The sequence below is a fragment of the Lacisediminihabitans sp. FW035 genome (assembly GCF_054880895.1).
In genome coordinates this window covers 2,033,801-2,090,913 of record NZ_CM142187.1, presented here as the reverse complement: position 1 = coordinate 2,090,913, position 57,113 = coordinate 2,033,801, and the positions used below count along the sequence as shown (strand labels likewise).

53 protein-coding genes and 1 pseudogene (2 of these 54 running past the window's edge) are annotated in these 57,113 nt (G+C 60.8%); 26 read left to right on the top strand and 28 right to left on the bottom strand.

Annotation, left to right across the window (positions count from 1 at the left end; translation table 11 throughout):
• Positions 1-485: the 3' end of a DEAD/DEAH box helicase gene (locus ACVXZ4_RS10010; protein WP_461794708.1), read on the top strand. 4,426 nt of this gene lie to the left of the window's left edge; only the last 485 of its 4,911 coding nucleotides appear in the window; the start codon falls outside the window, past its left edge; it ends in the stop codon at positions 483-485.
• Between the two features lie 108 nt (positions 486-593).
• On the opposite strand, the gene ACVXZ4_RS10005 is transcribed toward ACVXZ4_RS10010, so the two are convergent.
• Both ACVXZ4_RS10005 and ACVXZ4_RS10000 read right to left on the bottom strand, forming a co-directional pair.
• Complete coding sequence (locus ACVXZ4_RS10005) at positions 594-1,118, bottom strand: hypothetical protein (protein ID WP_461794707.1); 525 nt, start codon at positions 1,116-1,118, stop codon at positions 594-596.
• A 207-nt stretch (positions 1,119-1,325) separates the two neighbouring features.
• Positions 1,326-3,215, bottom strand: coding sequence for a DUF4365 domain-containing protein (locus tag ACVXZ4_RS10000; protein WP_461794706.1), 1,890 nt, complete (start codon positions 3,213-3,215; stop codon positions 1,326-1,328).
• Between the two features lie 351 nt (positions 3,216-3,566).
• On the opposite strand from ACVXZ4_RS10000, the gene ACVXZ4_RS09995 reads away from it, so the two are divergent.
• The 3 genes from ACVXZ4_RS09995 to ACVXZ4_RS09985 all read left to right on the top strand — a co-directional run bounded on the left by ACVXZ4_RS09995 (position 3,567) and on the right by ACVXZ4_RS09985 (position 5,684).
• Positions 3,567-4,085: a 5' nucleotidase, NT5C type gene (locus ACVXZ4_RS09995; protein ID WP_461794705.1), complete on the top strand. Its 519-nt coding sequence runs from the start codon at positions 3,567-3,569 to the stop codon at positions 4,083-4,085.
• Positions 4,086-4,237: 152 nt separating this feature from the next.
• Positions 4,238-4,930, top strand: coding sequence for a hypothetical protein (locus ACVXZ4_RS09990; RefSeq protein WP_461794704.1), 693 nt, complete (start codon positions 4,238-4,240; stop codon positions 4,928-4,930).
• A gap of 37 nt (positions 4,931-4,967) precedes the next feature.
• Positions 4,968-5,684, top strand: a complete 717-nt coding sequence (locus tag ACVXZ4_RS09985) for a TY-Chap2 family putative peptide chaperone (RefSeq protein WP_461794703.1) — start codon at positions 4,968-4,970, stop codon at positions 5,682-5,684.
• Between the two features lie 695 nt (positions 5,685-6,379).
• Here ACVXZ4_RS09985 and ACVXZ4_RS09980 read toward each other — a convergent pair.
• Together ACVXZ4_RS09980 and ACVXZ4_RS09975 are read right to left on the bottom strand one after the other, a co-directional pair.
• On the bottom strand, positions 6,380-6,877 hold the full coding sequence (locus ACVXZ4_RS09980; RefSeq protein ID WP_461794702.1) for a hypothetical protein: 498 nt from the start codon (positions 6,875-6,877) through the stop codon (positions 6,380-6,382).
• A 149-nt stretch (positions 6,878-7,026) separates the two neighbouring features.
• Complete coding sequence (locus tag ACVXZ4_RS09975; protein ID WP_461794701.1) at positions 7,027-7,929, bottom strand: hypothetical protein; 903 nt, start codon at positions 7,927-7,929, stop codon at positions 7,027-7,029.
• Between ACVXZ4_RS09975 and ACVXZ4_RS09970 the strand changes: the two genes are divergently transcribed.
• Together ACVXZ4_RS09970 and ACVXZ4_RS09965 are read left to right on the top strand one after the other, a co-directional pair.
• Positions 7,907-9,150 (top strand): IS3 family transposase gene (locus ACVXZ4_RS09970; RefSeq protein ID WP_461794700.1). Its coding sequence is split into 2 segments (ribosomal slippage): positions 7,907-8,198 and positions 8,198-9,150, totalling 1,245 coding nucleotides; the frame shifts between segments, so codons are not numbered across the junction. The two genes, ACVXZ4_RS09975 and ACVXZ4_RS09970, sit on opposite strands and share 23 nt — an antisense overlap.
• A gap of 245 nt (positions 9,151-9,395) precedes the next feature.
• Positions 9,396-9,722: an MFS transporter gene (locus ACVXZ4_RS09965; RefSeq protein WP_461794699.1), complete on the top strand. Its 327-nt coding sequence runs from the start codon at positions 9,396-9,398 to the stop codon at positions 9,720-9,722.
• Positions 9,723-9,800: 78 nt separating this feature from the next.
• On the opposite strand, the gene ACVXZ4_RS09960 is transcribed toward ACVXZ4_RS09965, so the two are convergent.
• Both ACVXZ4_RS09960 and ACVXZ4_RS09955 read right to left on the bottom strand, forming a co-directional pair.
• Positions 9,801-10,595, bottom strand: coding sequence for a helix-turn-helix domain-containing protein (locus ACVXZ4_RS09960; RefSeq protein ID WP_461794698.1), 795 nt, complete (start codon positions 10,593-10,595; stop codon positions 9,801-9,803).
• Between the two features lie 138 nt (positions 10,596-10,733).
• On the bottom strand, positions 10,734-11,573 hold the full coding sequence (locus ACVXZ4_RS09955) for a GOLPH3/VPS74 family protein (protein ID WP_461794697.1): 840 nt from the start codon (positions 11,571-11,573) through the stop codon (positions 10,734-10,736).
• A 192-nt stretch (positions 11,574-11,765) separates the two neighbouring features.
• Here ACVXZ4_RS09955 and ACVXZ4_RS09950 point away from each other — a divergent pair, with 192 nt between their 5' ends.
• The 5 genes from ACVXZ4_RS09950 to ACVXZ4_RS09930 all read left to right on the top strand — a co-directional run bounded on the left by ACVXZ4_RS09950 (position 11,766) and on the right by ACVXZ4_RS09930 (position 15,938).
• Entirely contained in the window at positions 11,766-12,359 is a 594-nt protein-coding gene (locus ACVXZ4_RS09950; protein ID WP_116284418.1) for a small multidrug efflux protein, read from the top strand.
• 89 nt (positions 12,360-12,448) lie between these two features.
• Positions 12,449-12,598: a hypothetical protein gene (locus tag ACVXZ4_RS09945; RefSeq protein WP_461794696.1), complete on the top strand. Its 150-nt coding sequence runs from the start codon at positions 12,449-12,451 to the stop codon at positions 12,596-12,598.
• Positions 12,599-12,953: 355 nt separating this feature from the next.
• Positions 12,954-14,582: an alpha/beta fold hydrolase gene (locus ACVXZ4_RS09940; RefSeq protein ID WP_461794695.1), complete on the top strand. Its 1,629-nt coding sequence runs from the start codon at positions 12,954-12,956 to the stop codon at positions 14,580-14,582.
• A gap of 265 nt (positions 14,583-14,847) precedes the next feature.
• A complete protein-coding gene (locus ACVXZ4_RS09935; RefSeq protein ID WP_461794694.1) occupies positions 14,848-15,417 on the top strand; it encodes a TetR/AcrR family transcriptional regulator in 570 nt (189 codons plus the stop codon).
• Between the two features lie 29 nt (positions 15,418-15,446).
• The gene (locus ACVXZ4_RS09930; protein WP_461794693.1) at positions 15,447-15,938 is read left to right on the top strand and encodes an FBP domain-containing protein; all 492 of its coding nucleotides are present in this window, start codon (positions 15,447-15,449) and stop codon (positions 15,936-15,938) included.
• 153 nt (positions 15,939-16,091) lie between these two features.
• Here ACVXZ4_RS09930 and ACVXZ4_RS09925 read toward each other — a convergent pair whose 3' ends face one another.
• Entirely contained in the window at positions 16,092-16,979 is an 888-nt protein-coding gene (locus tag ACVXZ4_RS09925) for a helix-turn-helix domain-containing protein (RefSeq protein ID WP_461794692.1), read from the bottom strand.
• A gap of 101 nt (positions 16,980-17,080) precedes the next feature.
• On the opposite strand from ACVXZ4_RS09925, the gene ACVXZ4_RS09920 reads away from it, so the two are divergent.
• Positions 17,081-18,277, top strand: coding sequence for an MFS transporter (locus tag ACVXZ4_RS09920; RefSeq protein ID WP_116284413.1), 1,197 nt, complete (start codon positions 17,081-17,083; stop codon positions 18,275-18,277).
• A 26-nt stretch (positions 18,278-18,303) separates the two neighbouring features.
• On the opposite strand, the gene ACVXZ4_RS09915 is transcribed toward ACVXZ4_RS09920, so the two are convergent.
• The 5 genes and pseudogenes from ACVXZ4_RS09915 to ACVXZ4_RS09895 form a co-directional block, all read right to left on the bottom strand.
• Positions 18,304-19,386 (bottom strand): VanZ family protein, encoded by a 1,083-nt coding sequence (locus tag ACVXZ4_RS09915; protein WP_461794691.1) that lies wholly within the window; start codon positions 19,384-19,386, stop codon positions 18,304-18,306.
• A 4-nt stretch (positions 19,387-19,390) separates the two neighbouring features.
• A complete protein-coding gene (locus ACVXZ4_RS09910) occupies positions 19,391-19,780 on the bottom strand; it encodes a hypothetical protein (protein ID WP_461794690.1) in 390 nt (129 codons plus the stop codon).
• 87 nt (positions 19,781-19,867) lie between these two features.
• Entirely contained in the window at positions 19,868-20,014 is a 147-nt protein-coding gene (locus ACVXZ4_RS09905; RefSeq protein WP_461794689.1) for a hypothetical protein, read from the bottom strand.
• Between the two features lie 199 nt (positions 20,015-20,213).
• Positions 20,214-20,372, bottom strand: a pseudogene (locus ACVXZ4_RS09900) (ATP-binding cassette domain-containing protein); the annotation flags it as partial.
• 301 nt (positions 20,373-20,673) lie between these two features.
• Positions 20,674-20,838, bottom strand: coding sequence for a hypothetical protein (locus ACVXZ4_RS09895; RefSeq protein WP_461794688.1), 165 nt, complete (start codon positions 20,836-20,838; stop codon positions 20,674-20,676).
• A gap of 348 nt (positions 20,839-21,186) precedes the next feature.
• On the opposite strand from ACVXZ4_RS09895, the gene ACVXZ4_RS09890 reads away from it, so the two are divergent.
• On the top strand, positions 21,187-21,339 hold the full coding sequence (locus tag ACVXZ4_RS09890; protein WP_461794687.1) for a hypothetical protein: 153 nt from the start codon (positions 21,187-21,189) through the stop codon (positions 21,337-21,339).
• 171 nt (positions 21,340-21,510) lie between these two features.
• Positions 21,511-22,218: a lysostaphin resistance A-like protein gene (locus tag ACVXZ4_RS09885; RefSeq protein WP_461794686.1), complete on the top strand. Its 708-nt coding sequence runs from the start codon at positions 21,511-21,513 to the stop codon at positions 22,216-22,218.
• Between the two features lie 957 nt (positions 22,219-23,175).
• Here ACVXZ4_RS09885 and ACVXZ4_RS09880 read toward each other — a convergent pair.
• From ACVXZ4_RS09880 to ACVXZ4_RS09835, 10 genes are all read right to left on the bottom strand, one after another.
• A complete protein-coding gene (locus ACVXZ4_RS09880) occupies positions 23,176-24,303 on the bottom strand; it encodes an acetate/propionate family kinase (protein ID WP_461794685.1) in 1,128 nt (375 codons plus the stop codon).
• Positions 24,304-24,306: 3 nt separating this feature from the next.
• A complete protein-coding gene (locus ACVXZ4_RS09875; RefSeq protein WP_461794684.1) occupies positions 24,307-24,726 on the bottom strand; it encodes a polyphosphate kinase 2 family protein in 420 nt (139 codons plus the stop codon).
• A gap of 52 nt (positions 24,727-24,778) precedes the next feature.
• On the bottom strand, positions 24,779-27,349 hold the full coding sequence (locus tag ACVXZ4_RS09870; RefSeq protein ID WP_461794683.1) for a plasma-membrane proton-efflux P-type ATPase: 2,571 nt from the start codon (positions 27,347-27,349) through the stop codon (positions 24,779-24,781).
• Positions 27,346-27,981: a histidine phosphatase family protein gene (locus ACVXZ4_RS09865; protein WP_461794682.1), complete on the bottom strand. Its 636-nt coding sequence runs from the start codon at positions 27,979-27,981 to the stop codon at positions 27,346-27,348. Before ACVXZ4_RS09865 ends, ACVXZ4_RS09870 begins: the two co-directional genes overlap by 4 nt.
• A gap of 3 nt (positions 27,982-27,984) precedes the next feature.
• Positions 27,985-29,031, bottom strand: coding sequence for a class I fructose-bisphosphate aldolase (locus ACVXZ4_RS09860; protein WP_461794681.1), 1,047 nt, complete (start codon positions 29,029-29,031; stop codon positions 27,985-27,987).
• Positions 29,013-31,406, bottom strand: a complete 2,394-nt coding sequence (locus ACVXZ4_RS09855; RefSeq protein WP_461794680.1) for a phosphoketolase family protein — start codon at positions 31,404-31,406, stop codon at positions 29,013-29,015. Before ACVXZ4_RS09855 ends, ACVXZ4_RS09860 begins: the two co-directional genes overlap by 19 nt.
• 232 nt (positions 31,407-31,638) lie before the next feature.
• Entirely contained in the window at positions 31,639-31,848 is a 210-nt protein-coding gene (locus ACVXZ4_RS09850) for a hypothetical protein (RefSeq protein WP_461794679.1), read from the bottom strand.
• Positions 31,849-32,092: 244 nt separating this feature from the next.
• Positions 32,093-32,674, bottom strand: a complete 582-nt coding sequence (locus ACVXZ4_RS09845; RefSeq protein WP_461794678.1) for a recombinase family protein — start codon at positions 32,672-32,674, stop codon at positions 32,093-32,095.
• 279 nt (positions 32,675-32,953) lie between these two features.
• Entirely contained in the window at positions 32,954-33,685 is a 732-nt protein-coding gene (locus ACVXZ4_RS09840) for a GAF and ANTAR domain-containing protein (protein ID WP_461794677.1), read from the bottom strand.
• A 28-nt stretch (positions 33,686-33,713) separates the two neighbouring features.
• Positions 33,714-34,403: a GAF and ANTAR domain-containing protein gene (locus ACVXZ4_RS09835; RefSeq protein WP_409158137.1), complete on the bottom strand. Its 690-nt coding sequence runs from the start codon at positions 34,401-34,403 to the stop codon at positions 33,714-33,716.
• Between the two features lie 289 nt (positions 34,404-34,692).
• Here ACVXZ4_RS09835 and ACVXZ4_RS09830 point away from each other — a divergent pair, with 289 nt between their 5' ends.
• The 3 genes from ACVXZ4_RS09830 (at position 34,693) to ACVXZ4_RS09820 (ending at position 37,881) form a co-directional block, all read left to right on the top strand.
• Positions 34,693-35,037, top strand: coding sequence for a hypothetical protein (locus ACVXZ4_RS09830; protein ID WP_461794676.1), 345 nt, complete (start codon positions 34,693-34,695; stop codon positions 35,035-35,037).
• A gap of 1,266 nt (positions 35,038-36,303) precedes the next feature.
• Positions 36,304-36,555 carry a hypothetical protein gene (locus ACVXZ4_RS09825; protein ID WP_461794675.1) on the top strand — a complete coding sequence of 84 codons (252 nt, stop codon included), beginning with the start codon at positions 36,304-36,306 and terminating at the stop codon, positions 36,553-36,555.
• Positions 36,556-36,636: 81 nt separating this feature from the next.
• Positions 36,637-37,881 carry an IS256 family transposase gene (locus tag ACVXZ4_RS09820; protein WP_461794674.1) on the top strand — a complete coding sequence of 415 codons (1,245 nt, stop codon included), beginning with the start codon at positions 36,637-36,639 and terminating at the stop codon, positions 37,879-37,881.
• Positions 37,882-38,440: 559 nt separating this feature from the next.
• Here the strand turns inward: ACVXZ4_RS09820 and ACVXZ4_RS09815 are convergent.
• Complete coding sequence (locus ACVXZ4_RS09815; protein WP_461794673.1) at positions 38,441-39,766, bottom strand: threonine/serine exporter family protein; 1,326 nt, start codon at positions 39,764-39,766, stop codon at positions 38,441-38,443.
• Between the two features lie 267 nt (positions 39,767-40,033).
• On the opposite strand from ACVXZ4_RS09815, the gene ACVXZ4_RS09810 reads away from it, so the two are divergent.
• The 3 genes from ACVXZ4_RS09810 to ACVXZ4_RS09800 all read left to right on the top strand — a co-directional run bounded on the left by ACVXZ4_RS09810 (position 40,034) and on the right by ACVXZ4_RS09800 (position 44,390).
• Positions 40,034-41,545: an APC family permease gene (locus ACVXZ4_RS09810; RefSeq protein ID WP_461794672.1), complete on the top strand. Its 1,512-nt coding sequence runs from the start codon at positions 40,034-40,036 to the stop codon at positions 41,543-41,545.
• 70 nt (positions 41,546-41,615) lie between these two features.
• Complete coding sequence (locus ACVXZ4_RS09805; protein WP_461794671.1) at positions 41,616-43,025, top strand: APC family permease; 1,410 nt, start codon at positions 41,616-41,618, stop codon at positions 43,023-43,025.
• The gene (locus tag ACVXZ4_RS09800) at positions 43,026-44,390 is read left to right on the top strand and encodes a M20/M25/M40 family metallo-hydrolase (RefSeq protein ID WP_461794670.1); all 1,365 of its coding nucleotides are present in this window, start codon (positions 43,026-43,028) and stop codon (positions 44,388-44,390) included.
• A 394-nt stretch (positions 44,391-44,784) separates the two neighbouring features.
• On the opposite strand, the gene ACVXZ4_RS09795 is transcribed toward ACVXZ4_RS09800, so the two are convergent.
• Together ACVXZ4_RS09795 and ACVXZ4_RS09790 are read right to left on the bottom strand one after the other, a co-directional pair.
• Complete coding sequence (locus ACVXZ4_RS09795; protein ID WP_461794669.1) at positions 44,785-45,522, bottom strand: GAF and ANTAR domain-containing protein; 738 nt, start codon at positions 45,520-45,522, stop codon at positions 44,785-44,787.
• A gap of 28 nt (positions 45,523-45,550) precedes the next feature.
• Positions 45,551-46,237 carry a GAF and ANTAR domain-containing protein gene (locus ACVXZ4_RS09790; RefSeq protein WP_461794668.1) on the bottom strand — a complete coding sequence of 229 codons (687 nt, stop codon included), beginning with the start codon at positions 46,235-46,237 and terminating at the stop codon, positions 45,551-45,553.
• Between the two features lie 334 nt (positions 46,238-46,571).
• Between ACVXZ4_RS09790 and ACVXZ4_RS09785 the strand changes: the two genes are divergently transcribed.
• Both ACVXZ4_RS09785 and ACVXZ4_RS09780 read left to right on the top strand, forming a co-directional pair.
• Entirely contained in the window at positions 46,572-46,853 is a 282-nt protein-coding gene (locus ACVXZ4_RS09785; RefSeq protein WP_461794667.1) for a hypothetical protein, read from the top strand.
• 642 nt (positions 46,854-47,495) lie between these two features.
• Entirely contained in the window at positions 47,496-47,795 is a 300-nt protein-coding gene (locus ACVXZ4_RS09780) for a hypothetical protein (RefSeq protein ID WP_461794666.1), read from the top strand.
• 86 nt (positions 47,796-47,881) lie between these two features.
• On the opposite strand, the gene ACVXZ4_RS09775 is transcribed toward ACVXZ4_RS09780, so the two are convergent.
• Entirely contained in the window at positions 47,882-48,859 is a 978-nt protein-coding gene (locus ACVXZ4_RS09775) for a malate dehydrogenase (RefSeq protein WP_461794665.1), read from the bottom strand.
• 359 nt (positions 48,860-49,218) lie between these two features.
• Between ACVXZ4_RS09775 and ACVXZ4_RS09770 the strand changes: the two genes are divergently transcribed.
• From ACVXZ4_RS09770 to ACVXZ4_RS09760, 3 genes are all read left to right on the top strand, one after another.
• Entirely contained in the window at positions 49,219-50,085 is an 867-nt protein-coding gene (locus ACVXZ4_RS09770; protein ID WP_461794664.1) for a slipin family protein, read from the top strand.
• 88 nt (positions 50,086-50,173) lie between these two features.
• Positions 50,174-51,883, top strand: coding sequence for an aspartate-alanine antiporter (gene aspT, locus ACVXZ4_RS09765; RefSeq protein ID WP_461794663.1), 1,710 nt, complete (start codon positions 50,174-50,176; stop codon positions 51,881-51,883).
• Positions 51,884-51,905: 22 nt separating this feature from the next.
• Entirely contained in the window at positions 51,906-53,501 is a 1,596-nt protein-coding gene (locus ACVXZ4_RS09760) for a bifunctional aspartate transaminase/aspartate 4-decarboxylase (RefSeq protein ID WP_461794662.1), read from the top strand.
• On the opposite strand, the gene ACVXZ4_RS09755 is transcribed toward ACVXZ4_RS09760, so the two are convergent.
• Positions 53,482-55,986: a plasma-membrane proton-efflux P-type ATPase gene (locus ACVXZ4_RS09755; RefSeq protein WP_461794661.1), complete on the bottom strand. Its 2,505-nt coding sequence runs from the start codon at positions 55,984-55,986 to the stop codon at positions 53,482-53,484. The genes ACVXZ4_RS09760 and ACVXZ4_RS09755 overlap by 20 nt on opposite strands.
• A 249-nt stretch (positions 55,987-56,235) precedes the next feature.
• Here ACVXZ4_RS09755 and ACVXZ4_RS09750 point away from each other — a divergent pair, with 249 nt between their 5' ends.
• On the top strand, positions 56,236-56,661 hold the full coding sequence (locus tag ACVXZ4_RS09750; RefSeq protein WP_461794660.1) for a PRC-barrel domain-containing protein: 426 nt from the start codon (positions 56,236-56,238) through the stop codon (positions 56,659-56,661).
• On the opposite strand, the gene ACVXZ4_RS09745 is transcribed toward ACVXZ4_RS09750, so the two are convergent.
• Positions 56,643-57,113: the final stretch of a glycoside hydrolase family 65 protein gene (locus tag ACVXZ4_RS09745; RefSeq protein ID WP_461794659.1), read on the bottom strand. The gene runs 1,905 nt beyond the window's last position; 471 of the gene's 2,376 nt are visible here — the last part of the coding sequence; the start codon falls outside the window, past its right edge — the gene reads right to left on this strand; the stop codon is at positions 56,643-56,645. The two genes, ACVXZ4_RS09750 and ACVXZ4_RS09745, sit on opposite strands and share 19 nt — an antisense overlap.

The following is a 57,113-nucleotide window of genomic DNA, read 5'->3' as shown; positions in this document are numbered from 1 at the left end:
ACGCAAGGCTCATCAACGCCAACCTAGAGGCTGTGCTGGCCAAAGCGCGTCAAATAGTTGCGGACTGCGAGTGCGGTTCGGAGACCAGCTGTTATATGTGTTTGCGGACCTTCTCAAACCAACGTCTTCACGACGTGCTGAGCCGTGGTGAGGCGCTTCGCTTTCTCGATGAACTGTGGACCCGACCGAGCGGGACAGGCGGCACCTGGGATCACGTCCAACAGGTTGCTGATCCAGCGCTCACGGTGTTGCTCATGAGCCTAAGCGACGTGGTCCCTCCTCCTACGGTGTCCGTCGACGTGGGTCCGGCACTCAACTGGACCGTTGAGCTGGGTTGGGAAGCTCATCGACTTGCGGTTGTAGTCGACACAGACCCCGACCGAGAATCTTGGCTCTCTGAAAACGGTTGGACTGTCGTCGACGCGAGTCTCGGCTTCGAGCCGAAGCGGGCCCTGTCCCAGGTGCTCAGTGCGCTCGGATTTTGACATTCTTCACGCTTGCATGTGAGTTTGATGAGCTGCGATACGCGTTAGGTCCCGAACTGAAGGCCACGGCTCTAGCAGACGGAGCCGATCTATGCGTCAAATCACAATTCAGTCGTTCGGCGACCAACGGTCAGTTCGAAGAAGCCAATCGTTGTACGACAGCAAGTTGATCCTTTTCGCCCGACGGGCGCTGTACGCCTGCTGCCACGTTTGCACCCTGGCTTGCACATAGTCGAGGTACTCCACGGCATTCATCGTCCAGCGGGCATGAAACGTCAGCTCCGCATCCGCAAGCGAGGGAGCCAGGTCGATCCACACGATACCGCCGGCCCCATTCCCGACCGCGTCCCGCAAGGAGCGGCGCAAGTGTCGCCATCGGCTCGGGATGAGCTCCTCGACCCGATGGGTCGAGGCGAAGGCGAGAGTCATTACGTCCCGCCACTGATCCATGTCGCATCGGGATTCGAGGCTGACGAGCTGATCCCGCAGTCGGGGCACCCACGACAGGAGATCTGCACCGGCCGCCCGGCGCAGCGTTCGCTCATCCTCCTGACGGCGCCGACGGCCGTCCGACCAGATCCCGACAATCCCGTTGATGCCACTGGTGCCGAACCTGATTAGCGCGTCTGTCATGGTGATCCCTTACTGGGCCGAGGGTTGTCCGCCAAGTAGAGCAGGAACTGCCGACATCCATTGGATTCCGACAGATTTCATGTCGAACCCGCCGATAACAGCACTTATGCCAGGAGAGCGACGCCAGCCAGGCGCCGGCATGTATGACGACTGGGACGATAGCGGAGAACTTTGGACTTGGCCGCACAGCCGCGTTCCAAAACCCAGCTAACGAGACGCCTGGAACACTATCTCGCCGTTCTCGTTCCTCACGGTTTGCTTCTCGCCGTCAGGTTCGGGCAAGTAGCTGAGCAAGAATAGAAGAGCTTCGCGATCGCCCTCGGTCACATCATCGGCTTCGTGTAAGAACGCTACGAAATCCTCTCGGCAGAAGAACTTGATGCAGTCGATGATGTCGAAGAGCAACTGCGATTGTAGAACGAAGGCAGTTCTAGCCGCTTCCTCCCAGACCACTGGAAAGCCAGGATCACCGAGAGCTGCCGCAACAAAATACGGCAATGTCGGCCGTCCGGCGGACCTCTCTTCATGGGTGGCGGCCCACAAGGCAGGGGAAAACAAGAGGTCAGCTTTCAATACTGCGTCGATAACCTTCGGGTATTCGGCCTCGCTATCTGGTGGCCACATGGACTGTGCTTGTCCTGGCTGGCGAGATTGACGACGTATTCCGCGCTGTTCGACGATGTAACCGAAAGCGAATTCAGAAAGGCGCCATTGAGCCTTCGACAGCTCAGAATCCGAATTTGTCAGCCCGAAGGAGACGAGGGCATCTTCATACCGACCGAGATGGAGTTCCGTGTCGGCCAGAAGTGGGAGCGAATCTCGGTGACCGAGATCTACAGCCCGTCGATAGAACCGTGCCGCTTCCGAGAGGTTGCCTTCAAGGAAGTAGGTACCACCTTGCTCGCTCCACCAATATCCGCGGGTTCGATATGAAGGGTTCTTTACCGCCGCCCGCTCGTAGAGTGATCGAGCTCGCTCATAGTCGTCTCGACGGATGAAGTTCCCGGCGTTGTAGAGCATAGAAGCTGCGGCCGGACCGTTGTTTGCAGAACGCTCAAGAGTTGTCGCAAGCTGCTGACGCTCAGCGCTGGAGAGTTGGTCGGAGACAGAGCTCAGGGAAAGCTGTGTGACCGTCTGCGCTTCCTCTGTACCCTCAGCGAAGACTCGAAGCAATAGGGTCTGGAGCAGGGCGACCTCGTGGTCTCGGGCGAGTTCCGCAGCAATGTCTCCTACTCGTCCCGGGTCGAGTGCGAGAGACGATTGCGGAATCGCCTTCGTCAGAACCTGCATCGCCAACCTGGTGAGACCGAGGGATCCCAGTGCGAAGGACAGCATGACCTCGATGTCCGCTGCAATTCCAAACTCTAACTCTCGGGTGAGAAACCCATTGATTTTGTCGTAGTGCATGAACTGCGGATGATTCCCGGACAAGCGAAGCTTCACGAAAGTGCTTTCGAAAGTCACTAGGACATTCAAATCAGTCTGTCGGGCCTTGATCAGGGTGAGATCGCGCGATGTAGATAGGTCGCGAGTAAGTTGACCAACAATTCGACGGGAACCAGTCCCAAGAAAGGCTCCCGCGTTAGCGAATTCGATGAAGATTGGCGTGTGCAACGAGGGAGTTTTTGAGGCTCTAACAGCTTGAACCTCAGCCTGAATTGCGTCCACTGAGGCGGAGTTCCACTTTTCGCTGAAGTGAATGGTGGCTGTTTTGGCCCCGGGTTTTCGCCCGTATGTGTCGACAAGATGGGCCCATTCGTGCCATAGCTCCGAAGTTTGCGCGTCCCACAAGACGATCAAGGTGGGGCTGTCGAGAGCCTGCCAATAGTTTCGAGTCGATTGATCGACGGAAACGTTGGCCGCCTTGCCGACCGATTCTTTGCTCTTCAACTGCACATTGAATTGCAATCCGGTTGCGCTCCCGGCAACAAATGTGTTCACCACGAGATCGACGCCGTAATCTGATTCCGGTTTGGAAGTTGTCCACTCATCGGGAATTTGCGCGAGAAAGGCCTTTTTTGAACCTTCTTCGTTGACGTGCGCCTTCGGTCGACGAGGCATCGCGCGACTCGGGTTGGTGTTCCTGTCGGGCTTCATAAACCGAATCCTATTCAGGAACTGGGTATGACGGGATTTCTGATAGCTCGATTGTCAGCGTGATATGTCAGATCATCGAGTTCACCATTCCACCCCTCCTCATAATTCCCGTCATGGTCCCCGAAGACGACACAGACTTCATCAATTCGCATCCGGGTCTGCCGCACGGGTTGGTGACAGGTTCTAGATACGCCGCAACTGCAGCCAGCGTGATCATGATGGCCTCGAATCGATCGAGGTGTTCTCAAAATGTCGCGTGTTAGCAACGAATAGGCTGGCTCGAGAGAATCGGTATTCGCCTTGACACCTCACTCTTCTGTACTGCAATCGCACGGCTGATCGGAGCATCACATGACCAAGAAGGTTCTCTATATCGATCTCGACAACACGCTGGTGGACTTCCAATCCGGCATCGATGCCCTGGACCCTGACGTGGCGCTGGAGTACCAGGGGCATCTCGACGATGCCCCGGGCATATTCGGAAAGATGCAGCCTCTTCCCGGGGCCATCGATGCCTTCACGCGACTGGCGGATCTGTTCGATATCTATATCCTTTCCACGGCGCCGTGGGACAACCCTTCTGCCTGGCAACACAAAATTGAGTGGGTCCGGGAACATCTAGGAAGTACTGCCGGAAGCCCCGGCTACAAGAGACTCATCCTGTCGCACCACAAGCACTTGAACCGCGGCGACTATCTCGTCGACGATCGTCCTAACAACGGCGCGAGCGAATTCGAAGGGATCTGGATCCAGTTCGGCGGGGAAGGCGACGCGCATGCGGCCTCATCCGGTCGAGTCTCTGACTGGCCAGCGGTAGTTGCGCAGCTCGAAGCCGTAGCCGGCGTCGACGCCGTGAATCAGCACAGCTAATGGATGCGGACCGGTTCTTGCTCTGTAGGGTGCCTGCACCCGACTTCCGCCATGCGAGCGACGACCGGACCCGAATCGAGTTGGGAGGGCAAGCCGAGTGGTGCTGGGGCGTCCCGATGGTTGTTCGCGCTCTCGCTGCACCGCGAAGTGGGATGCCGATCCCCGCCGTTCCTGCCTCAGGCATCACCGGGCCCGACAGCCTCGGCTATTGGTCGGCACTTCAATGGCTCTTGACCTACACGCTCGGGTGGAAGAGCCACGGCCGCGGCCTACGCAACTGGTACGACGCTGGCAAACCGACAGACGATCTTCGTTTAGCCCTAGTGAGCGAGGTGTGGGATCGAGACGGGCTGCTCGACCAGTACCTGGCGTGGGCTCACACGGACTCCGCCGCCGAGGCTTCTCGCCCCCTCGACTGGATAGCCGACGTCGTGTCGGCTGATGCCGGCGTCATAGGCCCGCGCTGGTCGGTGTGGCTTCGCGAGATCGAAGCGCGGGCAAAGCGGGCCAGCGGGTCGTCCTATTATCAGCCGCACGAACAGCATCTTGAAGAAGGCATGCACGTAGGCGGGGGTATAGACCACAGCAATACTTCAGTCGTTGACGCGACTCTGTCCGTGGTTTCGAGGCCGTTAAAGCTCGCAGTGCTCACAGTGCCTTCGATGATCGGCTGGTATTCGACACTGAACCGGATGGCGGCACAACTTCCACCAATCGGTGCTCAGTCTTGGCACGTCGAGGTGTACACGAAGACAACCGGGTACCTCGGCAGCTACCGACGCTCCCGGCAAACAGGGCTGTGGTTCACTGGCAAGCACCGGTTTCACCAGATGGGATCGTCGTGATGGTCAATCCCATCCGGCCCGAAAGTGAAACGAGAACATGACAAGCGAACAATTTGGGATTGCTGACCGATTTATCCTTGCGCAGAGTTGGTGGCTTGCGAGCGAACTAGCCCGACGACATCCGCATCTCCTGATCTTCCGTGTTGCTGACGAGACAGTGGAAAGTCCGCTCCTAATCGTGCAGGACGAGCAACAGGGCATGCGAATACAGTTCGACTTGATCGCCTGGGTTCACTACATGGCGGCCGGGGAGCTGCGCCACTTGGATTGGAGCGAGATCTTTAGCGAATCGGACTCGCACGCGGCACTGAAACAGATCGAAGGCGAGACAGGCCTAGGAGTGCCCAAGTTCACCCCTCCGACAAACGGCCGCTCGATCGTCTATCGGTCAATCGCCCGGATCTTGGCAATCGAAGTAGATGGGCGCTTCGGGTGGAACGCAGTGACCGCACCGATATCTCTAACTGATGCTGAGTCGCCGGATTGGGAGCTCCTTCGGCAGTTCCCGACTTCGCTCGGCGCGGCCGAAAACTACATTGATCAGATACTCGCAAGTGCAGAGGAACGGGTGGGCACAATGTTCCTGCAGCCGTTCTGGGCGATCACTCGCGACCTCGAGACCGTGATGATTCTCGACGTAGCGGGATTCGCTCACACCAGGACCTGTCAGGTCGACCTGATGGAACTCTATCGACAGAATGGGCGCCGGCTCACGCGGACGGTCAGCGACGTTTTCGGAGAATTTCTGTCGTAGTAAATGGCATGAAGCTCCGCCAACGGTGTGGTGACGTAGTCGACCTCGTTAACCATGCGGTCCAGATCGATCTCATACGTCGAGGACGCTGTCGCAACTCGGTATGCCCCCTAGACACTGTCCATTAGCGTTTCCATCGAGCCGGCTCCTGAATCTCTTCTAGTCGTCTCGCGAAAGTACCTCCGTCACGCGACTGAGGTTCCCGCTTTGGACTACACCCGGCTTCGAAGTTCTTCTGTGGCTGAGCTTGGTCGAAGTCATGACGGCAAGTCATTTTTCATTGATTAAGGATAGTTGGGCTGAAACGGACGAAGACGCGCGCGAGAGCGATCCACTTCTATCCATCGAATCAGGTAGAGCTCGCGCGCCTGCTCGCGATGTCACATGTTGAGCAAAAAAGTCGCCGACGGGAAGTCTAGTTTTCGTGACCTTGGGTGGGCATTCTCCGGCGCAGGCGGCAAAGATTGGCGTGTAGCCGCGGCGGACATCTTTCACGTTGTCGCGACATTCTGTAATGTCCGACTTGATAACGCTGATAAGGGGCGTTGTGTCTTTGACTCAAGCCGAAGCAAGCAGCTTCTTATCAAGCGCCGAGCAGCGAGAACGAAGAGGAGACGAGGAGGAGAACGAGGAAAACGGAGACCGTTGATCGATCTAGATCAGCGTGTACGGCAAAACACTCTTTGCGATACGTTCTAAACGCCGTGCGCTTGACCGCCGACCGCAGTAGCAATTTTCGGTGCAATCGCAGCCGAGTCGCTGATGCCGTCGCTCGAATTGAGCGAAAGAACCGCATTGCCGGAGGCGATATAAATTCCCCCGAAAGAGTCGCTCGCACTGCCCCAGGTCGCCAAGGTGGCGGCGTCTGGGAAGACGTTGATTCCCGCGTCGAATCCATCGACACTTAGGTCGAATAGCACCTTTGCGCCCGACGCCCCAACTTGACCACGGACGGGCTCGGTGTGTTGAATACCCAGGTCGTCGAGTGCCTTGGTGAAAGTTTGAACAGCTGCATCTATGTCAGATACCGAGGCCGACGGCAAAGGTGAAGGGGTTACAGAGGGACTGGCAGCTTTTGGTTTTGCGCTAGATCCAGAGCCAGCATCCCCTGGACCGCTGCTGCTACACCCGGTGAGGGCGAGCATCGCAATCAACGGTATGGAGCTGATGGCGACGGCGATTCTGTTCGTCATAACTCGATGTTATCGGCGTGCACTTCGCAAACATTGCCCGATGGTTACCCCAGTTAGGGCCACCGTCACGTCGAACCAGCGGGACTGGGTGCCTGGCTGAAACAGTCGCCAACCCGTGCTGCAGACCCGCGCGGCTTGCCGTTGCATGCCTATGTCAGTATCGCAGTACGCGCCAACTCGACGTCGTACCACTGTTCGAAAATCTCGACTGCGGTCGACGTCAGTTCCTCAAGTTTATCCAATGCGACTTCAGTCGATTTGATCCCCAGTGCCCAGTCGACATATCCCTTCGCAAGCCATGTTGTTCCGGGGAAATATTCCTCCGCTAGCGGGACTTTCCGTTTGCCCAACTGGGAGCGACTATGTCCAGGTCTGCCCGTGTTGACACGCAGACGCTTTTCATCGCCGTTGAGAACGGTTTGATACAGGACACGGAGCGGCTCGATCCAGCCTGGCTCGGCGTGTGGTGCCAGAGGATCTGGAAAATCATCTGCGGTCAGCTCCACCGAAACCCCTATGCTGTACTCCAACCTGACCGGTTCGCCGGCCTTGGGCATGCTGCGCCCGGACACTTGGATTTGTCCGCAAAGCCTTCGGCCATTTCCGAGAAGTGGCGATTCCACCACAATTGATGGCATTCCGCCGCCTCCGCGGCGAACATCGACTTCCCAACCATTGGAGCGAAGCGGGTCAAGATTTTGCGATCGCAATCGAGCCTCGACAGTCGATTTCTGGACAGGCATGGACGCGATGTCCTCTTCGGTGAGCCGCGGGTCGCTAAAACAGCGCAGTGCCTCCGTCCATGTGATCACTGACACGTTAGCTAAGCCGTTCAGCCATTGCGGTGCGGAGTCGCCTGAGGTGAGAAGAATCACGAGTTGATCGACGACGGTGAGTTGCCCGTGAACTTGCGCCCGGGTCAACTCGTGGTCAAATTTGGCTTCAACGCCTACGGTAAGGATGTCAGTGCCACTGAAACGAAGTTCCAGATTGATTCGGCCTGGGTTTAGTTCCGTCTTTTGATCAAGGATGGAACTGATGGCTAAATACACTCCCGAGATGCGTCAGCGGGCTCTTCGGATGCTTGGCGAGGCGCGCGGGGACCACGCGAATCTGATGACCGCGATCCGGCACGTTGCGGGGTTGCTGGGCATGAGCCCTGAGACGTTGCGGATGTGGCAGCGCCGATACGAGGTCGACACGGGTGCAAGGCCCGGCGTCTCGACGGACATGGTCGAGGAGAACCGGCAGCTCAAGCGCGAGAACGCGGAGCTGAGGCGGGCGAACGAGATACTGAAGGCCGCGTCCGTGTTTTTCGCCAAGGAACTCGACCGTCCCGCGACGAAATGATCCAGTTCATCGATCAGATGAGGGATCAGTTCGGGGTCGAGGCCATCTGCCGGGTGCTGCGCCCGGCGGTTCGCGGGTTTCTCACCTCGCGCGGCTTCAGGGCCGCGAAGGCGCGCCCGGCCTCGGCACGCCACCTGCGAGACGAGCTGCTGGTTCCCGAGGTCGCTCGCCTGCACGCCGAGAACTACGGAGTCTACGGGCGCCGCAAGATGCACGCCCTGCTCAAACGGCAGGGCTGGGCGGTCGGCCGGGACCAGACCGAACGGCTGATGCGACTTGCGTCTGTTCAGGGGGCGCGGCGCTCAAAACGGGTATTCACCACCAAGCGGGATCCGGCTGCCCAGCTGCCGGCTGATCTCGTGCAACGTCGGTTCACCGCGACCGGCCCGCGCCGGCTCTGGGTCGCCGATGTGACCTATGTTGCGACGTGGTCCGGGTTCGCTTATGTCGCCTTCGTCACCGACGTTTACTCCCGCCGAATCGTGGGCTGGAACGTCGCTTCGACGTTGAAGGCCGACATCCTCCCGCTCCAAGCCCTCGACATGGCGGCCTGGGCAGCGGGCGGAAATCTCGACGGGCTCACGCACCATTCCGACCACGGGTCGAATTACATGGCCTTGGTTTACACGGACCGGATCGTGGAACTCGGCGCGACCCCCTCGACCGGAACCGTTGGCGACAGCTACGACAACGCCCTCGCCGAGGCCGTCAATGGGCTCTACAAAACCGAGCTCATCCGCAGGCAAGGGCCCTGGCGCACCGTCGAGCAGGTCGAGCTCGCGACCCTGGAATACGTGTGGTGGTGGAACAACCAACGCCTCCACGGCGAGCTCGAAATGCGCACCCCGCTCGAGGTCGAACACGAGTATTACGCTGACCAAGAAACCTCCCCGCTGGCGACCGCCAGACAGGGAACCAACTAGGAACTAAACCCAGGCCGAATCAGTTTATCGCGCTGCGGCTGTAGCTCGGTGGTAGAGCTTCAGGTTCCCAAATCGTAGGCGCGGATTCGAAACCGGGTCTGCTGACGGTTTAGTTGACTCTGTGACGTGCCCTACAGCTTGGTTACCGGTCGATGAACAAGCGGGTGTGCAGTGTAGGAATGAACATCACGGCCATCGCCTATCTCGGCTAACACTTTCTTTCCGTCCTCGGCAATGGGATCGCCGTGGTCGCTCTGCCGATGATCGTGCTTCAGATCACGGGGAGCCCGCTCAGCATGGGTGCTATCTCTGCTGCGACCGCCGTGCCCGCCGTCGTCATCGGTCTCGTAGCGGGCGTCGTCATCGATCGGTGGAACCGCAGGACGCTGTCCGTGGTCGCTGACCTGATCTCGGCCGCCTCGATTGCAGCCCTTCCGCCCGTCGACAGCATCTGGGGTCTCGAGCTGTGGTGGTTCATTGCTCTCGGTATCCTGGTTTCCTTCGGGGATGCACCCGGAGGCACCGCTCGCGAAACGCCTGCGCCGCCTATGCCGACGGGTGCGGCGAGCTGAAGTGCCGTGTTATGAACTGCTAGCACCCGCCCAAGGCATCGCTCTCAGGGCGATGCGCTGGCTATGCTCCTAGAGCCGTCAGTCACTCTCATCGAGTTCGAGCGCGTCGAGTGCTGCTTCGAGGACATCGAGTTCCTTCGTTTTCCCGGTGCTGATGAGATGTGAGCGGTAGAGCACTTCGAGCTGCGCGATGTTGTAGAGCTCGTGCATCGCCGCTTCGACGGCGTTCCGTGCGGATCCCGCGCGCGTCGGCGATTGCGCGATGGGGCTCTTCAGCGTGGGGAACTTATCCAGTCCGGCTTTCATCGCGGGGGCCAGAAGTTTTCCCAGCTTGCGACGAGTTGCCCGGTCCGCATCTGCGTGAAGCATGTCGAACTCCTTATCCACGTCGGTGCGGGGCTGTTCCTGGACCATCCCCTGCAAGTCCGCCATCGTCGCCTCGTCGAAGAGGCGGGAGTAGATCAGGACCAGTGCGCGGTCGGCTTCCGACAGCTCACCGGCCACGTTGCTGAATCCTGTCGGCAGCTCCGCTGGGGCACGGTGGCGCAGAATGAGGGCCAGCTCTCCCCGGATCCGCTGCAAGCGATCGATGGTCGCCTCCAGTTCAGCGTCCAACACATGGATAGCTTGATCGGGATCTTTGTCTGCGTGACCAAGAGCGGCGATCTGCGCCAGTGGCACGCCGAGTTCCGCAAGCCGGGTTATCTGCAGCAGGCGCAGGAGGTGTGAGACCTGGTATTGCTTGTACCCGTTCGACTTCCGCTCGGGCTCCTCAAGCAGTCCGACCTTGTGATAGTGCCGGACCGCTTTTAGAGTCGTGCCCGCAAGCTCCGCGAGTTCGCTTGTACTCCACGCCATGGTGGTTACTTCCATTCCTCGATGATCTGAATCCATTTCCGGTTCGATAGTGCGCGTCCTTCGATGTCATCCTCGGTCTCGACCCAGGTTGCATCAACCTGCTGCTCGGAGCCTCAACAACAGCGGAGGAGGAGACGCAGCGGGTGCGTTCGATCAGTCGGGCCCCGTGAATCTGGCAAGAGCAGTCGCAAATGCCACACCGGCGAGTTGGGTCACGAGTGCGGTCAGGATGACGTCCGACACGGCCTTAGCACCCCAATCACCACGCTCGAATTTCTTGCCGCGGGTGTGCACATCGCCCGACCACGGGATGTCTGCGTGCATCGAGGGGAGATTCTTGCTGGCCGAGAGCAGCGCGATAACCGCTGCAATCCGAGCCTCAGGCTCCGTGCCGTCTACCAACGCAGCCCTAACGGGGGCCAGCAATTGATCGCGTGTGTCGGTGTCTCCACCCTCGAGGCTGTGGGTGCGAATGAATCCGAGCAGACGGTGCGATGTCTTCTTGATGTCACCTCGGACCACGAGCCGATCCAACGTGGTCTCCCGCGACCGCGTCCCGATGTCGACGACGAGTGATCTAGTCCCCGTCGGGCTCTCGGGAACACGGTCCCACGCTCCCCGCAGAAGGGACGAGGCCGGCGCAGGGCCGACCCTTCGAAGCTGTCGTCCGTTTTCGATGAGTTCGATGTGACCCCGCGACGCGAGTTCAGTGAACATGGCGCCGCCGAGCACGTACATCAGGTTCAAACCCTCCCCGGCGAAGGTTCCATTGCGGGGGTTGAACAGAAGGAGCATGACCGCCTCCGGAAACGTCACTTCTGCGTTGACGCCGTCGGCCTCGTCGTCAGGCTCGAAAGACTTGTTTTCCTCGATGATGGTGTCCTCCGTTATTCGTCTGAACCGGCGACCGGTCACATCTGCCCAAAGCCTGGAGCAGCGGATATTGGTCCGGCCGAGATAGCCGGCCGTCTGCTGTTTATCAGTGAAGACCATGACCTCGGGACATGGTCAAGTCTGCGCATCAGGGTTCGAACTCGAAAAACAGGTGAGAACTTGGCGCGCTTGACCGTGCCCCGAGGTCATGGCCTCTAGTTGTCCGTGCAAGCTGTTCCACTCACCAGAGCGGCTGCACCTCCAAATTTCAACTCAGGCACGCACCGCGTCCGTTAACTCTCAGGAGAATCGATGAACAACCCATTTGGACCGTTCCAGGACCTGGTGAGTCACGTACCAGAAATTGTGCAGCCTCTCCTCGTCGCCCTCCTCGGCGCCATCCCGTTCGTCGACGAGGCCGCTACGGGCCTGGGTATTGTTGCCGGGATGCACCCGCTGGTCGCCTTTACGGCAAACGCGGTTGGCAGCAGCGTCAGTGTCGTGCTCGTCGTGCTACTCGGCTCGCGGGTGCGAGGAGCCATCCTTGCTCGCCGGGTGCGAAGCTCTGCTTCCGTCACGTCGCCGGACCTGGTTCCCGCAGCACACACGTCCGCGGTCACAGCCGGAACACCCCTGGTAGTAACCTCGGCCGTACCTCAGCATCAAGCGGAGGAGAACGAATCTAAAGGTAAGAAGCGGCTGGCCGGTTGGCTCGTCAGGTTCGGCGTGCCGGGTGCGAGCATCCTGGCGCCTCTGGCGCTTCCGTTCTCGTTCACCGCTCTTTTCTTCATCAGCTCCGGCGTGAAAAAATCTTGGGTCATCCTGTGGCAGCTCATTGCCATCGTCCTCTGGACCGCTGTCGTTACGGCGTCAGCGACGGCCGCCGTTGCCATGCTCTCCAATTAGACAGATTCCCTCCTACCCGTGCTTCCCTACCCACATTCGACGGCTGACGACGTCTCGTGCTGCCACGCAAACCGATAGGGATGCCCCGAGTGGACACCCTGCTTAGCGCACAAACAATCGGCCCCGCCGAGCTTTCGCTGCCTCCGACCTATCAGATTGACTTGACGTGGATCATCGTCGGCACCGTTGGGTCAATCGAGGATCCTCCACCGGATGCGCTCGCCTCGATCTGCCGCTGATCAATTCCGGCGTGCGAGTCCGCGAGCGATACGCCCTGCGAACAATCGCCTATGAGCCAGCCGCCGCTGCCTTCGCTGCTCCGCGACCTGTCTGGGCGAAAAGGTATGAGCTCGCGTTACAGCCATAGTGCGGGAGGTCCGAGAGCCGCGGTCGAATCGGGACCGTTCAGCAAGAACAACAGAACAGATTTGACTCGGCCCCGAGGTCATCGTGTGTTATTTGAATTCCCTAAGAAAGGACTCCGAAATGCCATTGTTCACCCGAGGGCGAAGGCCCCGACGCGGCCTGCTCGCGACAGCCAGTTTGCTCGCAATCAGCAGCGCTCTTACGTTGACTGCGTGCACATCTCCAGGTATGGAGGAATTGGTGCAGACGCCCGACATCGTTTCACTTGCGGACTCTCTCGCCGACCAGACACTCGCCTGGGAAACGTGCGAATTCGAGATTCCCCTCGATCCGCCGACCGCGGATGTCTCCAATGTCGAGTGCGCGACCATCGAGGTGCCCAAGGATTGGCGCAACGTCAACCCCGCAGACACATGGGATCTCCGCATTTCCCAGGCCAAGAACATCGACGCGACCGATCCCGCCTACAACACCACGCTGCTCATTCATCCAGGCGGCCCCGTCAGCCCGGGTCTTCCTCTCGCTGCCGAACGTCAAGCCGGCACACCGGAACTCCGCCCGACGACGAATTACGTCAGCTTCGATCAGCGCGGAATCGGCCAGAGCAGTATTGTGACGTGCGACTACGAATACGACCCGGCAGGGGGCGTGGCGGGCGAGCAAGAGTCAATTGCGCGAGCGTGCTCCAATGACGTCGATGTCAAGACGATCACATCCGAGCAGACCGCCTACGACATGGACTTCATCCGACACCTGCTGAACCTACCGACAGTTACCTACATGGGCTCCTCCTACGGCACCTGGCTGGGCGCATGGTACGGATCCCTGTTCAGCGAGAACATTGATCGCATGGTTCTCGATTCGGCCATCGACATCACGCAGCCTGCGATTCAGCAAAATATGAATGCTCAGCACGTGGCCTACGATCGGCAGTTCCGCCTTCACGCGATGAACTACATCGCACGAAACGACGCAACCTACGGTCTGGGATCCGACCCGGAGGCGATCTGGGATCGGTACTTTGCAGCCTCTGCGGCCCCGGAACAGGCCAGCGCAGCACAGATGCTCTGGTACGCCTCAAACGCCGTGATCGCTATCAGCAAGAATGTCGGGTACCCGGTGATTGGGGAACTCGTCAAGCAGGTCATCGCCGAATCGGAAGCGTCTGCTGGCACGACTTCGACCGAGGCCGGCCCAGCCGCTGCAGCGATTCGAATGCTCGACAAATTTGACCCGACAGTTCTCAATCCTGCAGTGATTGCCGCAGGACGCGCCCAGTTGGAACTCCAGCTCGTCCCGCCGACCGACAAGGCGGAGACCCGCACATTCGCCTCGACCGTGGACATGATCTACTGCAACGACGGCGAATGGACACAGGGGGCCGATTTTTGGAACGAGTACAACACTAAAACGGCGAAAAATGAGCCGCTCACAGCGCAGCTTGGCCGTCTCGATGTACCGCCATTGTGCGCTTGGTGGCCAACCGAACAGAAGATGCCCTCTCCTACCCAGAAGTTCCCTGAGACGATCGTTCTGCAGAGTGAACTCGACCCCCTGACCCCCTACGAGTCTGGCGTCGCGACCGCCGCCGCTCTTCCCAACGCCACTCTCATCGCGGTGGACAACGAGGGCACGCACGGCGTCTTTCCTTATGGGACGACTGAGGTCGACCAGCCCATCATCGATTTCCTTCTCGGAGGAGAACGACCCCCGCAGAACATCAATGCTCCGGGCCACCCGCTCCCCGGTGAGTCGTCGGTGTTCGAGTCGTGGGTGCCGCTGACCGAGTCCCACGACGATGTACCGCGCTTCACGAGTCCTAGCGAGGCGGCAGAAGCCGGTACTCCGGTCAGCTAGATATACGACTTCCAAAAGTTGGTTCATGTGGAACGACGCGCCGGCTCGGCGTCAGCGACGAATGGTCGTCACCGAATTTCGAAATCGGTCTCGTCCGGCGCCGATCCGGTGCCTATGAGGAGGCGCGCTCGAGTTCCACAGCCTCCTGCCCCGTGTCTTGGTCGATCTCGGTCGTCTGTGATCCGTCGAATCGCCAGCCTTGGGGCTTTCCTAGACTTCCTAGGTAAATCTAGTATTATCCCAGGAAAGGAAAGAGGTATACGTCATGGCTCGTGCAGGACTGACGCCAGGCCGCATCATCAGCGCTGCCGCCGACCTGGCCGACACCGACGGATTCGAGAACGTATCAATGTCCGCTGTCGCCCGGCACTTCGAAGTCAAAGACGCCAGCCTGTACGCACACGTCCGCAACCTGCATGAACTCCGGTCCGGGGTGGCGGTACTTTCCTTGACCGAGCTGGCCGATCAGGTCGGCGCAGCCCTCGCGGGGCGGGCAGGACGCGACGCTCTCGTTGCCTTCGCCGACGCATATCGCTCCTACGCGATGAGCCATCCTGGGCGGTACGCCGCGACACAGATGCAGTTGGAGCCCCAGGTCGCCAAACAGAGTGCAGCCGCGCGGCACGCGGCCATGACCAGAGCGATTCTCCGGGGGTATGGACTGAACGAACCCGACGAGACGGACGCGGTGCGCCTCTTGCACTCGACGTTTCACGGATTCGTCCTCCTGGAACGCGGTGGTGGCTTCAGCCGCGGTCCACGACCCGCCAGCGCATCGTGGGAACGAGTCCTGGACACACTCCACTCCTCCCTGTCCAGCTGGCCATCCAGTTGACAACCACAATGCTTTGAGAAAGGCCCATAGTGACACCGCTCAGCGCTTCTGACGTACGCGCTTCATTCATCAATACCTCCCTTCGGGAACGGAAAGCCGTTACGTTTCCACCCGACTTCGATACCCTCGCCTGGGCAGACCTCGACTGCCTCGGCTGGAGAGACCCCAAACTCCCCGATGTTGGATACGTCATCACGCACCTCGAAGACGGTCCGGCCGGGATCATGTTGCGGAAGTCCGCCGGCCAGACCCGCTCCCGGCCGCAATGTGCCTGGTGCGAAGACGTCACCCTTCCCAACGACGTCCTGTACTTCACGGCGAAGAGAACGGGCCCGTCGGGACGGGCCGGCAACACCGTGGCGACGCTGGTGTGTGCGAACTTCGAGTGCTCCTCCAATGTCCGGAAGCTCCCCCCTCTCGCGTATAGCGGTTTCGATCGCGAAGCGGCTCGACTCGAGCGCATCGCAAAACTCGAACTGCGCTCGCGGACGTTCGTCGCCGACCTCCGCTGCGCCGAATAGTCCACAGCTCACAGCCCACAGCCCGCGGTGCGCAGGCACCGCTAGGCCACCGGATCTGCAGTTCCTTTTCCCCTCGCCAGCCGCGATAGTCGCGACCGCTCTGCATCGGAAACCTCTTCGCGCCCAGACGTCAGCGCCGCTGGCCTCTATCGTCTACCCGACGTAGTGCGCCTCAGGCAGTCCGTGTGCGCCGAGTCCGGCTTCGGGTACACGCCGCAGCGCTGCGATGACCCGGTCGGGATCGTCGGGGTCGTAGATTTCGAGACGATGCTCGGGGTAGCTGGCTTGCGACCAAAGGTCGTAGGTGGCTCTGAAGTCGCCGGCCACCGGGTGGTGGAATTGTTTGCTGCCCGAGATGCATTCGCCCACGCGGCCCTCCGACCATAAGGTCGCGAACGCGGGATCCTTCATGACGAGTTCTCCGACGAGCGCAATGAGGTCGGTGTCGTCCGGATGCTTCCCGCTGACCATCCGGTGGTAAGCGACGGTTTCCCCCGCCTCTTTCATCCAGTTCGGATAGAGAGCGCGTGTCGGCGGATCGAGGAAGAGCATGCGAGCCAAAGACGGGCGTTCACTCGCTATGCCTGGGGCAGAGAAAGGTAGGTATGGGGCGATGAGTGCATGACCGAGTCGGTTCCAGGCGAGTACGTCGTCGCGGCGACCGAGAAGTACGGCTGGACGATCCGTGACGAAGTCGAGCATTTTGAGCGCCATGGGGCTTGCGACCTCAATGGGCGGCGCAGCGGGACCGCCCAGCGGCATTCGCGCTTTCGACACATCCAGCAGGTGTTCGGTCTCAGTGACTGTCAGCTGGAGTGCGATCGCGATCGCAAGCAACACTTCGTCGGAGGCGTGACGGCTGTGTCCCTGCTCCAGACGCGTGTAATAGCCGACGCTGACACCGGCGAGCTGCGCGACTTCCTCCCGCCGAAGTCCTCGGACGCGCCGCCTTGCGCCGTAGCCGGCCAACTGCGTCTGATCTGGCAATAGGTCAGCGCGCTTGGCACGGAGATACTCGGCGAGGGGCCCTGGACTGTTCATAGTTCAACGTTATGTCCGGCGGCCCGACCTAACCATTCCCTGTGATGAGTATGAATCAGGGGTATCTAGTAGCTTCGCCCGTGTCGATCGAGCATGGATGAATGAGATCATCCCCGCTTCCCTTGTACGCTCTCGCGCTGACGTCATTCGCTCTTGGAACCGCCGAGTTCGCCCCGAACGGTCAGCTGCTGTCCGTCGCTGACGGATTCGGTGTTCCGGTCGCCGACGCGGGACTGATCACGACCGGATTCGCGCTAGGCGGCGTCATAGGCGGGCCGCTCATCGCCGCAGCGACGCTCCGCGTGCCTCACAAGCTGCTCACCGTCATGCTGGTGACGGTTTTTCTCTTCGCAAATATCGGTACAGCTCTGTCGCCCACACTCCTCCTCGTCGTACTGAGCCGCGCGCTCGCTGGTGCCATGCTCGGCGCTTTCATGGGGGTCGCGATTACGATCGCCAGCGACATCGTCACGCCCGCCCGCCGCGGGCGCGCCATCGCGCTGGTCTTCTCTGGCCTGACCATCTCCAACGTCCTCGGGGTCGTCATCGGAAACCTCGCCGGTAACGCCTGGGGTTGGAGGAGCGTGTTCTGGTTTGTCACAGTTCTCGCAGTCATCTCCCTCTTTGGACTCGTCGCCGTCTTGCCTTTGAAATCCGAGGCCGTAGTTGCAGCATCCGGCAGCGTGGGCACAGCCCTTCGCACTGGAAGGCTCTGGCTCACCTACGCCGCGATGGCACTCGCTTACGGCGGCCTGTTCATCATGTTCACCTACGTCGAACCGATGCTCCAAGAGCGGTCCGGCGCCTCGCACGGCACGGTCGTCTGGCTGCTTCTCGTCTTCGGGGTCGGGTTGGTAGCGGGAACCCACTTTGCAGGAGTCTTCGCTGACAGATCCGTCCGCGCAACGACCGTGACGGCGATGGTCGTACTGATCGGGGCTCTCATCGCGTTTTCGTTCCTCGACACGAACATCGTCGCCGTCATTGTCTTGCTCGGCGTCCTCGGCGCCGCCGGGTTCGGCATGGTCCCACCCCTGCAGTCGTTCGCCGTCGAAGTGGCGAACGTGACATCGCCGTTTATCTCAGCCATCGCCTCGGCGTCGTTCTTGGCGGGCGTGAGTCTCGGGTCCGCCGTGGGCGGGGAGGTGCTCCGCCGCGGGTTCGACTACAACGCCTTGCCAGTCGTCGGTGCCGGGCTCACGTCGGTAGGACTGGTGGTGTTCCTCACTGTCGCTGCGCTGCATAAGCGCGCGTTGCTCAAGGCCCAAGCATTCCCGGTACCGTTATCGATCAACTAGCACTGCCATGCCTCGACCTCAGGGTTTCAGTCAGAGTTCCCGGCCGCGAGCGGAACGGATCTCGTGTGCGGCGCGCGGTCATCCTCGATCTGCCATTCCAGTACGCGATAGGCGAGCCCACGGTGGTTGCTCGTGAATAGAACACCGACGATCGTGATGAACGCGAAGACCGCGTCCAGGATGCTGTCGGGCGCGAGCAGTTGCAAAAGCAGAAACCCACCGATGCCCAGCGACCACCTGACAACTGCGCCCGGCACGGACGGCCGGTTCTGCGGGCGCAATCGTACGACTGTTTCCCCGGGAGTCCGGCTCGTCCACAGCAGCGTGCCGAGGAATGACAGCGCAACGCCTAAGCCGATGATGATGTCTGCAGCCCCGTGGGCGGCAGGTGCCAGCCCGGTGGCGGTGAGCGTGATTGCGCTGTAGATCGCGGTGATGACGAGGGTCACCCACGATGCGATCACGACGTCACACAGCATCCCCAGCAACCGCCGGCGCCTGGTCAGAGCACGCGGAGCTGCTGGCGCCAGCCCGTCGCCCCGACGCAAGAATGCCAGCAGGGGTGCAACGAGCCACCCGACCAGCACTCCGGACGTGTTCGCGATCAGGTCGTCGACATCGAGAAGCCGGTATGCGCAGGGGTAGAGCCCCCAGACTCCCGTGACCTGCGTCAGCTCGATGAGCGCGCTCGCACCGACCCCCACCAGCAGTGTGACCACCGCGCCGCGGCTGAGGAGCAAACGTACCAATACCCCGAGTGGCAGGAACAGAGCCACGTTCAGAGCGAACTGTTGCACTGCGGGGTTCCGCAGAAGACCGGGGCTTGTGGACTGTTCCCGCACGATGTCGAGCGCGAACTGACCTGGCCGCAGTTGTACCCCGGCGCCACCCTCGATGCACAGTGCGACGATGTCGCTGGGCAGTGGGAGGAGCGTGTATGTCACGAGCGCCAACGCATAGACCGGAACGGTCAGGGCAACCAGCGTTCTTCCCAGAGTGAGGGAACCATATCGACGCACCTGAACGGCGACGAAGGGCACGAAGAGGAGCGCAGCAACGACGACGCCACCGATGACGGCGATCATGCCGGATGCGACCGGGCTGCTCATTCCATCAATCCTGCGCGGTGGGTGTCGTGGCGGCGCAGACAACGCCGTCGCCAGCCGCGCTCGACTGTTGCTCGGTGACGGCGACGCCGTCCAGCAGCACCGTGCACTGAAGGATGATGCCGGGCACGCCCACCACGGAGATCGACACGTCATCGGCGGCTCGACCGATGGTCTCGAACTGCAGCGGGGCAGTCGACAGGTCGACCGTTTCCTCGATCGTCTGCCGCTCGCTCAGGCCGGTCTCGCGACTGCTGTATTCCACCTGCAATAAGGCGCCGTCGCTGGTTCCTGAAACAACGCCGACCTCGTAAGTCACGGCCTGTGACGGGTCGAGAACGCCGCACCCGCTGATGCCCAGAACCGCTCCCACCACGGCCATGGTGGCGATAGCCAACCGGGGGAACCTCCGCTTCGTGGTCGCTGCGTACTCTCGAGTGATGGTTTCAGTCATGTTGGCCTCTTTCAATTTCTGTATGGCGGGTCAGTCGTTACGTCGAGTTGCCTGCGTGAGGATCTGGTGTTGGAGGGGCCGGCACATTTCCGCGACCCCGACGGTGAGCGCGACACCCGAGAGCACGGTGGCGCCAATGAGCAGCACCCCTGATGCCTCGAGCCCGAACTGGCTCATGAACGGCGTGGCGAGCAGAAGGTCGACCCGACGGAGATACCCAGCGCAGCAGGGTCTATGGGGATTTTGGAGAGGTAGGACGCAATGACCCCGAGCAGTGCGACGGCAGAGACATTGCGCCAGGCGGCGCGCGGGTCACCGATGATCCGCCGCATGGCGTTGAGCCGGGGAACCGACGCAGTCCGGAGTCCCGAACGCAGGGGCGGTCGAGGCCGATGATCATCCGCATTGTGGTCGACTTGCCGGCGCTGTTTGGGCCGAGAAAGCCCGTCACCAAGCCTGGGCGGGCGGTGAAGTCAATGGAGTCGACGGCAGTCTTCGAGCCGTACCGCTTGGTCAGAGAGTGGGCTTCGATCACAGGTTCAACTCCGAGTCTTGCGTAACTACAACTGGCGGCGAGTGCCGCCGATGGCTTCAGCCAACACCGTGTCCTTGGGGCATAGTCAACCGAAGCGTCGGCCCCTCCGAATTAGATGAGCACGGTGGTGGTCTCACTTCCTGATTCGGAGTTCAAAGCTGCCCTTCGCCGGCTCGATTTGCTTGGTAGCGAACATCAGAGAGAGGTCGAGATAGGCAGCGCGCTTGCCCTGTGTCGAAACGTCGCCCGACGGGTTGTCGCCCTTGAGATGGTCGTCGTATATTGCGAATATCTCGTCGAATCAGCCAGCCCTACCCATTTTGAGATCACCGGTGGCCGGGTCGATGCCGTTGCCGCGCACATGGCCGCACGGCCCGAGCCAGCCTTGTTCGGGTCCTTCGTCGTTGTCGAGGAACTCCTCAATCGCTTCGGCGTCGGTGTTCCATCCCGTGAGCCCCTGGGTCATCAGGAGCGGGTTCCCTTCGGGAGTGATGCAAAGTCCCGGTCGTTCCCAGCTGGCGGTGTCTGCTGAGCGCAAGGCGCTCTGGTACTCAAGCAGGCTGCCCCTTGGTTTGAAAATGGGCGGCTGGCGCAATGGTCTCGACTCCGAGCGAGCTCAACGAGTTCATGCGTGCTGATCTGGGAGGCAGGCTCGTGGATGAGATCACGATGACGCAGATGCTGACGGGGTACCCACGGGCGAGGATCTACTGCCCGGTTCCCAGTCCGGACCGGGAATTGAGAGCGTCGGGTCAGCTGCGCAACGGCCTGGGGTCATTCGGGAGACATTCCCGGATTCCAGACCCGGAACGCCGTGACAGCGGATGGCATGGCGTTCACCGTCACCGCCACCGCTTTGCCGTGGGCCATCTTCGATGGACCGGAAGAGGAACTGCTGGAGCGATACACGATCGTCATCGACACCCTCGACCAGGCTCTCTGTGACGCTGATGCGCCGAAGAAGTGACCCTGTTTCAGAATGACCTTGACCCTGCCCTTAGGGCATGGCATTGAATCGCAGTTGTCGAAAGTCAAAAGTCAAAAAAACGGAGAAGCAGCAATGCCATGGAGCAACCATGATGCGAGCAACCGAGTAGTACCTGAGTACGATGAACACAACCTCCCCCCAGGACGTCACATGACCGCGTCCACGAACAAGAGGTTCGTCAAAAGAGAACAGACCGCGCCAGGATGGCCAGAACTCCTTGTTGGCGTGGCGGTCTTCGCAGCATTGTACGCGCCCGTCGCACTCCTCCTACCTCTCATTCAAGACGATGCGATTGCCGGGGTCGTCGGGCTCGTCGTGTCCGGACTGATGGGACTGATCGCAGTGGCGGTCGCAGTCCTCATCCGAAAAAGGGGGTTGTCTGCCTTCGGATTCCGCCGAGCCACGAAACGTCAGCTGATCGTCGGCGTAGGGCTCGGAATCGTCGCATTCCTGATCGGTTCTGTGGGCACCGCCGTCTACACGATGATCAGCAACGATGCTCAGAACGTGCAGACGACCTACCAGGCAGGCGCGGCAGGCGGCCTGCTGTCGATCGCGCTGACATTTGTCGCCGGCTCGATCCTCACGCCGATAGGGGAGGAAGCGCTCTTTCGCGGCCTGATCGCGAATGTCCTCATTGCCCGGCTCGGCGCATGGATCGGCATCATCGCAAGCGCGGCTGTCTTCGCGGTCGCCCACGGGATCAACCCCGTCATGGTCGTCGCATTCTTTGTCGGAATTCTGACTGCCCTCCTGTTCCGTTGGTCACACTCGATCTGGCCGGGCGTCTTGCTGCACGGCGTCAACAACGCGATTGCCCTCTTTCTGCCCGTCATCATCGCCGCAGTCACCAGCTAGGTCCCTGACGCGCCTTATCGTCCCAACCGCTGCTGGTGGATCGTGTGGCCGTCTGGAATTGATTAAACGCTTAAGTCGAGGGGGCTCACGGTCAAGGTTCGTCCGGCCGAAGCCCGCACTGGACCAACGCAGTTATGCAGGGAGTAACTGCGGCGAGAAGTGCCCTGGGGTCCGGGGATGACGACCGCTCGCACCGTACGTCGCAAATCAGATAGACGCAACGTAACATCCTCTGCGCAGGCGGCCAGACCCGACGCGCGAGAAAGAAATTGGTCGTCTTGGGACCCGAAGCAGCGCTCCATCCGACGACTTGGCACGACCTTCGATTCACCTTGAAGAAAGCATGAAAAGCCAGCTATTCATTGGAGAGAACGCGTGCCCGTGGAAAAGTTCGAGTTATCGCGTGGAATGGCATTTCGTGATGTTTCTCAGAGGCCAATGATGGTGGGCCAGAAGCGATTTCGTGAACCACTCACAGCGAGTGATTCAGGCTTTGGCCGAATTACGATCAGAGAGTGGCCCGAACGATCGGTTTACGATCGTGCGGGCCATTCTTGTTGGTGCTTCTCAGGCGAATTGGGCAGGTAACGATCGCGTCTTCCTCGCGCACTTCGTGCCAGAAACGAAAAATGGCGCGTCCGCGGGAATGCGGGCGCGCCATATTGTTCCGTCGTGCGGTGGCCGATGATGTGTTGGCGATCTGGCGCCAAGTTATTGCGGGCGCTTGGGTCTGCTGCACTACTAGATGACAGTTCTTAGGCGACCAAACGCTGCGGTTAGCGTCTTCATGATGCCCGGAACTTTACCAATGCAATCGATGATGGCCATCGAACTCAGCCAACTATGACGCCCGCAAGCGGAACGGCTATCGCAACAATCCTGTTCCGTGCCCAGCGCACGTTGGCCAAGCAAACGAGTCGACTGATCGCTCCGACCCGCGTCACCTCAGACGAAGATTCAGTGGGCGCTTGGATCGGTGACGCCGACCATGAGCCCGGTCGCGCTCGCGCGCCGGATCATCGCCAGGTCTTCCCGAGCTGTGATCGCCGCGACCGCAACTGCCGAGCGCGAGTTGCTGACGAGACGATCCGAGCCGCCCGCGCGGTTGGCCGTTTCGTCGAGTTCGAGCCCGAGGAACGCGAGCGATCCCACTGCGTCCGCCCTAGCGCGTCCGGCCCGTTCGCCAATGCCACCACCAAAGACGATGAGGTCAACCCCGCCCATCGTCGCGATCATTTCGCCCATCTTGCCGACTAGCCGGTGTAGCCACACGTCGTAGGCCAAGGTGGATCGTAGGTCGCCTGCCTCCGCGTCGCGCATGATGATCCTCATATCGTCATGTCCGGCGATACCGGTCAGTCCGGACGAACGTTCGAGCGCAGAAGACATCGTCGCAACGTCGATCGACGTGGTACTCAGCAACCAGACAATCGCGCCCGGGTCGAGGGAGCCTGGGCGGGTCGCCATCACCAAACCGTCGACCGGCGTGAACCCCATCGTGGTATCGACGCTCAATCCGTCAACGATGGCGGCCAGCGACGATCCGGAGCCCAGGTGGCAGCTCAGTACGCGGCGGACCTTCCGGGCTCCGACCAACTCCCGTCCTCGTGCATTGGCGTAGTCGTGGGCGAAGCCGTGGAAACCGTATTTACGCATCCCGTGCGCCTCCCGCCACTCAGACGGGACCGCGTAGGTGTAGGCCGCCGGCGCGAGGGTCTCGTGGAAAGTCGTATCGAAGCAGGCGATCGCGATCGCCCCCGAGAATACCTGTGCGAGAACATCAACCACGGCCAGTGCGTTGCGTGTATGAAGCGGCGCCAATGGCGCGACCGTCTCGAGTTGAGCCCTCGTTGACCCGGTGATCACGGTGGGGCCGTGAAAGACTCCGCCGCCGTGCACGAATCGGTGCAGCACGTAGTCGGGCTCAAACGCCGGACCCTGGTGTCGGGCGAGTTCGCGCCAGCGGGCCGCGTCCCACGTCATGGGCGACTCATCCCCCGTATCGATTTCCTCCGGCCCTTCCGCACCGACGATGGTCACCTTGCATGACGACGACCCGACGTTGATGACCAGAATCTTCGACACCGGTCACACCGCCAGAAGTGCGCGTCTGACTTTGTTCAGGGTCGCTAGCCCTGCCTTAGTGAAAGTGGGTGGTTGCAGATCGAGGTGGTTGATCATGTGGGAGACGTTTCCGCCCACGATCGCGCGGCACTCGTATCTGTGGTCCGCGGGGATGACGTGCCAGGGCGCCCACGAGGTTGAGGTGGCCGTAATCGCAGCTTCGTGATCGCGAGTGTAGTCGTCGAAGTATGCGCGCTCGGCGAGGTCGGCGGCAGCGAATCTCCAAAATTTGTTCGGGTCGTCCGGCCGCACCAAAAGGCGGTTCTTTTGTTCTTCCTCCGAGTGGTGAAGGAAGATTTTCACGAGGCAAGTGCGCCGCTGCAGGCCCGCCGGATCGCCGCGCTGGACAACCAAACTCTCGACGACTTTCTTGTGCAGCTTCATGTCGCTTCCCGGTGCTCTTGCCCGTGCGGGTACCGGCGTGTCGCGATCACGGTTAGCGCTGCCCGGCGGGTTGGGCGCGACCCGCGGGGCCTTTGATCGAGGTATGTGCGCCGCCTGTGGACACTTTGCGGGGTGGGTCGAAGATCCGGTAAGCAAGCAACTTGATTCGGTCGTTGAGCAACGCCCACGCCAGTGCCCACCCCCACACAAATGCAACCCACCCCCACGGCAGTGGAGCCATGAGGATCCCGAACAGCGCAAAGCAGGTCGCCATCGCTTGGGTGCCCGCGACGGCGATCACCAAAATCCGGGCGGGTCGTTGCGACCAGAACGGGCCTCGGGTTCGGGTCAGGAAGATGGTTAGGTGACCCGCGACGGAGAGTTTGAGATACATCATCGTCTGCAGTTCGGGGCGGGTCAGATGGAAGACGTCCCTGCCGAGAAAAAAGAGAAGGAACACGGCGATGACCCCAAGGACTCCCAACACGCTGGAGACTCCCAGTACTAGGCGCATGTTCCACTTCTCGGGAGCGTTCCTGAAGCGGACGTGGTCGTAGGCGATCGAGAGGATGGCGCCGTCGTTCATCAAAGCGAGGATGACGATCATGATCGCGGTCAACGGATAGAAGTTGAAGATCAGGATTGCGGCCGTCATGAACAGCAGCACCCGTAATGTCTCCGCGATGCGGTAGATCGCATAGCTGTTCATCCGCTGGAAGATCCTGCGGCTCTCTTTGATCGCATCGATGATCACCGAGAGGCCGGGCGTGGTCAGCACGATCGCCGCTGCGGCTCGAGCGGCGTCAGTGGCGCCGGAGACCGCGATGCCGCAGTCCGCCTCTTTCAGGGCAGGAGCGTCGTTGACCCCGTCACCGGTCATGCCGACAATGTGACCCCTTTTTTGCAGCACATCGACGATATGAAACTTGTGCTCCGGGAACACCTGGGCGAAACCGTCCGCCTCCTCGATGGAGGCGGCAGTTGCGGCACTCTCCGTGCGTTTCGAGTCGCCGAGACCGTCGGCATCCAGAATCTCGGAGCCCATTCCGAGCTTCTTCGCGGTCTCTTGAGCGATCGCGAGCTGATCGCCGGTGACCATTTTGACGGCGATGCCCATTTTGCTGGCCTCGGCGATCGTCGCTTTCGCATCCTTCCGCGGCGGATCGAAGAGAGGGAGCACCCCCTCGAACGTCCAATGTCCTTTCTGGGTTGCTCGTGCGACTCCCAAGGATCGGTAGCCGCGAGCAGCGAACGCGGCAACCGCTTTATCGACCGCTGGCTTGATAGTGGCTGAGTTCTGGGACATCTTCAGAATCACCTGGGGAGCACCCTTGGTGACGGTGAACGAGTGGCCTTTTGGGGGCCTGACCTTTGCTTCGGTGCGTTTGTGCACCGGGTCGAAAGGTGTGAACCCCGTAATTGTGTAGCTAGCGAGCTTCTGGTCTGCGGTAACGCCGCCGATCACTGCCAGGTCGATCGTGTCTTTGTCCTCGGCGCGGGACGCCAACGCTGCGTCGAGAATGACGCGGGCTGCATCCACTCCGCCGACGATGTACGGGTCGCCGAGCGTCAGCTTGTTTTGGGTGAGGGTCCCGGTCTTGTCTGAACAGAGGATGTCCACTCCGGCGAGCTCCTCGATCGCCGACAGTCGCGTCACGATCGCCTTCTTCTTCGCCAGCTTGCGGGCTCCCACCGCCATCGTCACCGACAAGACGGTCGGCATCGCGACCGGGATCGCTGCGACCAGGAGCACCAGAGCGAACTGGATGGTGGTCAAGATCGGGTCACCGCGGACGATCGCGACGACGACAATGACCGTCACCAGCACCACGGCGAGGATGATCAGAAAGTTGCCGATCCTCAACACCGCGCGCTGGAAATGGCTGACGGTGTGGGCTTCTTGAACGAGACGCGCGGTCGCGCCGAAATAAGTACCGGAGCCCGTCGCGTATACCAGCCCGTCCGTCTCCCCGTGGCGCAGGATCGAGCCCGAGTATGCGGCGTCGCCCGCTTTCAGGGTCACCGGGAGGGACTCGCCGGTTAGTGCCGATTGATCGACCTCGACCGGGTCGCCCGCCAAGAGCCTCACATCCGCGGGAACTATGTCGCCAAGTCGAACGCGAATCACATCTCCGGGCACCAGTTCGCGCGCGGGGCGCTCGGCCCACTTTCCGTCGCGTTTGGCCGTGGCAGTGATCGCCAATTCAGCTTTCAACGCCTCTACGGCGTTGCCCGCTTGGCGTTCCTCGGTGAACCCGACTACCGCGTTCGCCAGCAGCAGGACCAGGATGATGAAGAAGTCCGGCCAGTGCGCGAGCACTGCCGAGAGGATCACTGCCGCTTCGATCATCCACGGGATCGGCCCCCAAAAGTAGCCAAGAAACTTCAGGATTTGGTTGGTCTTCTTTTCCGCGATCTCATTCGCTCCGTACCTGGCCAGACGCGCGGTCGCCTCGGTCTGGCTGATCCCCTCAGGAGAGGACTCGAGCTTCTTCTCCAACTCAGGCAACGGAATCATCTTCAGCTCATTGGCTGTTAAGGAGGAACCTTTCGGCGGCCGCGCTCGTGGTTTCGTGCCCTTGCGATTGTGTGGGCTTTGCGGTGTGGTGCTGGTCTTCGTCATATCTCTGTCCCTCTACTTGGGCGATGCGGCGCCACCAAAGTCTCGTTCCACAGCGCGATGACGGGGACATCCGGATGGGCTGGCGAGTAGCCCAAAATGCTGAGGGATGCGGCATCGAGGGTGAAATGTTGCCCCTCCAGCACCGGTAACCCGATCCAGTGCGCGGCGAGAACCGCGCCGAACTGGCCGTGGGAGAAGAGGGCGACTTTCCCTTCCAGGGAACGGAGCCGCACGATCAGGCGATCCGCTCGTGATCCGATCTGCTCCGTTGACTCTCCGGCGGGGCAGCCATCGCGGAACACGTTCCAGCCGGGACGGTCGCGCCGAATGTCGACGGTCTTCTGGCCCTCGAAGCTTCCGTAGTTCCACTCGGAGAGGTCGGGATCGACCACTGCCGGCGGCTGGATCCCTGACAGGTGGCAGGTTTGCCGTGCGCGCTGCATCGGGCTGGTGAGCACACGGGTGAACTCGATTCCGCGCAGCAGAGACCCGAGCGCGGAGGCCTGCTCCTCGCCATGCCCGGTCAGGGGCAGATCCGTGTGACCGGTGTGCTGGCCGGTCAGCGACCATGGTGTCTCGCCGTGGCGAATGAAATACACGCGTACCGGCATGGTGGTGATCGCGTTGCTCATGAGTCAGGCTGCGGTCTGCTCAGCAGTGGCGTCGTAGCGACCCTGACGGGCAGCCGCGTTGCACGCCGCACGATGGGCGAGTGCTCCCTGCGCCGCGCCCACGTGGGAGGGGCGGCCCTTCCAGATGTGCAGAGCGGGCTGCTGGATGGCACGACCGTAGGAGAACGACACCGCCCACGGTAGTGGCGGCCGCCGATCCCGGGCGTTCATGGCGTTGAGGCGGGCAGATGCCAGTTCCGCCGGTTGACCGCCAGAGAGGAACGCGATGGCCGGCACCGCGGCAGGGACGGTTCGCAGCAGGCAGCGCAGAGTGACGTCTGCCACCTCCTCCGGCGACACGTTTTGCTGTGAACGAGATCCCGGCAGGATCATGTTCGGCTTCAGAATCATGCCCTCGAGCAGCACACCCTGACTTTGCAGCTGGACGAAGAGGGTGCGCAGGACGCGCTCTGTAGCTTTCGCGCAATCCTGCAGCGTGTGGTCCCCCGTCATCAGCAGTTCCGGCTCCACCACCGGCACCAGGCCGGCTTCCTGACATAGGGTCGCGTAGCGGGCCAGCGCCTGCGCGTTCGCCTCGACGCAGCTGGCGGTGGGACGCCCCTTCCCGATCGTGAGCACCGCGCGCCACTTGGCAAACTGCGCTCCCATCCGCTCGTATTCGACCAGACGAGCGCGGAGGCCATCGAGACCTTCGGTGATCTTCTCGCCGGGATGCCCGGCAAGCCGCGTGGTGCCAGTATCAACCTTGATGCCGGGGATGATGCCACTCACTGACAGCAGTTCCAGAAAGGAGATCCCTTCCGCCGTGTGCTGGCGAATGGTTTCGTCATAGAGGATGACTCCGCTGATCGATTCACTCAGCCCCGGGGTAGTGATCAACAGCTCCCGATAGTCTCGACGCGCCTGCTCGGTCTGCGGGACCCCGACTTTTGCAAATCGCTTGTTGCAGGTCTTGATACTCTCGTCGATCGCCAACAGCCCTTTGCCATCCGCGACGAGGCGTGCCGCGGTTTCGGCTAGATCGGCCGCGCTCATGCGCCCGAATTCCATTTCCAGTTCCTGATTTCAGGCATGTCCTGGCCGTGCTTGTCGATGTATGCGTCGTGCTCGACAAGTTTGTCGGCGGTCATCTGCTTCAGGTAGGCACCGGGAGCGCCGAGGTTCGGGAGCCGATCGACGACATCCTGGACGAGGTGATAGCGGTCCAATTTGTTCTGAACCCGCATGTCGAAGGGCGTCGTGATGGTGCCCTCTTCATCGTATCCGCGCACATGGATGTTGCGGTTCGTGCGACGGTAGGTCAGCCGGTGGATCAGCCACGGGTAGCCGTGGAAGGCGAACACGATCGGCTTGTCCGTGGTGAAGAGGGAGTCGTAGTCTGTCTCGCTCAGACCATGCGGGTGCTCGGCAGCCGGCTGCAATTTCATCAGATCCACCACGTTAATCACGCGGATTTTCACCTCCGGAAGATATTCCCGCAGGATCGAAACGGCACCCAACACCTCCAGGGTCGGCGTGTCGCCGCAGCAGGCCAGAACGATATCCGGTTCGCTGCCCTGGTCGCTGCTGGCCCATTCCCAGATTCCGATCCCCTCGGTGCAGTGCACGAGGGCCTGGTCCATGGTCAACCACTGCGGCATCGGATGCTTGCCCGCGACGATCACATTCACGTAGTTGCGGCTGCGCAGGCAATGATCGGCCACCGACAGCAGGCAGTTCGCGTCTGGCGGTAGATAAACCCGCACGATGTCCGCCTTCTTGTTCACCACATGATCGAGAAAACCCGGATCCTGGTGGGTGAACCCGTTGTGGTCCTGCTGCCACACGTGGGAGCTCAGGACGTAATTCAACGAGGAGATCTTGCGGCGCCACGGCAACTGGGTGGTGACCTTCAGCCACTTCGCGTGCTGGTTGAACATCGAGTCGACGATGTGGATGAAAGCTTCGTAACAGTTGAACAGTCCGTGCCTGCCGGTCAGCAGATAGCCTTCGAGCCAGCCCTCGCACTGGTGCTCGCTGAGCATCGAATCCAGCACTCGTCCGGTCGGCGACAGGAACTCGTCGTTCTCAACTGTGCGGGCATCCCACTGTCGGTTGGTGACCTCGAAGACGGCGTCGAGCTTGTTTGAGAGGGTCTCGTCAGGACCGAAGATCCGGAAGTTGCGGCTGTCGTCGTTAAGGCTGGCAACGTCACGCAGAAACTCCCCAAGGACGGACATGTCCGAGGCCTCGACCGCGCCGGGTGAGACGACCTCCACCGCGTGGCTCTGGAAGTCCGGCATCCGCAGATCCTGCAGAAGCACACCACCGTTGGTGTGCGGATTCGCCCCCATCCGGCTTCCACCCTTCGGCGCCAGTTCTGCCAACTCCGGTATCAGCCGACCGGCAGGGTCGAACAGCTCCTCGGGCCGGTAGCTTCTCATCCAGTCCTCCAGTTGCGCCACGTGCTCCGGATGCTCCGGATCCACCAGCAGCGGCACCTGATGGGAGCGAAAGGTGCCCTCCACCGCGAGCCCGTCGACAATCTTCGGTCCGGTCCAGCCCTTGGGAGAGCGAAGCACGATCATGGGCCAGCGCGGCCGGCTGGCGGTGCCGTTCGCGCGTGCCTCCGATCGGATCTGCTGGATGCGCTCGATGGCGCGATCAGTGGCAGCCGCCATGAGTTGGTGCATCAGCTCCGGGTCGTCGCCCTCGACGAAGAAGGGATCCCAGCCGCAGCCGCGCAGGAACTGGTCGAGTTCCTCGGCTTCGATACGCGCCAGGATCGTTGGGTTACTGATCTTGTACCCGTTCAGGTGAAGAATCGGCAGCACGGCGCCATCGGAGACCGTGTCCAGGAATTTGTTGGACTGCCACGACGTCGCCAACGGCCCCGTCTCTGCCTCGCCGTCCCCGATCACGCAAGCGACGATCAGGTCGGGATTGTCGAACACCGCGCCGAACGCGTGGCTAAGCGAATACCCCAACTCACCGCCCTCGTGAATGGAGCCAGGTGTGGTGGGGGCGACATGGCTGGAGATCCCGCCTGGGAACGAGAACTGCGTGAAGAGCCGCTTCATTCCAGCCTCGTCTTGGCTGACATCCGGATAGATCTCGCTGTAACTACCCTCGAGATAGGTGTTCCCGACCAGCGCCGCACCGCCGTGGCCCGGCCCCGCCACGTAGAACATGTCGAGGTCGTACTTCTTGATCGCCCTGTTCAGGTGAACGTAGATGAAGTTTTGCCCGGGCGTCGTTCCCCAGTGCCCCACGACCAGGGGCTTCACGTGCTTGAGCACGAGCGGTTCTCGCAACAGCGGGTTGTCGTAGAGATAGATCTGGCCGACCGACAGGTAATTCGTCGCCCGCCAATACGCGTTTATCAGCGTGAGCTCTTCGGCGGACAACGGCTCCGCGCTCGGGCGGATCATCGTGGGGTGAGACATGGCAGGTCCTCTGCGGTTGCGGACGGAATCCGCCGCCAGGGACCGGAGCAGCATTCAACGGTACGTATGTCGATCTGCCCATGTCAACGACGTTGACCATGCTCACGGTCAATTGGTCGCCGAACCGATTTCGGCAGTGCCCGAGCTCGCTATAGCCCACTCGCGCTCAAGGGCCCGGGAAGTTACACCCGCGCGGGAGCGTTGGTGCTGGGGAGGACCGGTCTATGGAGCGCTATCGACGATTTGGGTCGTTCTCCTGGGCGTTGCGCGCGTTTGGGTTCCTGCCGGCGAGGCGAATGATGGCCCCAATGATGAGCAAAAAGGCGGACGGCCACGTGGCGAAGTGCCAAATCAACCCGCCGACAGCAACAAGGGCTGCTAATAGGTAGAAGGCCCACGCGACCCAATCCTTGGCACCCATTCGCTGAAAGTATTTGCCCATGAAACCACTCTATGACTGCACTAGCTGGCACGCCCTCGATCCTGCAGACAACAGCAGCCGTGCGCGGAGCGCCTGCGGGGGCGATGTTGATGTGCGCACGACGAATAAAACTTGACAGACACCATCGCGTTCGCCGTTCCCATGTGACACGGCTCGACGTTTGAAACGGCTGCTACGGCCCCCTGGTGTCGGTTGTCCCGTTGCTGAGTTGTTTGGCTCGGCAACGGGAGCCGGCCGGTATGTTTCAGCGGTCGACCGACTGTCGTTGGACGGTGCGGTACACGGTGGAGCGGGCGACGTTGAACAGCTCAGCGAGCTCGCTTGTGGAATGCGTGCCCGCCCGGTGCACTTCCATCAGGTGGCGTTGCTGAGCTGTCGATAGCTTCGGTTGCTTGCCCCGTAAGTGGCCTTTCGCTTTCGCCACTTGCATCCCTTCTCGTGTTCGGGCGCGGATGAGGTCGGATTCGAACTCTGCCACCATCGCCAGGACATTGAACAGCAGGCGTCCGACCGGGTCGGTCGGATCGTGGACGGATCCGCCGATGCTGAGCTTGACGCCCTTGAGGGTGAGTTCGTCGATGATGTCTTTCGCATCCCGAAGTGAGCGAGCCAGTCGGTCGAGTTTGGCAACCACGAGAGTGTCGCCGTTCCGGCAGGCGGCGAGTGCTTCGCGGAGGCCGGGGCGTGCTCGGTTGGTGCCGGTGAGACCATGGTCGGTGTAGATCAGGTTCGATCTAACGCCGAGAGCTTCCAAGGCGTTTTGTTGGGCGGTGAGATCTTGCTCATTCGTGGACACGCGTGCGTATCCGATCAAAAATTCATTCATGGTTCGAACGGTGCACTTCGCCCGGTCGAGGGGTCAAGAACAATCCCGTAAGCGGCCCCCACCCGGGCACCCTTCCTAGGCTGCAAGCCCCGACAATTGGCTGCTCCTGGAGGAAATAAATTCCCGTCCGATAACCGTCCGGCTTTCGGGCAGTGACGTGGATACATCGGGCGGCGGCCCGCGGGCTGCGGGCTGTTGCGGAACTGGGTCCTCGAACGTTGGGAAGAGAGCGCGGAGGCACGCTTTGATACTTTTCGGTCGTTGCGTTGGGGACCTATTTCATTTCACGGGCGTGGCGGTGACCTCCAAAGTGCGTGCGATGACCCCGTCGGCGACCTTCGCGAGGGTGAGGTTGTGGTTTCTGGCATGGGCACGAATCGCGATGAAAGCGTCGTTCATGGTCATCCCGGAAATAGCAGCGAGAACTCCTTTGGCTTGTTCGATCAGTATCCGAGAATCGAGGGCATGTTGAAGTTGCGCGGTCACGATACTTGAGCTCTTAATGGTGCGTTCTTGAAGTATGCCGATGGTGGCGACGTCTGCTAGCGCTTGGGCGACGGCGATATCGGCCGGGTTTAGTTCTCCGGTGTGGGTGCTGAACAGGTTCATGGTGCCGATGATCTGCCCGCGGAGTCGCAGTGGCGTTGCGTGCACGGATAGGAACCCTTGCCTAATGGCTTCGGCACTAAACGTGGGCCACTTTCCGGAATTGACATGCATGTTGCCGACAGTGACCGCAGTGCCGGTGCGGAAGCAGTCAAGGCAGGGCCCTTCCCCGGCGGCGAGTTGGAGCACTTCGACAAGTTGCGCTTCTTCGCTGGTGGAGGCGATGAGTTGCAACACCCCTACGGCGTCGACGAGAAGGAGGCCTCCTGCTTGGGTATCCAGAATGCGTGTGCATTTTTCGACCAACCAGTGGAGGAGGTCGACCACGTCAAAGTCTGTGACGAGGGTGTCGGCGAGTTTCACGAACGCAGCACTGAGCTGAGCTTCTCTGCTTTCGGTGATCATTCTGATGGTCTCCTGCTATGTGACGGGTTTAGAGGGGCAAGTTATCAAATGTGAGAGCACGGGTAACCACGTCGCGAGCGACCGAGAGGACTGTGCGTCCGTGAGCGAAAGCGTAAGCCTGTAGCCGTGAATAGGCGACGGTTGCGGTGGTGTCTAGTTGGACCAGGATCATGCCTGTGGCTTGATGCACTTCCCGGCGTAGTGCCGGTACCGCTACCGATTCGGAAATCTCGTCGTCGGTGGCGAAGGTGATGGCTCGTTGTATGGCGGTGCTGGCGATCGCGGACGCAATGGCGAGAGCGGATGATTGATGGTCTTCGTTCAACCCACCAGGGGTGTCTCGGTATAACGTGGCCGCGCCTACGGTGACTGCTCCCATCCGTATGGGGATGGAGAAGATGGCCCCGATGTTCAGCTGGCCGATCGATGCGGCAAATACCGGCCATCGATCATGGGGGGCAGAAGCGACGTCTGGCAGCAGCACAGCGACGCCGGTCTCGGTTGCAACCCACTGGGGTCCCTCACCTAATTCGAACTGGAGCTCATCGAGGCGAGCGGCGACCGTATCGCTGGCGCACAAGGCCACTTGCGCTTTCGAGGAGCTGATCACCGTGACCGAAGCTCCCGAAATGGGGAGGTCATTGAGGAACGGCTGACACAAATCCAGTTTCGCTGGATTGCGCGCCGCAGCTGGGTATCCACTCTTCTCAGCCATCATTGCGGTGATCCGCTGGCGCAGTCGGCGGTAGTGAACGATAAAACATCCGGACCTTTCGCAGTCGAGCTGCCAGGGGCCGGGACAGTTCTGCAACGCTATCGCATAGGCCCGCATCCGTCACCAGCCACTCCGCCAGAAAGTTCGGTGATCGGTTGTTTTCGGTACCGGCCTGGAGTCTGAGAACATCTCACCGCCGTATCGATTGACTTCACTGATTGTGGGCGGCACACTTACCAAAGTCACTCTTGCCCTCGGTGTTGGTTGATTTCGCAATCGAATCGAGGACACTATGTTTGGCGCACCCGTTTCTCCTAAAAATTTTGTCGAAGATTTTCGAGTTGCCTGCGCCGGCGCGAGCGCTGGTGTGCGGCAACTTTCTGACGAAGCGTTAATTCTCGAACTGGTTTCGCCACACTCGTGGAGGGTTTGCGACAGTCGAGTCGCCGAAGGGAACCCCGGTCGAATGGTGGCGTTCGTGGATGAACGGGCCGGTCAATACGAAGTGATGCAAATTGCAGACAACTTTGTATGGACAACGTTCGAAACGATGGATTCCGCTATCCTGCACGTTTCAGCCTCTCAGGCCAAAATTGATCACATGCGAGCCGATGGGAATCTTTCATGGGTCAGCTGACATTGATCGGAGACGGTTTAGAACTGGTCCGAATATCTCGCACGGACTGGCGGGTGGTGGACGCCCGAGCGCTGCTGTCGGACCCAGGCCGCGTTCTCGGTTTCATTGAGCGTATGAGGTATTCGCGCTACGAGCTGCTCTGGACAACGGAGCCACCTCGATGGGCGTATGTTTCCTCACTTCGACTAGCAGCAGCCGCCTTCGTCACAGGGCCAAGGTACAGCGGCTCTACGGAACACTTCCGCATCGTGGAATACTCAGCCTCGCCCGCTGAATTCACCAGCCCTCACTATCGCCGGAACGAGACCTCGCTCGTCCATGGCGAGAAGGCTGACCGCTAGCGAATCATTTCGGGATCAAGCAAAAACGAAATGTCAAATGCGATCTTTTTGATCATCGCCTAGGACTGCGAGCAGGCTCTCAAGCTTCTTCACTCCGAGGCATGATGGAGGGGGCCGCTTGAGAGAAGGCATTCAGGCCACACCTGATCCTTCCTGTGCTTTGCGAGCACAGGAATCAGCGGTCGCTGGCCGTCCAGGGCAGGAACTCTCGGCTTCAGCCACAACGGTTGTCCAAATCAGCCGAGTGTCTTTCAAACCCCACCGTCGGAGTGCCGCCTAAACCACGAGCGAAGCGAAATTTGTTTATCGGATTTATCTACTTCGGGCGTATCCTGTCGATACAGCAACTTCAGACCCCGGTCGCTTCTCTGTCGGAGAACTCTGGAGTGCTGATGACGATCACCAACGCAAGACGACCGACCCGGGCGCTTCGGTGGCATGACGGCGTCGAGAAGGAACCGTCTTCTACATCTGCGATATTTCCCTACACGGGAGACTGTGCTTCGTCCGTGGGCTGGGTTCCGCCATAGGACACCCTGCAGGCAGATACGGTGCGGCTGAAGGTGAACTGGTTCGACGGCCGGATCCGGACAGCACAGCTCGTGGTAATCGATCTGAACGAGTAGACAGAAGAAATCAGCCTCGACGGCAACACGATTGGTCTCATCAGTCCTGTAGGGCACATCTTCGTCGCGCAGACGGGAACCCGATTGGACCGGGCCCAAGAGTGCAGCCAGTGTCACTTGTGGGACAAAGCCGCCACAGTTTTTTTCGCCTTGTCAACTCAGGTCACTCCCCTCGAGGAACCGTACCGTCAAATGCAAGCACTGGAGCGCGCGACGCACACCAGTGACGGTCATCCCGATCGGGCGATGAACTCTCAGTAACTTTGTATTCACGAAATTTCGCGGCCAGGAGGCCACAAATGGTAAACACGTTCTTCGGCTCCGGTGGGCCGGCGTGCACGGTGAACGGTGCCGAAGACACCTGCCTCATACCGACCGAAGAGGACATTCTGGTCCAGCCGCTATCCGCCTCGCAATGGCGAGTGCTCGATCGGCGACTGCCCGAGACCGACGCGTGCAGTCTGCTGGGCTTTGTAGAAGAGAACAACCAACAGTTCGAGGTGATGTTGTTGGGTTACGTCCCCTTGAGTGGTGTGGTTTCCCGCTCTTGAGCGTTGCTTCGTCGACGTGAAGAGCCACCGTGGGATGGTCAGTGAGTACCGACTAAAGCAACTCACAAAGGACACCACACGATGGCTCTAGATCAGTCTGCCCTGCTCGACCTGCTGGGAGAACTCAAACTCACCGATGTCACCGATCGAATCCGCGTCGCGACCGAAACTCTCTATCAAGAACTGATCGATGCGGAAGCGGCCGCGTTCATCGGTGCCGCCCCGTTCGAGCGCTCCCACGAACGCACCACCCACCGCAACGGCACCCGACCGAGGACCTTGTCAACGACGGCCGGCGACCTTGATCTGAAGATCCCCAAGCTGCGCGCCGGCTCGTTTTTCCCGGCGCTCCTTGAGCGGCGCCGCCGGGTGGATCAGGCGTTGTTCGCGGTCGTGATGGAGGCCTACGTCCATGGCGTCTCGACCCGGAAAGTCGACGACCTGGTCAAAGCGCTTGGCGCGGACACCGGGATCTCCAAGTCGGAAGTGTCCCGGATCTGCGCAGGCCTGGACGCCGAGGTCGCCGAGTTCCGTGACCGCACCCTCGCCGCGCAGGACTTCCCCTACGTGTTCCTCGACGCCACCTACTGCAAGGCCCGGGTCGGGCACCGGATCGTGTCCCAAGCCATCGTCGTGGCGGTTGGAGTGGCCGCTGACGGCCGCCGGGAAGTGCTCGGTTTCGACGTCGGTGACAGCGAGAACGAGGGCTTCTGGACTAGCTTTCTGCGGTCGCTGAAGACCCGCGGCCTCGACGGGGTCAAGCTGGTCATGTCTGACGCTCACACCGGCCTGAAGAAGGCCATCGGGACCGTGTTCCAGGGCGCCGGCTGGCAAAGATGCCGGGTGCATTTCATGCGCAACGTCCTCGCCGTGATCCCGAAGGGATCCCAGGACATGGTCGCCTCGATCATCCGCACCATCTTCGCCCAGCCCGATCGCGAGCACATCGAGAAGCAGTTCCTCGAGGTGACCACGATGCTCGGCCGCTCGCACCCGAAGGTCGCCGCGATGCTCGTCGACGCGCAACCCGACCTGCTCGCCTTCGCCGCGTTCCCCAGGCGGCACTGGCGCCAGATCTGGTCCACGAACCCGCTCGAACGGGTGAACAAGGAGATCAAACGCCGCACTGACGTCGTCGGCGTGTTCCCCAACGCTGCCGCCCTCCTGCGCCTGGCCGGGTCGGTTCTGATCGAGCAGCACGACGAGTGGGAGGCCGGCGAACGCCGCTACTTCTCCGAAGCCTCCATGCTCGAGCTGGCCACCATGAACAACCCCCTCGAGGTCCTCGACGAGGCGGTAATACTCCCCGAACTGACCGCCGCCTAAACTAGAACAACTGACCCGCACGGTGTTGAGAAACTCCACCACTCAGCGGGACGTGACCTGTTGTTGCGCCACGGGTTTCAATGGTTCACCTTTCCGTCACTTGCAGAGGCTCTCCACCAGTTCATAGAACCAGCGGGCGGTCTGAACTCCGGAGAACAGCAACTCTCTCATTCCCAGCCTCAGTTCAGCACATAGGGCACCGTAGCCGTTGCGCCGATGCGGCCAAACCTTTGCAAAGCACTCCCCTGCAGGTTCCGCTTACGGGCGGCCGATCCGGGCAAAAGGTGGGGTCCAGCGAGCTCTAACGATAGAGGAAAAAGCATTCCATAGGCCGTCCGGTTTGCGCTGCGGCGCATGTCTGGCTTGCCTGTGAGGCTGCTATCGCATGGTAGGCGAGGTCAGTACCACGGCGGAGCCGCCGCGTCTCAGGCGTTGTGCCAGAAGTGCGTCTACCTTCTCGGATCACTGATGCGTTCGTTTCGGTGACGAGCAAGTCCGGGGCACAATCCACCGTTGGCTTCCCGAATTCTGTAGCGGCCGAGCATGGAAAATCTGTTAGCTAACGACCCACGCGCCGAAATGTCTTTCCCGCTAACCGACCCAGCCGCCCGGCATCGCGACTCACGCTGATGCCTACGATGGCCCCAAGCGCGACGGCCAGCACCGAGATGCCAGCGCTCGTCAGGCTGTGTAACGCGTTCGATTGTCCCTCTGAGACGCCGCTCAGTCCGATGAATCCCAGAGCGCCGGGCACGAGCAACCAGAAGCAGGCGAGACTCATGACAGACGCTGGCGGTGCGGTGCGGAAGCGCGTAGCGAAGCGCGCGAATGGGGCCACGACAAGGGCGCCGACGAAGCCAGAAAGTGCCGCGCCGAGGGCGAGCACGCCCAGAGCTTGGGCTCCGTAACAGACCGCCAACGCGAGAACGAGCCAGAGAAATGCCCCTTTTGGCGCTGACATAAACAGTGTGAAGCCGAGCGCGACAAGAGCAACTCCAACCAGTCCCGCCCACCATCCCAGGGCGGGCTGATGCCCGCCGCTGTGGAGACCTCCGACCACGGTGGCTGCGGCGAATACGCCGAACGTCAGGAGCAGAAGCTGCCCGACGCCGAAGACGAGGCGGCTCGCGCCCGAAATCACCTGGTTGCTGCTGAGCTCGATAGCGGCGATCGTCAGAGTCATTCCAGGCAGGAACGAGACTAGGGGCGGCGCAATGATGCGCAACGGGGTATCGCCGACGAGGTGCCCGAGCCAGAGAGCCGTCACGATCGTCACGGCGAAGGCAGCGACCACTGGAACGGCCGAAACGAGGCCCGCAAATCTCCGGGATAGCAGCACAAGGCCGCCTACCCCTGCACCCAGAATCGCGTACGCCGGAATCGCGGCCGCTGTTGGATTGATCACCATGCCGAAACCGACCGTGAGGATGATGTGGCCGAGCAGCGCGAGCCCCTTCCCAAAGCGTGGCTTCACGATCATTGCAGCTTGCAGCGCGCGGACGGCCTCGCGCGGCGCAAGTTCTTTTCTCAAGGCCTGGGCAACAAGCACTTCGACCGCACCGGTTTGATCCAGTCGGTTGCCCGAGGTAGCCGCCGACTGGATCAGCACGTCCCCTCTGGCCGAAGCAGATTGCAGAATCACGAATGTAGGCAGAACAACGGCCGTGAGATCGCTGAGATCGTAGGTCTTCGCGATCGCATAAAGGGTCTGTTCAACATCGTTCGTGGCCTGGCCAGTCTCGACCAGCGCGAGGGCAAACGCGTCAAGCATGTTGAGAACGTCTCGTGCCTCCAGTTGGTCCGCCGAGACTGGGGAATCTGCGACCGCAGACTTCAGCACGCCGGCGATACGCCGGGCTAGCCACGACCGCGCTGAGGATGCCATAGGTCGATTGTGCTGCATCCGTCACCGGAAGCCACATCGTGGACCGTGGAACACGGGCCGCCCCAGACGAGTACGAGCCGAAATTTCGAGCAGGAACACGTGTTTGGAGGTGGTGGTCTCGCCTTCGTCCATGATCGTGTTGCACTTCTTGCTGGTTTCCAGTCGCGGGACTAAAGTCCCTGTTTCGCAGCTCGACCGGCGACCTAAATTGGATTGTTGCTCCAGACTTCGGCGGCGGCCCTTTTCACGCCGAACAAGGAGCAGCCAATGTCTGCAAAAGTCCCCGCCTTTTCCCCGCCATCGTCGGACGCGGCTCAACCAATTGCAGTCGTGGCAAAGCGCCACTTCATCAGTTGGCAGACCTTTACCTTCATGATCATTGCGATCGTCGCGAGCCTGCGTGCTGCACCCACCATGGCGGTGTACGGACTCGGGTCGATCTTTCTATATGTGGTACCGGCGATCGTGTTTCTCGTGCCGCAAACCCTCGTTGCCGCAGAGTTGGCCTCGGCATGGCCGGGTGGCATCTACCGATGGGTGACGGAGGCGTTCGGGCCGAAACTGGGTTTGCTGGCGGTCTGGTGCCAATACGCGATGACGATTTTCTACTACCCGGCAATACTCGCGTATGTGGCGAGCACGTTCGCGTATGTGATCAACCCGAGCTTGGCGAGCAACGGTCTTTATACGGCCATCGTTATCATCGTCGTCTACTGGGCTGCCGTCCTCGTCTCCGGCCGTGGGATGAAGGCGGTGTCCTGGGTGTCCAGTGGCGGCGCCATCATCGGGACCATCATCCCCGGGATCGTGCTGGTCGTACTCGGTGTGCTGTTTCTGTCAGAAGGGCACCATTCGGCGGCACCGATGCACGTCCAGAACGTTCTTCCTGCGTGGGCGGGAATCGCCAGTTTCGTGTTGATCGTCAATAATTTCTTGTCATACACAGGCATGGAGGTGAATGCCGTTCATGTGTCTCGCCTCAAGGATCCCAGACGGGAATTCCCGAAGGTGATGTTCCTGTCGATCGGAATCGTCTTGGCGATATTCATCCTCTCCGCGTTAGCTGTCTCCTGGATCGTCCCCGCAGGCACTACGAGCCTCACCGCCGGAGTGATGCAAGCATTCAGCTCCTATTTCGGACAGTTTTTCGGCCAGTTCGGAGTAACCGTGCTCGTGCCGGTCGTCGCTATCGCGATCATTGCGGCCATGCTCGGTGGGATGATCGCGTTTCTCGCGGGGCCTTCGACCGGGTTACTGATGATTGGGCGTGAACAAGGCTATCTGCCGCCCTATTTCCAGAAGCTGAACAAGCGCGGCATGCAGATGAACATCATGATCTGGCAGGGCGTAGTGACCTCGATAATCGCCCTGCTGTATGCGTTCCTTCCGGTTGTTTCGAACGCCTACTGGATCTTTGAAGTGATGACCACCCAGATCTATCTGATCATGTATGTGCTGATGTTCGCCGCCGTGGTCAAGCTGCGTCGGAGTCAACCACAGCGCCCGCGGGGCTTCGTGGTCCCGGCATTGAGTTTCATGTGTGCCATGGGATCTGTGGCCACAGTCCTGGCGTTTCTGATGGGATTCATCCCTCCGTCACAGTTCTCCAACGCCAACCCGCTGGTGTACGTGGTGATCATCGCGGCAGGGGTTGGACTCGTGGGCCCCGGGGTCCCGCTTCTGCTTCTAAAAATCCGCAAACCAGAGTGGAAGACGGTCGAATCAAGCACGGGAAATGAGGGGTTCGATTCCACCACCGACCGTCTCGCCGCCAAATGACAATCTTGAGCACTGCGGAGATACATTCCGGCGGAGCGACGTCGCGGGCGGCATTAGCGGAATGTGTCCGGTGACCACCGAAACGGGCCTGAGCGTTGCTCGACAGAAGAAGATCGGGTTGATCCCCGTCCTGGCCTTCGCGGTCGGGGCGATGGTCGGAGGTGGCGTCTTCGTCCTCTCCGGCACCGCAATCAACAAGGCAGGCCCGGGGGCGCTAGTAAGTTACGCCATCGCAGGAATTATCGTGCTGCTCTCGTCAATAGGTTTCGTCGCCGTCGCCGCCCGTGCGAAAGTTGGTGATTCGGGATATGGGCCGGTCGCTGATCTGTTAGGTCGGCCATGGCGCTTTCTAGTCATGTGGGGCTTCTATCTGAATGCCGTGTTCGGCATCGCGTTCCTCGCCGACGCGTTCGGGAGCTACCTGCACACCTATTTCGTCGGTGGAATAGGCGCTCTGGAGGCCGGCATCGGATCCATCGTTGTCCTCGTTGTCCTCAACTTGGGCCCCGCAGTGTGGGTCGGGCGAGCCGAGACCTGGATCGTCTCAATCAAGGTTGGTTTATTGCTCATCTTCATCGGATATGGCGTCGCTGCCTTCAAGCCGGTGCATTTCCTACCGTTCGCCTCCCACGGCAGCGGTCCAATATTTGCCACCACAGCTTTGCTATTTACCGCCTATAGCGGATTCAACGTCGTCACCAGCATGGCGCCCAGGGTGCGAAACCCGACTAGAACCGTCCCGGTCGCAGTGATATCCGCAGTGCTCATATCCCTCGGGCTATACGTCTTAGTCGGAATAGGAATGCTCGACAGCGGCATTTTGCATTTCGGTTCAGCAGGCGTCGGCCAGGCTGCCGACGTGCTGATGGGTGGGTGGGGTGGGAAAGTCATCGCGTTCGCGGCATGCCTATCGACCCTTTCCGGCGCTAACGCGATGCTCATGGGAGGCAGCGAGAACATGCTCCGCCTCGTCGCACAACAGGATGTACCCAAGTTTCTCGGCAAAACTACCAGAGGCGGTTTCCCATGGATGAGCGTCGTCCTGATCGGGATAGTGACCCTGTTCCTCATCAGCTTCACCAGCATCCTGACCATCATCGTGATCGGAAGCATCACGGTGCTTGCGGCGTTGTTGATCATGAATATCGCTGCGGTGGTATTGGCTCGAAGGAAATTCCCCGGCACTGGTTTCCGCATCCCGGGAGGCGTGACGATCCCGCTCTTCGCGGTCGGGGCGTGCGTCTGGCAATTGACTTATTACAGCGTTGTCGACCTCGCCGCGGCGACCATTTGCCTGGCCCTCGGACTTGCGGTCTATCTCGTCCAGCACCATCGCGCACGCCTGAATCGCGCAAGTAGGTTCCCCGATGAGGTGCTTGCCGATATTCGAAAGGCCTTCCACCACACGGAGACTCCTCTAGCCCAGGCGCTGCTCCACCCTCTTCATCCACACCGTTGGTTTCATGACAGGAGCAGTTAAATGACGATCAGCACGCTCAGAGACCAGGTTGCAGCTCTCATGCCGCAGTGCAAATCAGATCTGACCGATCTCGTCGCGTTCCGGTCGGTCGATAACCCGGCCCAGGAGCCGATCTCCGAATGCCACAAAGCAGCCGATTGGATCGTGAAGAAATTCAGCGAGGCCGGTATGCAGGAGATGACCCGTCATACGACATCCGACGGGAGTGATTGTGTCACCGGACACTCTCCGGGGCCGAAGGGGGCCCCGACCGTTCTGCTGTATTGCCACTACGACGTACAGCCACCTCTCGGGGAGGACAAGTGGCGCACGCCGGTGTGGCAGCTCACCGACGGCGACGACGGTCGTTGGTACGGGCGAGGCACCGCCGATTCCAAGGGCAACATCGTGGCCCATCTGACTGCTCTTCGCGCCCTTCAAGCCCTGGACGGGTCATTCCCGGTGGGCGTCAAATTCGTCGCGGAGGGCTCTGAAGAACAAGGCACCGGGGGCCTAGAAGCATTCGTGCCGAAACACGCCGAGCTTCTGCGGGCCGACGCGATCTGCGTCGTCGACGTCGGTAACGAAGCAGTCGGACACCCCACACTCACCACCTCGCTACGGGGAATGACCTCAGTAGACATCACCCTCACTGCGCTCACCGGCCCCATGCATTCCGGCATGTTCGGAGGGGCGGCACCGGATGCACTTGTCGGCCTCATCCAAGTGCTCGCCACGCTTCACGACAAAAAGGGAAACACCACAATCGACGGCCTGGACGACACGCACCTCTGGCGAGGAGCGGAGTATCCCGCCGGACAGTTTCGAAAGGATGCGAAAGTACTTGACGGTGTAGAGCTGATCGGCAGCGGGAGCGTCGCCGACATGCTCTGGTCCCGCCTCGCTGCGACAATATTGGGTATCGACGTACCGGCCGTCGACGGCTCGGTCAACGCAATCCAGCCCTCCGCGCGCGCGCGTATCTCCCTGCGTGTGCCACCCCTAATCAATGCACACGATGCCCAAAACGCGCTCATATCCCACCTGCAAAAGCGCGTGCCGTGGCACCTCAGATCCCACATCGAGAAAATCAACGTGGGTGAACCTTTCATCGGCTCGCTCGCCGGCCCAGCTTTCGACGCCATGAAGGCCGCCATGGAAGAGTCCTATGGCCGACCCATCACCACCACCGGCCAGGGCGGATCAATCCCTCTCTGCAACGTCTTCCAGGCAACCTTCCCAGACGCGGAGATCATGCTCTACGGTGTGGAAGAACCGCGAAGCCTCATCCATGTCCCGAACGAAAGCGTCTCTCCCGCGGAGATCGAGAACACCGCACTCACCGAAGCTCTCTTCATGCGCAACTTCGGTGCCGAGAAGGTATGACCGTGCCGACAAGGGGGACGTCTGGTGGAGCGCGATTACACGGCATCCGGAAAGGCTCAACTCCCACCGGCCGCGCTCAGACGGCGGAATACGAATTGGACATCCTCTCGTCGGAGTTAGCTCGGTGCTACGAGCTGATGCGTTGAGGCAACAAGTCCTACGAGCCGAGTAAACCGAGCACAGAAATGGGACAGCTGCGTGTCCGAGATCCAACGGAGCATGTTCCGCTACCCGCGCTCACTCAGAGAGGTGCTCGCCTAACGGCGCAGCACCTTGGTTTGAGCGGCTGATTCGGGGAGGAGGCGGGAAGGACTGAACTAGATCCTCAACCGTTGCGAAGACAAGATAGGAACAGCGCGTCGGCTCTGCCTGACGCATGCGAAGCGGTCATATTTCATTTGATGACGATGGCGGCGGCGGTGACGTCCAAAGTGCGTGTGATCAACCCGTTCGCGACATTCGCGAGGGTGAGGTTGTGGTTTCTGGCGTACGCGCGAATTGCGATGAAAGCGTCGTTCATGCTCATTCCGGAGGTGGCGGCGAGGACTCCTTTGGCTTGTTCGATCAGTATTCGAGAATCGAGGGCGTGTTGAAGTTGCGCGGTGATGATGGTGGAGCTTTTGATGGTGCGCTCTTGAAGAATGCCGATGGTGGCAACATCCGCTAACGCTTGGGCCACAGCGATGTCGGCTGGGGCAAGTTCTCCGGCATGGGTGCTGAAGAGGTTCATCGTGCCGATGGTCTGACCGCGAAGCCGCAGCGGTGTTGCGTGCACGGACAGGAATCCCTGTTTCACAGCCTCGGCACTGAACTCGGGCCACTTTTCAGCATTGACCTGTATGTCGCCGACCGTGACCGCGATACCGGTGCGGAAGCAATCAAGGCACGGCCCTTCGCCGGCGGCGAGTTGGAGCACTTCGACAAGTTGCGCTTCTTCGCTGGTGGAGGCGATGAGTTGCAACACACCGACGGCGTCGACGAGGAGAAGTCCTCCGGCTTCGGTATCCAGGATGCGAGTGCACTCTTCGACCAACCAGTGGAGGAGGTCGACGACATCAAAGTCAGTGACGAGCGTGTCGGCGAGTTTCACGAACGCAGCACTGAGCTGAACTTCTCTGCTATCGGCTGTCATCCTGATCGTCTCCTGCTTTATGACTGATTTAGAGGGGCAAATTATCAAATGTGATATTGCGGGCGACCACGTCGCGTGCGACCGAGAGGACAGTGCGTCCTTGAGCGAAAGCGTAGCCCTGCAACCGTGAGTAAGCGATGGTGGCGGTGCTGTCCAGGTGGACCATGATCATGCCTGTGGCTTGATGCACTTCCCGGCGCAGCGCCGGTACCGCCACCGACTCGGAAACCGCGTCGTCGGTGGCTAAGGTCATCGCCCGTTGCACGGCGGTGCTTGCAATCGCGGATGCGATAGCCAGAGCGGTCGATTGATCGTCCTCATCCAGCACACCGGCCGTGTCGCGGTACAACGTGGCCGCCCCAACAGTGACCGCTCCCATCCGAATGGGGATGGAAAAAATTGCCCCCACATTCAGCTGGCTTATCGATGCGGTAAATATCGGCCATCGATCATGAGGTGCCGCGGCGATGTCAGATAGCAGCACAACGGTGCCGGTCTCGGTGACAACCCACTGGGGTCCCTCGCCCAACTCGAACTGCAACTCATCCAGGCGAGCGGCCACCGCATCGCTGGCACACAACGCCACTTGAATACCCGAGGAACTGATCACCGTAACCGAGGCTCCCGAGATGGGGAGGTCATCGAGGAACGGCTGACACAAATCCAGCTTCGCCGGATCTTTGCCCACGTCAGGTTCTGCGCCCATATCAGCCATCACCACCGTCGCGGAGAGCCGCTGGCATGGGCCGGGGTAGTGAACAGGAAAACATTGTGACCTCTCGCAGTGGCACTACCAGGGGCCGGGACAGTGCTGCAACGCTATCGCACGCTCACACACAACCGGTCCTGGCCGGTCCGCACGAGATAGGTCAGTGCGCCCGTGTTTTGGGACTTAGGACCCTCTTTCACCCGCCCTCGGCGCTTAGGTTGGGGTTGTTGCTCTGATCCCCGGCAATGCCACAGTGCGGCTGGAGGATTGTCATGGAAGGAATATTTCATGACGTTGCCGAGGCCACGCTTCTCAACTCGGGTGAGGAAAAGAGAGCGACATGACCAGGCCAGTGAAGTACGCCGAAATATTTCACCTTGTCGACGCGGGCGAAGGACGGTGGGTGGTCAAACACGCCTCCACGAACGAGCTCGCTGGCACGATCATGAGCACGAGCCAAGGAATTGCGGGTTACCATCGCTGGCCCGACTATGGTCTCCTGAATGAGCAATTCGTCGATTCGGGTTTGAAGTCCGGTTCGAATTTCGGACTGAGGCACAACGTGCAGGCTATCGAGCAGAAGTGTGGCGGCAGGAGCGTCTCCAGCGGGAAAGTTGGTTAGCTAGCGTTGCCCACGTGGGGTCTGGCTGGGTTTCACTGAAGGCACCCTTGAATAGTGGCAGAGGTACCGCAGCGTGCACAGGGTCGGGCGACCCTTCGTCGCATGGTCAAGGAAAGCAACCAGCCACATTGGGCGGCCCGGAGCAATCAGTGCGGCAGCGGCGGCTCGGATCCATCACGTCCTCGCATCATCGTTCCCGCCGGCGTGAGCTCGTCAATTTTGGTTCCGAGTCCCTCACGCTCGCAGAACTCGAATGCTCGGTCGATTGCGCTGCCGGACCCCGTATTCATTGGGACGCAGGCGTACTGCTGGAATTTTCGAGGTTTCTCGGTGGAATGACTTTTCCACCGCTCGAAATTCAATCCTCCTGATCAGGCCTTTTGTATTCTCCGAACCACCCACAGCAGTCCTGCCTCGGGACACAAGAAGGCTCTGAACCCCTCGGGTTCGGGGCCTTTCTTGGTTGTCGCCAGGGTGCCCGGCGGCAATAGGAGCGGGAATTCGTACCTGGCTTCTTTTCGGGCTAGCCAGGGCTGGCTAGACTTTTTGGCAACGTCTGGCTTCTGAGTGCTGGTCACGATCTCTCTCGGCCCCAGCTGGACATCGACGATCGGAGATGTGATGTCGCTAGATCCCTCAACGGTGTTCGACGAACTCAGTCAGGTATTGCAAACCGATGCCGATGACGACGTGACCGCGATCGGCGACAGCCTGCTCGTGCGAGGTCGCCTCTTCGCGTTTCGAGCCGATCGACTGCTGGTTGTGGACCTGCCTCCGGAACGCGCGAGAGATCTGATCGAACGGGGAATGGCTGTGAACGCGGCCGGGAACTCCCCGGCGCATGGCACCTGGGTGAGTATCAGCGACATCGAGGACTGGCCCGAGATCGCCAGCGAGGCCCACCAGTTCGTTGGCGAACCGGCCGTGGGCGGCGAGTCGTAGGTTGGATATCGTCGCGATTCGAGACCGCCTCGCCCCGGCCTCAGGTCGCCAGGCGTGACCCTCAGACGTTCAGGGGACCGGGGCAGCTAGCCGTGCGCCGGCAGCAGCTCGAGTGCCGCGACAGCAGAGCGCTCCTCGAGCAGCTCCGCAACCGACGCATCGATGCGCGACCGTGAGAACGCGTCGATCGAAAGTGCGGGAACAACCTGCCAGTCCTTGCCCGATGAGGTTACGGGGAACGAGCAGACCAGCCCAGCCGGAACGTCGTATGAGCCGTCCGAGACGATGCCAGCAGAGGTCCACTCCCCCGCCGTCGTGCCGTGAATCCAGTCGCGCATGTGGTCGATGGCGGCGTTAGCCGCGGATGCGGCAGAGGAGGAACCGCGAGCATCGATGATCGCCGCTCCGCGCTGGGCCACCGTGGGGATGAACTCGTTCTCGACCCAGCCCTGATCCACCGTGACGGGATCACCGGAGCGAAGCGCGTGGCTGAGATCCGGATACTGCGTGGCCGAATGATTGCCCCAGATGGCAACACGAGAGAGCGAGGAGACGGGAGCATCGAGGTGACGCGCGAGCTGTGACAGTGCCCGGTTGTGGTCGAGTCGGGTCATCGCGGTGAATCTCGAGGACGGTACATCCGGGGCGTGTGCGGCCGCAATCAAGGCGTTGGTGTTGGCCGGGTTGCCGACCACGAGCACGCGGATGTCGTCCGCCGCCGCATCGTTGATCGCCCGCCCCTGCGGCCCGAAGATTCCGCCGTTGGCCGCCAGGAGGTCGCCGCGTTCCATGCCCGCCGTGCGCGGTCGGGAGCCGACAAGCAGCGCGACGCTGCTGCCGTCGAAGGCGTGAGTTGCGTCATCCGAGATGTCGACCGACGTGAGCAGCGGGAAGGCGCAATCGTCCAGCTCCATCGCGATCCCCTCCGCTGCGCGCATCGCCTGCGGCACCTCGAGCAGTCGCAGTTTGACCGGCACCTCCGGGCCGAGCATCGCGCCGGACGCGATGCGGAAGAGGAGGGCATAGCCGATCTGTCCGGCTGCGCCGGTCACCGTGATTTTCACAGTTCGACAGTACGCCGGGTACGTCGATGGTTCGCCATCCCTCAGGCGACTGGATGAATGGTGAACCGCTGAGGGGCGTTCTATCTCGCTACTGACCCGGGGCCAGATCGGGACCAAAGACCCTGTGCTTGCTTCACTTGCTCGGATTAGCTGTTCCTGTTGCTCAAGACCTTCGGTGACGGTCCATCCACGACCCACCCAGGAGTAACAATGCATTCCTTCGACGCCACCGACAGTCCGACAGTCCGAGCTTCACAGCCCCCCGTCGTGACGACCCACGAATGCCAGCCGGCCACCGAGCCGATCTATCTCAGTTGGTTTCGAGAGGCTCAGGCTCCCGCCGAGGCGGTTCCCGAGCCATGACGGCCTATGTCATCGGCGGTGTGATCGTCGTGCTGGTGTTGATCGTGGTGCCGTTGGCGCTGCACATCGTGACGCAGTACGAGATGGGCGTACAGTTCCGGTTTGGTCGAGTGATCGGAACCAAGGGACCCGGACTCCGCGTGATCATTCCCATAGCTGATCGGTTGACCAAGGTGTCTTTGCGCATCATCACGATGCCGATCCAGTCGCAGGGCATCATCACGAAAGACAACGTGAGCGTGGACATCTCCGCGGTCGCCTATTTTCGCGTAGTCGATGCGGTCAAATCGGTCGTGGCAATCGAAAACGTGTACTCGGCAATCGACCAGATCGCCCAGACCACCCTGCGAAAGGTTGTCGGCCAGCACACTCTCGACGAGATGCTCGCCGAAACGGATGTCATTAATGCTGACATCCGTAAGATCCTGGACGTAACGACGCTCGATTGGGGCGTGGAGGTTACGCTCGTCGAACTCAAGGACATCCAGCTGCCCGACAGTATGAAGCGCGCGATGGCCAAACAGGCGGAGGCCGAGCGAGAGAAGCGCGCGAAGATCATCGCCGCGGAGGGTGAGTCCATGGCGGCCGCCGCACTCGGGGACGCATCCGACACGATGATGGCTCATCCGCTCGCGCTACAACTGCGAAATCTGCAGACGTTGATCGAGTTGGGAGTCGACAAGAACACCACCGTCGTCTTCCCTGCCCCGTTGATGTCGACCATCAGCGAGCTGGGCTCATTCCTGGCCCGCGAAGCCGCTGGCGCGGCCGCGTTGCCCACACCATTGCTGTCCACACCGGCGCAATCGACTCCCACGCAACAGACTCCCCCACCCGCAGCAGAAACGAAGGAACTCCAATGACTATCGCTTCCCACCCTCTCCTCGTTGCGGCGCCCGAAACGCGGCTCGATGACGTCCGAGTAACGCGAGAGACCGAGAAGGACATCTGATGGGTATTCTCAACGAGCTATTCAAAGCGCAACCTCTTCTTGCGCTGTTCATCACTATCGCCTTGGGCTACCTCATCGGAAAGATCCGCATCGGGAGTTTCGTACTCGGGGGTATCGCCGGCACGCTTTTGATCGGTGTGGTCATCGGTCAGATCGGAGTCACCATCGACCCCGGTATCAAAACGATCTTTTTCGCCCTGTTCATCTACGCGGTGGGATTCCAGGGTGGACCGCAGTTTTTCCATGCTCTGAACCGCCGCTCCCTCAACCAACTCGCGTCCGCCTTGGTGATGACCGTGGTGGGGCTGATCACTGTTCTGGTCGGTGCGTGGATCTTCGGCCTGGATCGAGGGCTGGCCGCCGGTCTTGCGAGCGGGGGGCTGACCCAGTCCGCCATTCTCGGCACGGCGGGAACTGCGATCCAGCACCTCGGGCTGTCGGCCGGTGTCACCAAGACCATGCAGACCAATGTCGCCGTCGGCTACGCCGTCACGTATGTCTTCGGATCCCTCGGACCAATCCTTCTGGTGACCTGGTTTCTCCCCGCGATTAAGCGGTGGAACGTGCGCGCCGAGGCGGTAAAGCTCGCGGAAAAGATGTCTGGGGGCCATGCCGAACTCGACCCCGGTGAGTTCGACGCTGTGCGCACGGTGGTGACACGTTTCTTCACTATTCAGGAGGGCAAAGGCTCGAGCGGGAAGACCGCACTTGAACTGGACGCTGCTCTCTCTGACGCCGCAGTCGAGGCCATCGTGAGATCTGGAGAAACCCTCTCCCTCACCGAAAAAACAGTGGTGCGCGCTGGAGACACCGTGGTGCTCTCGGGAACTCCCGAGGCAATGATTTCGGGCGGGACGCTTCTCGGCGAGGAAGTGCCAGCGCCTGTCGGGTTCCGTTTGGTGGAGGAGTCCCGCGAGATCATTCTCACCAACAAGGCACTGACTTCCCGACCGCTCAGCGAGATCCACCAGCACGTCAACGTAGACACTCGCCATGGCGTGTACCTGACGAACGCCAAGCGAATGGGAATCGACCTGCCCCTGCTCGACAAGCTCACCTTTGACCGGGGAGATGAGCTCCACTTCGTGGGCCGCCCCACGGACCTCGATCGGGTGCAGTCCAAACTCGGCTACAAGATCCGCGCCGCCGCTGTGGCGGACTTTGTCTTCTTCGGAATCGGGATGACGATCGGCCTGCTGATCGGTTTGATCACGTTCACACTGTGGGGTGTGCCGATCTCCCTCGGAAGCGGCGTTGGATGTCTCCTATCGGGCCTGTTGTTCGGATGGTTGCGCAGCGTGCATCCGCGGTACGCGGCCCTGCCCATCGGAGCATCCAACTTTTTGCGCGACTTCGGGCTCGCAGCCTTCGTGGGAATAGTGGGGATCACTGCCGGACCGCAGGCACTCGTGGCAATCCAACAGCACGGAATCACGTTGTTCCTGCTCGGGGTCGGAGTCACCCTGATTCCACCGATCCTGACGTTCTTCTTCTCCTACTACGTGCTTCGTATCCGCAACCCGATCGAAGCCCTCGCGTGCGTGGCCGGGGGTCGGAGTTCGAACCCGGCATTCGCCGCGCTCCTGGCGAAAGCGGGAAATTCCACCCCGGTGGTCTCCTTCACCATCACCTATGCCGTTGCCAACGTATTCCTCACTCTGTGGGGTCCTGTAATCGTCGGGATCATCACCAAAAATGCCTCCGCGTAACCAAGCCCGGAAAGGAAGCGCAATGTCCACACAGGATTACTCCAGCTTCACCAATCTCAGCCCCTTCGAGTTGAAGGACAAACTCATCTCGGTCGCATCATCGGATGCGCAGCGACTGATGCTCAATGCGGGGCGTGGCAATCCCAACTTCCTTGCCACTCTCCCCCGCTGGGCATTTCTCACACTGGGGGCGTTCTCCATGAGGGAATCCGAGCGGTCCTACTCCTACCTCGACAGTGGTTTCGGCGGACTGCCCGAGCAGGAAGGAATCGTGCAACGCTTCGAGGCCTTTGCCGCCCATCAGGATCACAGCCAGGGCATCACCTTTCTGAGGTCGGCGCTTTCTTACGTCAAAGACCAGCTCGGCCTGGACGGCGACGAGTTCCTGTTCGAGATGGTCGGTGCCTTCCTCGGTTGCACCTACCCGACACCGCCTCGGATGCTCCGTCACGTGGAGGAGATCGTCAAGGCCTACCTCGTGCACGAGATGTTCGGGCCGATCCCGTCAGACGGTGACTTCTCACTGTTCGCGACCGAGGGCGGAACGGCTGCGATGGCCTATATCTTCCACAGTCTCTCGGTGAATGGACTCATCCACCCGGGGCAGAAGATCGCAATCGCGACACCTATCTTCTCGCCCTACCTTGAGATCCCCGTTCTCGCGGAATACGGACTGGAACGGGTGGATATCCGGATGGATAGAACTGCCGACTGGCAGTTGCCCCAGAGCGAGATCGACAAGCTCCTCGACCCCGCCATCACGGTGTTCTGTGTGGTCAACCCGAGCAATCCGCCGTCGTCGAAGCTCTCCACCGCCGTGCTCGATCAACTCACCGAGCTGGTGACGACCCAGCGCCCGGATCTCATGATCGTGACGGATGACGTCTATGGCACTTTCGCCGATGACTTCGTCTCACTCTTCGCTGTGTTACCGCGCAACACCATGCTTGTCTATTCGTTCTCCAAATTCTTCGGAGCTACCGGCTGGCGGCTGGGTGCCATCGCCCTGCATTCCAGGAACGTCGTCGATGACCTACTCAGAGCTCAGCCCGATAGCGAAAAGAATCGATTGCGCACCCGATACGCCTCGTTGACTGCCAAACCGGACGAGCTCGCATTCCTCGATCGCCTGGTAGCCGACAGCCGCGCTGTGGCTCTGAATCACACCGCGGGACTATCGACACCGCAGCAGTTGCAGATGGCTCTCTTCGCCTTGAACGGGCTGATGGATCGACTGGGCCAGTACAAGGCCGCCGCCAAGCAGCTGATCCGCCAGCGCTACCAGACGCTGTACCGCAGCATGGGGGTCACGGCAGAGTTCGAGGCTAGCGATGTGAACTACTACAGTCTGATCGACTTGCAGGAGCTGGGCGGACAGCTCTACGGCGCCGATTTCGAAGCCTGGTTCATCAGGCAAGACCTCGGCACTGAGTTTCTTTTCCGCCTCGCAGACGAGACCGGCGTGGTGCTTCTACCCGGTAAGGGTTTCGAGGTGGTCGATACCTCTGCCCGAGTCTCCCTCGCCAACCTCACCGACCACGAATATCGCGCCATCGGTGCGGCGACCCGTCGCATCGTGGATGAATACCACGACGCTTTCACCCACGCTTCTCCGTAGACAGGCCGCTGGCTTCGGCAGACCGCGGTCTCGGGTCGAAGATGCGATATGCAAGCAGCTTGATACGGTCGTTGATCAGGGCCCACGCCACCGCGTATACCCACACGAAGGCGACCCAACCCCATGGAAGCGCAGTCATGAAGACGCCGAACAGGGCGAAGCAGGTCGCGATCGCCTGCGTGCCAAAGACAGCGATCACCAGGATGCGGGCCGGCCGTTGAGACCAGAACGGACCACGGGTGCGGGTGAGGAAGATGGTGAGGTGCCCCGCGACGGACAGTTTGAGATACATCATCGTCTGCAGCTGGGGCCCGGTCAGGTTGAACACCTTCTCTCCGAGAAAAAACAGGGCGAACGCGGCGATCATTCCGACGATTCCCAGCACTGTGGAGATTGAGAGGACGAGACGCATGTTCCACTTCTCGGGTGAGTTCTTGAAGCGCACGTTGTCATAGGCGATCGAGAGGATCGCGCCATCGTTCAGCAACGCGAGGATGACGATCATGATCGCGGTAAGCGGGTAGAAGTTGAAGATCAGGATGGCCGCGGTCATGAACAGCAGCACTCGCAGCGTTTCGGCGATGCGGTAGATCGCGTAACTGTTCATCCGCTGGAAGATCCTGCGACTCTCCTTGATCGCTTCGATGATCACCGACAGTCCAGGGGTGGTCAGCACGATCGCCGCTGCGGCTCGCGCAGCATCGGTTGCGCCGGACACCGCGATGCCGCAATCCGCCTCCTTGAGGGCGGGGGCGTCGTTTACCCCGTCACCGGTCATCCCGACGATGTGACCGCGTTTCTGGAGCACGTTGACGATGTGGTACTTATGCTCAGGAAATACCTGGGCGAAACCATCCGCTCTCTCGATCGAGGCGGCGACCTCCGCGCTCTCGTGCCGATCAGCGTCCCCGAGACTGGACGCATCGAGGATTTTCTCGCCCATCCCGAGCTTCTTCGCGGTCTCCCGGGCGATCGCCAACTGATCGCCGGTAACCATTTTGACGGCGACGCCCATTCGCAGGGCCTCAGCGATGGTCGCCTCGGCATCGTCACGCGGAGGATCGAACAGAGGCAGCACCCCCTGAAACTCCCACTGCCCGTCCTGCTCTTTGCGGGCGACACCGAGCGAACGGAATCCCCGCGCGGCGAATGCCGCCACTGCCTCCTCGACCGCCGGTCTGATGGTCTTGTCCTGGTCGCACATCGCCAGAATCACCTGGGGGGCGCCTTTGGAGACGGTGAAGCACGCGCCGTCGACTGTCGTGACCGTCGCCTCGGTGCGTTTGTGCACCGGGTCGAAGGGTTGGAATTCGGTGATCGTGAAGTCCGAGAGTTTCTGATCTGCCGAGACCCCACCGATCACCGCACGGTCGATCGTGTCTTTATCCTCGGCTCGAGACGCCATCGCGGCGAAGAGAATGACTTGGTCGGCCTCGACTCCCTCCACAGTGAAGGGGTCGCCAAGGGTGAGCTTGTTCTGGGTGAGGGTGCCGGTCTTGTCCGAGCAGAGGATGTCTACGCCGGCGAGTTCTTCGATCGCCGACAGGCGCGTCACGATCGCTTTCTTCTTCGCGAGCGCCCGGGCACCCACCGCCATAGTCACAGACAGCACGGTGGGCATCGCGACGGGGATCGCCGCTACGAGCAGCACCAGCGCGAACTGGATGGTCTCGAGAATCGAATCACCTCGGAGTATTGCGACGACGGCGATCGCGGCGACCAAGACGACGGCGAGGACAATGAGAAAATTGCCAATCCTCAACACGGCGCGCTGGAAGTGGCTGACAGTATGGGCTTTCTGCACGAGCCGGGCGGTCGCTCCGAAATACGTGTTCGACCCGGTCGCATACACCAGCCCGTCGGTCTCACCCTGACGGATGATCGACCCCGAATAGGCTGCGTCGCCCGAATTCACGGTCACCGGGAGGGATTCGCCGGTCAATGCCGATTGATCGATCTCGACCGGATCCCCGGCAAATAGGCGCACATCGGCAGGCACGATGTCCCCGAGTCGCACCCGGATCACGTCCCCGGGCACAAGCTCGCGGGCGGGATGTTCGGCCCACACTCCGTCGCGTTTGGCGGTCGCAGCGATTGCCAACTGCGCTTTCAGGGCCGCGACCGCATTGCCGGCCTGCCGTTCTTCGGTGAACCCGACGACAGCGTTCGCCATCAACAGCACCAGGATGATGAAGAAGTCCGGCCAGTGCGCGAGTACCGCGGAGAGTACCACCGCCGCTTCGATCATCCAGGGAATCGGGCCCCAGAAATAGCCGAGGAACTTGAGGAGCTGGTTGGTCTTCTTCTCTGCGATCTCGTTCGGCCCGTATTTAATCAACCGCGCGGCGGCGTCGTCCTGGCCGATTCCCTCGGCAGACGAGGAGAGTTTCGCCTCAACCTCGGCAAGGGGCATCGACTTGAGATCGGTGCCGGTCGACTTCGTGTCCGCGTGCGGGTTGACGCCTTGGGGCTCGCTGCCCTTCATCGTGCGGCCGTGTTTCGCAGGCCCCGCCGATACTGGATTCGTTGAGTCACTGAAGGTCCTTTGTCGGCGCGGATGGGATCCGCCGCCATGGACCGGAGCAGCTGTCAACGGTACGTAGGTGCCGGGGTCTTTGTCAACGCGGCGCAGCCTCGCGATGCTCATTGACAGCTCACTGCCGGTAGACGTAGGTTCGCCATGTTGCTCTAGTCCTCGGCGGCAGTTCATTCGCGCGAGAACCCTGGAGACGAGATGACGACTAACGACTACGGAAAGCTTGTCAAACTCGGCGACGTCGGCGAAACAGTCGCCGACGAGACCGCAGATGTGCGGGGGCGGCAGGTCATCGACAAGGACGGCCGAAAGCTCGGCAAGATCGATGCCCTGCTTGTCGATGACAAGGAACGCAAAGTGCGCATGCTCGAGGTTGAAACCGGGGGTTTTCTCGGGCTTGGAGAGCAGAAATCGCTCATCCCAGTCGATGCGATTGTCTCGATCGACGCGGACGAAGTGCACATCGACCAGACCGGCGCCACCGTCACTGCGGCGCCACACTACGACCCCGTCCTGGTCGAACCGGAGTTCTTCGAGGACGTCTACGGGCACTACGGGATACTGCCGTTCTGGGGACTTGGCTACATTGACTCGTCGTTTCCCCACTACGCCGTCGGCGACTGAAACGGCCTTCCCGTTTCATGTTCGGGAGCACGGTGGGCCGGCTGTACCGGACGCTCGCCCGCGTTCGAGACCAGTGGCACGGGCAGCGTCACCGGCGTGCGGACCGATACCTCCAGCGGCGTGCCGAAATGGCGAATTCGAAGCGGAGCACCCCCGGTGCGACGGTAGGTCGCGTTGTCGGGTGTCACCTCGACGCGGAGGGTGCCCCCCGCTATGCGCACACCGAAATTCATGCAGGTAATCCCGCGAGGCAGGCGTGGCGAGAAGGCCAGCCCGATCTCATCGTGGCGCATGCCTCCATAGCCCGCCACGAGTGCACTCCAGATACCGGCGAGTGCGGCGATGTGCAGCCCATCGCGGGTATTGTGTTCCGTGTCATCCAGGTCTAAAAATGCTGACTCGGCGAGGTAGTCGTACGCGAGGTCCAGCTGACCCACCTCCGCGGCTAATAT

Bases quoted from the DNA above. Each gene is read 5' to 3' on its own strand.
- ACVXZ4_RS09870 (WP_461794683.1), bottom strand. From the start codon at position 27,349: ATGACGAAGACCAGCACCACACCGCAAAGCCCACACAATCGCAAGGGC.
- ACVXZ4_RS09850 (WP_461794679.1), bottom strand. From the start codon at position 31,848: ATGGGCAAATACTTTCAGCGAATGGGTGCCAAGGATTGGGTCGCGTGG.
- ACVXZ4_RS09755 (WP_461794661.1), bottom strand. From the start codon at position 55,986: ATGAAGGGCAGCGAGCCCCAAGGCGTCAACCCGCACGCGGACACGAAG.
- ACVXZ4_RS09980 (WP_461794702.1), bottom strand. From the start codon at position 6,877: ATGACGAACAGAATCGCCGTCGCCATCAGCTCCATACCGTTGATTGCG.
- ACVXZ4_RS09840 (WP_461794677.1), bottom strand. From the start codon at position 33,685: ATGATCACCGAAAGCAGAGAAGCTCAGCTCAGTGCTGCGTTCGTGAAA.
- ACVXZ4_RS09915 (WP_461794691.1), bottom strand. From the start codon at position 19,386: ATGAGCAGCCCGGTCGCATCCGGCATGATCGCCGTCATCGGTGGCGTC.
- ACVXZ4_RS09750 (WP_461794660.1), top strand. From the start codon at position 56,236: ATGACGACTAACGACTACGGAAAGCTTGTCAAACTCGGCGACGTCGGC.
- ACVXZ4_RS09860 (WP_461794681.1), bottom strand. From the start codon at position 29,031: ATGGAATTCGGGCGCATGAGCGCGGCCGATCTAGCCGAAACCGCGGCA.
- ACVXZ4_RS09845 (WP_461794678.1), bottom strand. From the start codon at position 32,674: ATGAATGAATTTTTGATCGGATACGCACGCGTGTCCACGAATGAGCAA.
- ACVXZ4_RS09985 (WP_461794703.1), top strand. From the start codon at position 4,968: ATGACAAGCGAACAATTTGGGATTGCTGACCGATTTATCCTTGCGCAG.
- ACVXZ4_RS09950 (WP_116284418.1), top strand. From the start codon at position 11,766: ATGAACAACCCATTTGGACCGTTCCAGGACCTGGTGAGTCACGTACCA.
- ACVXZ4_RS09795 (WP_461794669.1), bottom strand. From the start codon at position 45,522: ATGACAGCCGATAGCAGAGAAGTTCAGCTCAGTGCTGCGTTCGTGAAA.
- ACVXZ4_RS09855 (WP_461794680.1), bottom strand. From the start codon at position 31,406: ATGTCTCACCCCACGATGATCCGCCCGAGCGCGGAGCCGTTGTCCGCC.
- ACVXZ4_RS09770 (WP_461794664.1), top strand. From the start codon at position 49,219: ATGACGGCCTATGTCATCGGCGGTGTGATCGTCGTGCTGGTGTTGATC.
- ACVXZ4_RS10000 (WP_461794706.1), bottom strand. From the start codon at position 3,215: ATGAAGCCCGACAGGAACACCAACCCGAGTCGCGCGATGCCTCGTCGA.
- ACVXZ4_RS09790 (WP_461794668.1), bottom strand. From the start codon at position 46,237: ATGGCTGATATGGGCGCAGAACCTGACGTGGGCAAAGATCCGGCGAAG.
- ACVXZ4_RS09935 (WP_461794694.1), top strand. From the start codon at position 14,848: ATGGCTCGTGCAGGACTGACGCCAGGCCGCATCATCAGCGCTGCCGCC.
- ACVXZ4_RS09835 (WP_409158137.1), bottom strand. From the start codon at position 34,403: ATGATGGCTGAGAAGAGTGGATACCCAGCTGCGGCGCGCAATCCAGCG.
- ACVXZ4_RS09785 (WP_461794667.1), top strand. From the start codon at position 46,572: ATGACCAGGCCAGTGAAGTACGCCGAAATATTTCACCTTGTCGACGCG.
- ACVXZ4_RS09925 (WP_461794692.1), bottom strand. From the start codon at position 16,979: ATGAACAGTCCAGGGCCCCTCGCCGAGTATCTCCGTGCCAAGCGCGCT.
- ACVXZ4_RS09800 (WP_461794670.1), top strand. From the start codon at position 43,026: ATGACGATCAGCACGCTCAGAGACCAGGTTGCAGCTCTCATGCCGCAG.
- ACVXZ4_RS09865 (WP_461794682.1), bottom strand. From the start codon at position 27,981: ATGAGCAACGCGATCACCACCATGCCGGTACGCGTGTATTTCATTCGC.
- ACVXZ4_RS09875 (WP_461794684.1), bottom strand. From the start codon at position 24,726: ATGAAGCTGCACAAGAAAGTCGTCGAGAGTTTGGTTGTCCAGCGCGGC.
- ACVXZ4_RS09960 (WP_461794698.1), bottom strand. From the start codon at position 10,595: ATGGAAGTAACCACCATGGCGTGGAGTACAAGCGAACTCGCGGAGCTT.
- ACVXZ4_RS09995 (WP_461794705.1), top strand. From the start codon at position 3,567: ATGACCAAGAAGGTTCTCTATATCGATCTCGACAACACGCTGGTGGAC.
- ACVXZ4_RS10005 (WP_461794707.1), bottom strand. From the start codon at position 1,118: ATGACAGACGCGCTAATCAGGTTCGGCACCAGTGGCATCAACGGGATT.
- ACVXZ4_RS09905 (WP_461794689.1), bottom strand. From the start codon at position 20,014: ATGAGCCAGTTCGGGCTCGAGGCATCAGGGGTGCTGCTCATTGGCGCC.
- ACVXZ4_RS09820 (WP_461794674.1), top strand. From the start codon at position 36,637: ATGGCTCTAGATCAGTCTGCCCTGCTCGACCTGCTGGGAGAACTCAAA.
- ACVXZ4_RS09955 (WP_461794697.1), bottom strand. From the start codon at position 11,573: ATGGTCTTCACTGATAAACAGCAGACGGCCGGCTATCTCGGCCGGACC.
- ACVXZ4_RS09990 (WP_461794704.1), top strand. From the start codon at position 4,238: ATGCCGATCCCCGCCGTTCCTGCCTCAGGCATCACCGGGCCCGACAGC.
- ACVXZ4_RS09815 (WP_461794673.1), bottom strand. From the start codon at position 39,766: ATGGCATCCTCAGCGCGGTCGTGGCTAGCCCGGCGTATCGCCGGCGTG.
- ACVXZ4_RS09885 (WP_461794686.1), top strand. From the start codon at position 21,511: ATGACCGCGTCCACGAACAAGAGGTTCGTCAAAAGAGAACAGACCGCG.
- ACVXZ4_RS09940 (WP_461794695.1), top strand. From the start codon at position 12,954: ATGGAGGAATTGGTGCAGACGCCCGACATCGTTTCACTTGCGGACTCT.
- ACVXZ4_RS09760 (WP_461794662.1), top strand. From the start codon at position 51,906: ATGTCCACACAGGATTACTCCAGCTTCACCAATCTCAGCCCCTTCGAG.
- ACVXZ4_RS09830 (WP_461794676.1), top strand. From the start codon at position 34,693: ATGTTTGGCGCACCCGTTTCTCCTAAAAATTTTGTCGAAGATTTTCGA.
- ACVXZ4_RS09825 (WP_461794675.1), top strand. From the start codon at position 36,304: ATGGTAAACACGTTCTTCGGCTCCGGTGGGCCGGCGTGCACGGTGAAC.
- aspT (WP_461794663.1), top strand. From the start codon at position 50,174: ATGGGTATTCTCAACGAGCTATTCAAAGCGCAACCTCTTCTTGCGCTG.
- ACVXZ4_RS09810 (WP_461794672.1), top strand. From the start codon at position 40,034: ATGTCTGCAAAAGTCCCCGCCTTTTCCCCGCCATCGTCGGACGCGGCT.
- ACVXZ4_RS09895 (WP_461794688.1), bottom strand. From the start codon at position 20,838: ATGACCCAGGGGCTCACGGGATGGAACACCGACGCCGAAGCGATTGAG.
- ACVXZ4_RS09920 (WP_116284413.1), top strand. From the start codon at position 17,081: ATGAGATCATCCCCGCTTCCCTTGTACGCTCTCGCGCTGACGTCATTC.